55 protein-coding genes and 1 pseudogene are annotated in these 57,671 nt (G+C 45.3%); 43 read left to right on the top strand and 13 right to left on the bottom strand.

From position 1 onward, the window contains the following. Window positions 1–76 precede the first annotated feature (76 nt). The 31 genes and pseudogenes from B5D50_RS15185 (at window position 77) to ettA (ending at window position 31,741) form a co-directional block, all read left to right on the top strand. Window positions 77–1,207: an ISAs1 family transposase gene (locus tag B5D50_RS15185; protein WP_078923507.1), complete on the top strand. Its 1,131-nt coding sequence runs from the start codon at window positions 77–79 to the stop codon at window positions 1,205–1,207. A gap of 65 nt (window positions 1,208–1,272) precedes the next feature. Next, window positions 1,273–2,277 (top strand): NAD-dependent epimerase, encoded by a 1,005-nt coding sequence (locus B5D50_RS15180; RefSeq protein WP_078923506.1) that lies wholly within the window; start codon window positions 1,273–1,275, stop codon window positions 2,275–2,277. A gap of 17 nt (window positions 2,278–2,294) precedes the next feature. Next, on the top strand, window positions 2,295–3,596 hold the full coding sequence (locus tag B5D50_RS15175; protein ID WP_078923505.1) for a nucleotide sugar dehydrogenase: 1,302 nt from the start codon (window positions 2,295–2,297) through the stop codon (window positions 3,594–3,596). A 2-nt stretch (window positions 3,597–3,598) separates the two neighbouring features. Continuing rightward, window positions 3,599–4,651, top strand: coding sequence for a Gfo/Idh/MocA family protein (locus B5D50_RS15170; RefSeq protein WP_078923504.1), 1,053 nt, complete (start codon window positions 3,599–3,601; stop codon window positions 4,649–4,651). A 7-nt stretch (window positions 4,652–4,658) separates the two neighbouring features. After that, window positions 4,659–5,723 (top strand): annotated as a pseudogene (locus B5D50_RS15165) (glycerol-3-phosphate dehydrogenase/oxidase). Window positions 5,724–5,743: 20 nt separating this feature from the next. Then, entirely contained in the window at window positions 5,744–6,325 is a 582-nt protein-coding gene (locus B5D50_RS15160) for an acyltransferase (RefSeq protein ID WP_078923503.1), read from the top strand. A gap of 4 nt (window positions 6,326–6,329) precedes the next feature. Continuing rightward, window positions 6,330–6,647, top strand: a complete 318-nt coding sequence (locus B5D50_RS15155; protein ID WP_078923502.1) for a hypothetical protein — start codon at window positions 6,330–6,332, stop codon at window positions 6,645–6,647. Then, window positions 6,644–8,203, top strand: a complete 1,560-nt coding sequence (locus tag B5D50_RS15150) for an aminotransferase class I/II-fold pyridoxal phosphate-dependent enzyme (RefSeq protein ID WP_078923501.1) — start codon at window positions 6,644–6,646, stop codon at window positions 8,201–8,203. Before B5D50_RS15155 ends, B5D50_RS15150 begins: the two co-directional genes overlap by 4 nt. Window positions 8,204–8,206: 3 nt before the next feature. Further along, on the top strand, window positions 8,207–9,475 hold the full coding sequence (locus B5D50_RS15145) for a lipopolysaccharide biosynthesis protein (protein ID WP_078923500.1): 1,269 nt from the start codon (window positions 8,207–8,209) through the stop codon (window positions 9,473–9,475). A gap of 34 nt (window positions 9,476–9,509) precedes the next feature. Continuing rightward, complete coding sequence (locus B5D50_RS15140; protein ID WP_078923534.1) at window positions 9,510–10,484, top strand: NAD-dependent epimerase/dehydratase family protein; 975 nt, start codon at window positions 9,510–9,512, stop codon at window positions 10,482–10,484. A gap of 39 nt (window positions 10,485–10,523) precedes the next feature. Continuing rightward, window positions 10,524–11,093, top strand: coding sequence for an acyltransferase (locus B5D50_RS15135; RefSeq protein ID WP_078923499.1), 570 nt, complete (start codon window positions 10,524–10,526; stop codon window positions 11,091–11,093). Next, window positions 11,074–11,664 carry a serine O-acetyltransferase gene (locus B5D50_RS15130; RefSeq protein ID WP_078923498.1) on the top strand — a complete coding sequence of 197 codons (591 nt, stop codon included), beginning with the start codon at window positions 11,074–11,076 and terminating at the stop codon, window positions 11,662–11,664. The genes B5D50_RS15135 and B5D50_RS15130 overlap by 20 nt, the downstream gene beginning before the upstream one ends. A gap of 32 nt (window positions 11,665–11,696) precedes the next feature. After that, window positions 11,697–12,314, top strand: a complete 618-nt coding sequence (gene hisH, locus B5D50_RS15125; protein ID WP_078923497.1) for an imidazole glycerol phosphate synthase subunit HisH — start codon at window positions 11,697–11,699, stop codon at window positions 12,312–12,314. Continuing rightward, on the top strand, window positions 12,311–13,060 hold the full coding sequence (locus B5D50_RS15120) for an AglZ/HisF2 family acetamidino modification protein (RefSeq protein ID WP_078923496.1): 750 nt from the start codon (window positions 12,311–12,313) through the stop codon (window positions 13,058–13,060). The genes hisH and B5D50_RS15120 overlap by 4 nt, the downstream gene beginning before the upstream one ends. Beyond that, window positions 13,057–14,202 carry an N-acetyl sugar amidotransferase gene (locus tag B5D50_RS15115; protein ID WP_078923495.1) on the top strand — a complete coding sequence of 382 codons (1,146 nt, stop codon included), beginning with the start codon at window positions 13,057–13,059 and terminating at the stop codon, window positions 14,200–14,202. Before B5D50_RS15120 ends, B5D50_RS15115 begins: the two co-directional genes overlap by 4 nt. Before the next feature lie 39 nt (window positions 14,203–14,241). Next, the gene (locus B5D50_RS15110) at window positions 14,242–15,504 is read left to right on the top strand and encodes a glycosyltransferase family 4 protein (RefSeq protein ID WP_078923494.1); all 1,263 of its coding nucleotides are present in this window, start codon (window positions 14,242–14,244) and stop codon (window positions 15,502–15,504) included. Window positions 15,505–15,506: 2 nt separating this feature from the next. Next, the gene (locus B5D50_RS15105; RefSeq protein WP_078923493.1) at window positions 15,507–16,643 is read left to right on the top strand and encodes a DegT/DnrJ/EryC1/StrS family aminotransferase; all 1,137 of its coding nucleotides are present in this window, start codon (window positions 15,507–15,509) and stop codon (window positions 16,641–16,643) included. Then, window positions 16,621–17,136, top strand: a complete 516-nt coding sequence (locus B5D50_RS15100) for an acyltransferase (protein WP_078923492.1) — start codon at window positions 16,621–16,623, stop codon at window positions 17,134–17,136. The genes B5D50_RS15105 and B5D50_RS15100 overlap by 23 nt, the downstream gene beginning before the upstream one ends. Beyond that, window positions 17,133–18,092, top strand: a complete 960-nt coding sequence (locus B5D50_RS15095) for a Gfo/Idh/MocA family protein (RefSeq protein WP_078923491.1) — start codon at window positions 17,133–17,135, stop codon at window positions 18,090–18,092. The genes B5D50_RS15100 and B5D50_RS15095 overlap by 4 nt, the downstream gene beginning before the upstream one ends. Window positions 18,093–18,206: 114 nt before the next feature. Next, the gene (locus tag B5D50_RS15090) at window positions 18,207–19,370 is read left to right on the top strand and encodes a glycosyltransferase (RefSeq protein WP_078923490.1); all 1,164 of its coding nucleotides are present in this window, start codon (window positions 18,207–18,209) and stop codon (window positions 19,368–19,370) included. 13 nt (window positions 19,371–19,383) lie between these two features. Then, window positions 19,384–21,324, top strand: a complete 1,941-nt coding sequence (gene asnB / locus B5D50_RS15085; protein ID WP_078923489.1) for an asparagine synthase (glutamine-hydrolyzing) — start codon at window positions 19,384–19,386, stop codon at window positions 21,322–21,324. 4 nt (window positions 21,325–21,328) lie between these two features. Then, window positions 21,329–22,417 carry a hypothetical protein gene (locus B5D50_RS15080; protein ID WP_078923488.1) on the top strand — a complete coding sequence of 363 codons (1,089 nt, stop codon included), beginning with the start codon at window positions 21,329–21,331 and terminating at the stop codon, window positions 22,415–22,417. 1 nt (window position 22,418) lies between these two features. Next, a complete protein-coding gene (locus tag B5D50_RS15075) occupies window positions 22,419–23,537 on the top strand; it encodes a glycosyltransferase family 4 protein (RefSeq protein ID WP_078923487.1) in 1,119 nt (372 codons plus the stop codon). Continuing rightward, a complete protein-coding gene (locus B5D50_RS15070) occupies window positions 23,534–24,121 on the top strand; it encodes a sugar transferase (RefSeq protein WP_078923486.1) in 588 nt (195 codons plus the stop codon). Before B5D50_RS15075 ends, B5D50_RS15070 begins: the two co-directional genes overlap by 4 nt. Before the next feature lie 51 nt (window positions 24,122–24,172). After that, entirely contained in the window at window positions 24,173–24,463 is a 291-nt protein-coding gene (locus B5D50_RS15065) for a nucleotidyltransferase family protein (protein ID WP_078923485.1), read from the top strand. Next, window positions 24,456–24,809 (top strand): HepT-like ribonuclease domain-containing protein, encoded by a 354-nt coding sequence (locus B5D50_RS15060; RefSeq protein ID WP_078923484.1) that lies wholly within the window; start codon window positions 24,456–24,458, stop codon window positions 24,807–24,809. The genes B5D50_RS15065 and B5D50_RS15060 overlap by 8 nt, the downstream gene beginning before the upstream one ends. Next, entirely contained in the window at window positions 24,806–25,402 is a 597-nt protein-coding gene (locus B5D50_RS15055) for an acetyltransferase (protein WP_078923483.1), read from the top strand. Before B5D50_RS15060 ends, B5D50_RS15055 begins: the two co-directional genes overlap by 4 nt. 10 nt (window positions 25,403–25,412) lie before the next feature. After that, window positions 25,413–26,588, top strand: coding sequence for a DegT/DnrJ/EryC1/StrS family aminotransferase (locus B5D50_RS15050; protein ID WP_078923482.1), 1,176 nt, complete (start codon window positions 25,413–25,415; stop codon window positions 26,586–26,588). Window positions 26,589–26,727: 139 nt separating this feature from the next. After that, window positions 26,728–28,683: a nucleoside-diphosphate sugar epimerase/dehydratase gene (locus B5D50_RS15045; protein WP_078923481.1), complete on the top strand. Its 1,956-nt coding sequence runs from the start codon at window positions 26,728–26,730 to the stop codon at window positions 28,681–28,683. 65 nt (window positions 28,684–28,748) lie between these two features. Further along, window positions 28,749–30,077 (top strand): Wzz/FepE/Etk N-terminal domain-containing protein, encoded by a 1,329-nt coding sequence (locus B5D50_RS15040; RefSeq protein ID WP_078923480.1) that lies wholly within the window; start codon window positions 28,749–28,751, stop codon window positions 30,075–30,077. Then, the gene (gene ettA / locus B5D50_RS15035) at window positions 30,074–31,741 is read left to right on the top strand and encodes an energy-dependent translational throttle protein EttA (protein WP_078923479.1); all 1,668 of its coding nucleotides are present in this window, start codon (window positions 30,074–30,076) and stop codon (window positions 31,739–31,741) included. The genes B5D50_RS15040 and ettA overlap by 4 nt, the downstream gene beginning before the upstream one ends. A 101-nt stretch (window positions 31,742–31,842) precedes the next feature. Here ettA and B5D50_RS15030 read toward each other — a convergent pair whose 3' ends face one another. Further along, window positions 31,843–32,787: a transglycosylase SLT domain-containing protein gene (locus B5D50_RS15030; protein ID WP_159448651.1), complete on the bottom strand. Its 945-nt coding sequence runs from the start codon at window positions 32,785–32,787 to the stop codon at window positions 31,843–31,845. Between the two features lie 292 nt (window positions 32,788–33,079). Between B5D50_RS15030 and mnmC the strand changes: the two genes are divergently transcribed. Together mnmC and B5D50_RS15020 are read left to right on the top strand one after the other, a co-directional pair. After that, window positions 33,080–35,095: a bifunctional tRNA (5-methylaminomethyl-2-thiouridine)(34)-methyltransferase MnmC2/FAD-dependent 5-carboxymethylaminomethyl-2-thiouridine(34) oxidoreductase MnmC1 gene (mnmC, locus tag B5D50_RS15025; protein ID WP_078923477.1), complete on the top strand. Its 2,016-nt coding sequence runs from the start codon at window positions 33,080–33,082 to the stop codon at window positions 35,093–35,095. A 114-nt stretch (window positions 35,096–35,209) separates the two neighbouring features. Next, window positions 35,210–35,596 (top strand): hypothetical protein, encoded by a 387-nt coding sequence (locus tag B5D50_RS15020; protein WP_078923476.1) that lies wholly within the window; start codon window positions 35,210–35,212, stop codon window positions 35,594–35,596. A 93-nt stretch (window positions 35,597–35,689) separates the two neighbouring features. Here the strand turns inward: B5D50_RS15020 and B5D50_RS15015 are convergent, their stop codons facing one another. Beyond that, window positions 35,690–36,304, bottom strand: coding sequence for a hypothetical protein (locus tag B5D50_RS15015; RefSeq protein ID WP_078923475.1), 615 nt, complete (start codon window positions 36,302–36,304; stop codon window positions 35,690–35,692). Window positions 36,305–36,316: 12 nt separating this feature from the next. Further along, window positions 36,317–36,763 carry a hypothetical protein gene (locus B5D50_RS15010; RefSeq protein ID WP_078923474.1) on the bottom strand — a complete coding sequence of 149 codons (447 nt, stop codon included), beginning with the start codon at window positions 36,761–36,763 and terminating at the stop codon, window positions 36,317–36,319. Window positions 36,764–37,060: 297 nt separating this feature from the next. Between B5D50_RS15010 and B5D50_RS15005 the strand changes: the two genes are divergently transcribed. The 4 genes from B5D50_RS15005 to dapD all read left to right on the top strand — a co-directional run bounded on the left by B5D50_RS15005 (window position 37,061) and on the right by dapD (window position 41,342). Continuing rightward, window positions 37,061–37,708 (top strand): hypothetical protein, encoded by a 648-nt coding sequence (locus B5D50_RS15005; protein WP_078923473.1) that lies wholly within the window; start codon window positions 37,061–37,063, stop codon window positions 37,706–37,708. A 29-nt stretch (window positions 37,709–37,737) separates the two neighbouring features. Further along, window positions 37,738–39,195, top strand: coding sequence for a c-type cytochrome (locus B5D50_RS20650; protein WP_078923472.1), 1,458 nt, complete (start codon window positions 37,738–37,740; stop codon window positions 39,193–39,195). A 108-nt stretch (window positions 39,196–39,303) separates the two neighbouring features. After that, entirely contained in the window at window positions 39,304–40,497 is a 1,194-nt protein-coding gene (gene dapC / locus B5D50_RS14995; protein ID WP_078923471.1) for a succinyldiaminopimelate transaminase, read from the top strand. A 20-nt stretch (window positions 40,498–40,517) separates the two neighbouring features. After that, window positions 40,518–41,342 (top strand): 2,3,4,5-tetrahydropyridine-2,6-dicarboxylate N-succinyltransferase, encoded by an 825-nt coding sequence (dapD, locus tag B5D50_RS14990; RefSeq protein ID WP_078923470.1) that lies wholly within the window; start codon window positions 40,518–40,520, stop codon window positions 41,340–41,342. Here dapD and B5D50_RS14985 read toward each other — a convergent pair. From B5D50_RS14985 to B5D50_RS14965, 5 genes are read right to left on the bottom strand one after another with little or no spacing between them, the layout of a single operon-like run. Beyond that, window positions 41,339–41,800 carry a rhodanese-like domain-containing protein gene (locus B5D50_RS14985; RefSeq protein WP_078923469.1) on the bottom strand — a complete coding sequence of 154 codons (462 nt, stop codon included), beginning with the start codon at window positions 41,798–41,800 and terminating at the stop codon, window positions 41,339–41,341. The two genes, dapD and B5D50_RS14985, sit on opposite strands and share 4 nt — an antisense overlap. 12 nt (window positions 41,801–41,812) lie before the next feature. Then, window positions 41,813–42,484 carry a response regulator gene (locus tag B5D50_RS14980; RefSeq protein WP_078923468.1) on the bottom strand — a complete coding sequence of 224 codons (672 nt, stop codon included), beginning with the start codon at window positions 42,482–42,484 and terminating at the stop codon, window positions 41,813–41,815. Between the two features lie 25 nt (window positions 42,485–42,509). Then, the gene (locus tag B5D50_RS14975; protein WP_078923467.1) at window positions 42,510–44,210 is read right to left on the bottom strand and encodes a histidine kinase; all 1,701 of its coding nucleotides are present in this window, start codon (window positions 44,208–44,210) and stop codon (window positions 42,510–42,512) included. 5 nt (window positions 44,211–44,215) lie between these two features. Continuing rightward, a complete protein-coding gene (locus tag B5D50_RS14970) occupies window positions 44,216–44,527 on the bottom strand; it encodes a HesB/IscA family protein (RefSeq protein ID WP_078923466.1) in 312 nt (103 codons plus the stop codon). Then, a complete protein-coding gene (locus B5D50_RS14965) occupies window positions 44,524–45,930 on the bottom strand; it encodes a cobyrinic acid a,c-diamide synthase CobB (protein WP_078923465.1) in 1,407 nt (468 codons plus the stop codon). Before B5D50_RS14965 ends, B5D50_RS14970 begins: the two co-directional genes overlap by 4 nt. A 139-nt stretch (window positions 45,931–46,069) precedes the next feature. On the opposite strand from B5D50_RS14965, the gene B5D50_RS14960 reads away from it, so the two are divergent. Further along, window positions 46,070–46,399 (top strand): hypothetical protein, encoded by a 330-nt coding sequence (locus B5D50_RS14960; protein WP_078923464.1) that lies wholly within the window; start codon window positions 46,070–46,072, stop codon window positions 46,397–46,399. A gap of 71 nt (window positions 46,400–46,470) precedes the next feature. Here the strand turns inward: B5D50_RS14960 and B5D50_RS14955 are convergent, their stop codons facing one another. After that, the gene (locus B5D50_RS14955; protein WP_078923463.1) at window positions 46,471–47,397 is read right to left on the bottom strand and encodes a hypothetical protein; all 927 of its coding nucleotides are present in this window, start codon (window positions 47,395–47,397) and stop codon (window positions 46,471–46,473) included. A 183-nt stretch (window positions 47,398–47,580) separates the two neighbouring features. On the opposite strand from B5D50_RS14955, the gene B5D50_RS14950 reads away from it, so the two are divergent. Next, window positions 47,581–48,561, top strand: coding sequence for a hypothetical protein (locus B5D50_RS14950; protein WP_078923462.1), 981 nt, complete (start codon window positions 47,581–47,583; stop codon window positions 48,559–48,561). Between the two features lie 9 nt (window positions 48,562–48,570). Here the strand turns inward: B5D50_RS14950 and B5D50_RS14945 are convergent, their stop codons facing one another. The 3 genes from B5D50_RS14945 to B5D50_RS14935 all read right to left on the bottom strand — a co-directional run bounded on the left by B5D50_RS14945 (window position 48,571) and on the right by B5D50_RS14935 (window position 51,069). Further along, complete coding sequence (locus B5D50_RS14945) at window positions 48,571–49,182, bottom strand: exosortase H-associated membrane protein (protein ID WP_078923461.1); 612 nt, start codon at window positions 49,180–49,182, stop codon at window positions 48,571–48,573. Further along, window positions 49,179–49,709 (bottom strand): exosortase H, encoded by a 531-nt coding sequence (gene xrtH / locus B5D50_RS14940; RefSeq protein WP_078923460.1) that lies wholly within the window; start codon window positions 49,707–49,709, stop codon window positions 49,179–49,181. The genes B5D50_RS14945 and xrtH overlap by 4 nt, the downstream gene beginning before the upstream one ends. Window positions 49,710–49,839: 130 nt before the next feature. After that, complete coding sequence (locus tag B5D50_RS14935) at window positions 49,840–51,069, bottom strand: serine/threonine-protein kinase (RefSeq protein ID WP_078923459.1); 1,230 nt, start codon at window positions 51,067–51,069, stop codon at window positions 49,840–49,842. A 644-nt stretch (window positions 51,070–51,713) separates the two neighbouring features. Here B5D50_RS14935 and B5D50_RS14930 point away from each other — a divergent pair. From B5D50_RS14930 to B5D50_RS14920, 4 genes are all read left to right on the top strand, one after another. Then, window positions 51,714–53,138 carry a hypothetical protein gene (locus B5D50_RS14930; protein ID WP_078923458.1) on the top strand — a complete coding sequence of 475 codons (1,425 nt, stop codon included), beginning with the start codon at window positions 51,714–51,716 and terminating at the stop codon, window positions 53,136–53,138. A gap of 19 nt (window positions 53,139–53,157) precedes the next feature. Then, window positions 53,158–53,355, top strand: a complete 198-nt coding sequence (locus B5D50_RS14925; protein ID WP_078923457.1) for a hypothetical protein — start codon at window positions 53,158–53,160, stop codon at window positions 53,353–53,355. Between the two features lie 635 nt (window positions 53,356–53,990). Further along, entirely contained in the window at window positions 53,991–54,242 is a 252-nt protein-coding gene (locus tag B5D50_RS20865; protein WP_407701254.1) for a DUF6923 family protein, read from the top strand. Further along, on the top strand, window positions 54,154–57,375 hold the full coding sequence (locus B5D50_RS14920; RefSeq protein ID WP_078923456.1) for a CshA/CshB family fibrillar adhesin-related protein: 3,222 nt from the start codon (window positions 54,154–54,156) through the stop codon (window positions 57,373–57,375). Before B5D50_RS20865 ends, B5D50_RS14920 begins: the two co-directional genes overlap by 89 nt. Before the next feature lie 35 nt (window positions 57,376–57,410). On the opposite strand, the gene B5D50_RS14915 is transcribed toward B5D50_RS14920, so the two are convergent. Then, on the bottom strand, window positions 57,411–57,671 hold a 261-nt coding region (locus tag B5D50_RS14915; RefSeq protein WP_143594377.1), incomplete at its 5' end, for a zinc ribbon domain-containing protein.

Raw genomic sequence — 57,671 nt, 5'->3', positions numbered from 1 at the left:
AAATCAATGGCGAACGATTAACGCTCAAACACTGCCGCCTGATAAGCTATCCCCTTTTCATCGAAGGGATGCACCCATGCAAGATCATGACCTGCTTAGCCACTTCTCCATCATTCAAGACTACCGCCAAACGGGAAAAATTGAACACAAACTCAGCGATATTTTGCTCTTGGTTATCTGCGCGGTCATTGCGGGTGCCGAGGGCTGGGAAGAAATTGAAGACTTTGGGCATGATCGACTCACTTGGTTACAAGAATACGCTGATTTTGATAACGGCATCCCCAGCCACGACACCCTTGCTCGCGTGATGAGCTTGATTAACCCACAACAATTCCAACGCTGTTTCGCTAACTGGATGCAAAGTTGCCATAAACTGACAGAAGGTGAGGTTATTGCCATTGATGGCAAAACCTTACGCGGCTCTTATGACAAGCGCCGTAGAACGGGGGCTATCCACATGGTCAGTGCCTTTTCAACGGCGAATGGCGTGGTGTTAGGACAAGTCAAAACCGATGAAAAATCCAATGAAATCACCGCCATTCCTGAATTATTGAAGCTGTTGTCGGTGTGTGGCTGTCTCGTCACGTTGGACGCGATGGGTTGCCAGAAAGCGATTGCCCAAGCCATTCTGGATAAGGAAGCCAATTACCTGTTAGCAGTCAAGGGCAATCAAAAACGGCTTGAAGAAGCCTTTGCGAAACATTTTCCGCTGAGTCACGCTGTGCAGTACCCAGGTGATTACTTCAGCACCATTGAAAAGGCACCCGGCAGAGAGGAAACCCGTTTTCATATCGTTAGTGATGTCATCGGGGATTTCGTGGAATTAAGTGCCGATTGGCCTGAGTTAAAAACGCTGGGGGTCGCTTTATCGTTCCGTACCACCCAAGGGGAAATACCCGAAAATGCGACGGTTCGCTACTACATCAGCTCCGCAACGCTCACTGCCAAACAATTCGCGGATGCTATCCGCAACCATTGGATGATCGAAAACCAACTCCACTGGCGATTGGATGTCGCGATGGGTGAAGACGATTGCCGAATTCGCCGCGACAAAGCCGCCGAGAACCTCGCTGGAATACGGCATATTGCCTTTAACGTATTGAACAGCCACAAAACCTTCAAAGCAGGCATGAAACGCAAACAGAAGAAGGCCGCCATGAATACTGACTATCTTTCTGAGTTATTGATGGCTAAGGGATTTTCGTAATCTTGCCGTGAATTGGATGATGTCGCCGCGAAAGTCTATACACGTGATTTGTTTGGGAGCGATTAATGAAAGTACTCATCACCGGTTCTGCCGGATTCATCGGCTTTTTCCTTGCTAAAGCGTTATTGGCTCGCGGCGATAGCGTCGTGGGAATTGATAACCTCAACGATTATTATGACCCGGCGTTAAAGCGTGCGCGGTTGCAGGATCTGGAGCAGTTTGTACAGGCGCAGCAGGCAAGTCAGCGTTATACGTTTATCCCGCTGGATATGGCGGATCGGGCGGGTATGGCACAGTTGTTCGAGCGTCATGCGTTTGATGCAGTGGTGAATCTGGGGGCGCAGGCGGGGGTGCGGTATTCGATTGATAACCCGAATGCTTATGTCGATTCCAATGTAGTGGGCTTTGTGAATGTGTTGGAAGGTTGCCGCCACAGTGGGGTGAAGCATTTGGTGTATGCGTCATCGAGTTCGGTGTATGGGATGAATGTGAAGCAGCCGTTCAGTACTGCTGACCGGGTGGATTATCCGATCAGTTTGTATGCTGCCACCAAGAAATCGAATGAGTTGATGGCGCATACTTATAGCCATTTGTTTAATATTCCGACGACGGGTTTGCGCTTTTTTACGGTGTATGGGCCGTGGGGCAGACCGGATATGGCGTATTTCAAGTTCACTCAGGCGATTTTGGCAGGCAAGCCGATTGATGTGTATAACCACGGGGATATGCTGCGGGATTTCACGTATATCGACGATATTATCGAGGGTGTGGTGCGGATCATTGACAGGATTCCGCAGCCGCAGGTGAATGCGACGACGACGGTGCAAGCGCCTTATAAGATTTATAATATTGGGAATAATCAACCGGTGACGTTGCGACGGTTTATTACGGCGTTGGAAACGGCACTGGAGCAGAAGGCGGTGGAAAATCATCTGCCGATGCAGCCGGGGGATGTGCCAGTGACGTATGCGGATGTGGATGAGTTGATTGCGGATGTGGGGTTCAAGCCTGCTACTGAGGTAGAGGATGGGCTGGAGCGGTTTGTGCATTGGTATCGGGATTACATTTAAGTTTGGATAAAAACACGATGAAAACGATTGAAGAATCTACGTTAGCCATTATCGGCTTGGGCTATGTAGGCCTGCCGTTGGCTGTCGAATTTGGCAGAATCCTCCCCACTATCGGCTTTGACATTAACAAGTCCAGGATTGAGGAACTCAGAGGCGGCAGCGACCATACGCTAGAAACCACGCCAGAAGAATTACAAGCGGCGAAGCACTTAAGTTACACCACACAATTGGATGATTTGCGTGATGCTAATGTCTTCATCGTGACAGTACCAACACCAATTGATGAACACAAACGCCCTGACCTGACCCCGTTGATCAAAGCCAGTGAAAGCATTGGCAAGGTGATCAAACGTGGCGATGTGGTGATTTACGAATCCACCGTCTACCCCGGAGCCACTGAAGAAGATTGTATTCCGGTGATTGAGCGGGTTTCTGGTCTAACGTTTAACGTGGATTTCTTTGCAGGTTACTCACCCGAACGTATTAACCCCGGCGACAAAGTAAACACACTAACCACTATCAAGAAAGTAACCTCCGGCTCTACACCTAAAGCGGCGGATTATGTGGATGCACTTTACCGCCGTGTTATCAAAGCTGGCACACACAAAGCATCCAGCATCAAAGTCGCAGAAGCATCTAAAGTCATTGAAAACACCCAGCGCGACCTAAACATCTCACTAATGAATGAGTTGAGTGTCATTTTCTCACGGATGGGCATTGATACGGTTAGTGTCTTAGAAGCAGCCGGAACGAAATGGAATTTCCTACCCTTCCGCCCCGGCTTGGTGGGTGGGCATTGTATTGGTGTTGACCCCTATTACCTCACCGATAAAGCCGAAAAGTTGGGCTATATCCCGCAAGTTATCCTTGCCGGGCGACGTATCAACGACAATATGGGGCGTTACGTAGCGCGTACTACTGTCAAGAAAATGATCCAGAACGGTGTAAACCCGAATGGTGCGCGGGTTGGCGTAATGGGTGTCACCTTCAAGGAAAACTGCCCTGACATCCGCAATTCCAAGGTGATCGACATTATTCGTGAGCTGGAAGATTTCGGTGTGGTGACAGTGGTTACTGACCCTTGGGCGAATGCTGAAGAGGTGGCAGCAGAATATCACGGCGTTAAGCTGACTCAATTAACACCACAAGCTCCGGTAGATGCGTTGGTGGTTGCTGTCTCACACAATGAATTTGCCAGCTTAAAACCACAAGAACTACACGCCCTACTCCGTGGCTGCAAACCGGTGTTGGCAGACATCAAATCTTTATACGATCCTGCGGAGTTACAGGCTCTCCACATTACTGTATGGCGGCTGTAATCATGAATTTTCCTACTATCACCGACCGTAAACTGCGTATTGCAATTGTTGGCTGTGGGCGCATTGCCAAAAACCATTTCGGCTCACTCGATAAGCACGCTGATAATTTTGAATTGGTCGCGGTGTGTGACACTAACCCTGCTCACTCCACACCTTATGCCACCCAATATGATGTACCTGCTTACACTTCGATGGAAGCCATGCTGGTGCAACACAAGCCTGATCTTGTCAGCCTCTGCACCCCTAGCGGCATCCATGCTGACCAAGCAGCTCTCGCAGCCAAACACGGTGTCCACGTCATCACTGAAAAGCCGATGGCAACCCGTTGGTCTGACGGTGTGCGCATGGTGAAAGCCTGCGATGAAGCAGGGGTACGCCTGTTTGTGGTCAAGCAAAATCGCCGTAACACCACTTTGCAATTGCTCAAACGAGCAGTTGAAGAGAAACGTTTCGGAAAAATCCATATGGTTCACCTGAACGTATTCTGGACACGTCCACAAGCCTATTATGACCAAGCCAAATGGCGCGGTACATGGGAGTTTGATGGTGGTGCTTTCATGAACCAAGCCAGCCATTACGTCGATCTACTGGATTGGCTGATTGGGCCTGTCGATAAAGTACAGGCGATGATGAGCACTACCCGTGACATTGAAGTGGAAGATACGGGTGTATTGAATGTGCGCTGGCGCAACGGTGCATTAGGCTCGATGAGTGTCACCATGCTCACCTACCCGCAAAATCTGGAAGGCTCAATCACCATTTTGGGTGAAAAAGGCACGGTGCGTATCGGTGGGGTTGCTGTCAATGACATTCAACTGTGGCAGTTTGACGAACCCCGTGATTATGATGCGCAAATCCAGAGTGCCAATTATGAAACCACCTCGGTGTATGGCTTTGGGCATCCGCGGTACTACAAGAATGTGGTGGATGTAATGCGCGGCGTGGCTGAACCAGAAACTGACGGGCGTGAAGGCTTGAAGTCGCTGGAAATGCTGATCGCGGCTTATTTGTCTGCCCGTGACGGCAAGACGGTTTCCCTGCCACTGGAATACTGATTAACAGGTGCGTATCGGCATTGTCGGCGGCGGCATTAATGGCTTGTGTTGTGCGTGGGTATTGGCTCAAGCCGGACATGAAGTTGACTTGTATGAGCGCAACAGGCTCGCCAGCCAAACCAGTCGTGCCTCATCCAAACTGTTGCACGGTGGTTTGCGCTACCTTGAGCAATACGAGTTCCGCTTAGTACGCGAAGCCCTCAAAGAACGCGATGCATGACTGCAACGTGTCCCTGAATTGACTAGCCCATTGCGCTTAGTGCTACCGATTTATCAGGGGTCACAACGTCAGCGGTGGTTAGTCGGTACAGGTTTGTTTTTGTATGACCATCTTGCTGGTAAAAGCATTCTGCCACCTGCTCAGTGGTTAACAGCAGAAACTTTGTTACAGCGTGACCCGCAATTAAAAGCAGAAGGTTTGCTGGGTGGTTATGCGTTTTCGGACGGGCAAATGGATGATCGCCGCCTTGCGCTATGGGTAGCGGATCAGGCGCGGCTGGCAGGGGCAAAGTTGCACGAACACTCGGACGTGATTGCTATTGATACGCACGGTCATGTTCATATTGCGGATAGCAGTTATCTTCATGACAGGGTAATTAATGTTGGTGGGCCTTGGGCAGTGACGTTACTGAAGCAAAGTGGCATCCCCTCCCCTTATCGGCTTGATACCGTGCGTGGTAGCCATTTGGTATTAGAGCGGGAATGCCCACAAGCTTATTTGCTGGAAGTCCCTGAGGAACGGCGTATTTTTTTCGTCTTGCCTTGGCAGGGTAAAACGTTAGTCGGTACAACGGAAGTACGCCAACAAGCACATGAGCCAATAGAATGCTCCGTTGCTGAACGGGATTATTTGCTGGCGGCTTATAACCATTACACCACTGCTCCACTCAGTGCCGCGAACATAAACAGTACGTTTGCGGGGATGCGCCCCTTATTGTATTCAGCCGCAGACCCGCGCAAGGCCACCCGTGAATATGCACTGGATCGTCAAGGGCAATTGATCAATGTCTTCGGGGGCAAATGGACAACTGCTCTAGCCCTCGCTCATAAAGTGCAGCAACAACTGCTGTGACAATAACATCAAAGGATAGTATGACTGACATCTTCATTCACCCCACGGCCATTGTTGATGATGGCGCACAGATTGGCGCAGGTAGCCGTGTGTGGCACTGGGCGCACGTTTGCGGTGGCGCACGTATTGGTCAGGGCGTTTCGCTTGGGCAGAATGTCTTTGTCGGCAACAAGGTAGTGATCGGCAATCAATGCAAAGTGCAGAACAATGTCTCGGTGTATGACAATGTAACGCTGGAAGATGGCGTGTTTTGCGGCCCTAGCATGGTGTTTACCAATGTGTATAACCCACGGGCATTAGTGGAACGTAAGGATGAATACCGCAATACTCTAGTGAAGCGCGGTGCTACCCTCGGTGCGAACTGCACCATCGTTTGTGGTGTCAGCATCGGTGAATATGCCTTTATTGGGGCGGGCACTGTGGTCAACAAGGATGTACCTGCTTACGCGCTTATGGTCGGTGTACCTGCCAAACAGATTGGCTGGATGAGTGAATACGGTGAAAAGCTGGATTTACCACTGACCGGTGACGGGATGGCAACTTGCCCACACACCGGCAAAGCCTATATGCTGAAAGCTGGTCAGGTCACAACGGAAGGATAATACCATGCAAGTTGAAGTCATTTATCATCACGGCACATTGACGTTTAATCGTCCCTTACGTTTCCGTCAGGCGCATTTTACCATGCAGGTCGATATTCCTGAGCAGGTGGTTGAGACCGAAGAAGTCAGCTTTCCGGCATTTGATTTGTCGCTGTTCTCTGCTGAAGTTCGGGCTGAAATTGCACGCTTGGAAGCGATTCAGCGGTTGGCAATCAGTCAACCAGTACCTAAAGTTGAAGAAGAAACCGAAGAGCAGCGTTTACGCTGGGCTGCTTTTGAATTACGCAATGAAACACGCCGCGAACAGGGGCGCGACCTATGAATCACCTATTGTTGGATGTCAATATTGTTGTTGATTTGTGTGTGGCACGGGCTGGCTCTCCGAATAGCTTAGCAGCGGTGGCACTGGCAAGGGAACAGGGTTTCCAGTTATGGGTGTATGCAGGTTCAGTGCAAACGCTGGAGTATGTGGTTGCGTCTGAGTTGCGTTATGCGCGGCAAAAAGTGGGGGATGCCTTATCTGGGAATGCTGTCCGGCAACTGGCACGGCAAGTATTGGGTGAGATAACTATAAACTGCCAATGGCTGGCTGCGTTAGCGAAAGAGGGCGCGGTATTCGCCGATGAAGACCCTGAGGATGCACAGTTGATCCGCTCGCTGGAGCGTTTTACTGCGGGTACGGCAAGGCTCTTGACTCGTGATGGCAGAATGCTCGAACGTTGTGGTGATGCTGCCATTACACCGGAAGCCTTTATTGAGCAAAGCCTGCAAAACCCTAGCAAACCCAAGTTTGAATTTATCGACCTGAAAACCCAGCAGAACGCGATCCGCCCACAGTTGGAGCAGAATATCCATCGGGTGTTGCATCATGGCACTTACATTATGGGTAAGGAAGTGGAACTGCTGGAGGCGAAGCTCGCCGCGTATACGGGTGCGAAGCATTGCATTACGGTAGCCAGTGGCACCGAAGCCTTATTGATTAGCCTAATGGCATTGGGGATTGGTGCGGGGGATGAGGTGATTACCACGCCGTTTACCTTTGTGGCGACGGCTGAGGTGATTGTGTTATTGGGCGCGAAGCCGGTGTTTGTGGATATAGAGCCAGACACTTGTAATATTGATGCGCGTTTGATTGAAGTCAAAATTACCGAACGGACTAAAGCGATTATGCCAGTTAGCTTATATGGTCAACCGGCGGATATGGATGAGATTAATGCGATTGCCGCGAAATACAACTTGCCGGTGATTGAAGATGCGGCGCAGAGTTTTGGGGCGACGTATAAGGGTAAGAAGAGTTGTAATCTTTCCACCATTGGCTGCACCAGCTTTTTCCCTAGCAAGCCGTTGGGGTGTTATGGGGATGGCGGGGCGATTTTTACTGATGATGATGACATTTATCAGGCTTGTCGGGAGATTCGGATTCATGGGCAGAGTCGGCGTTATTACCATACCCGTGTGGGTGTCGGTGGGCGGATGGATACGCTGCAATGTGCGATTGTGCTGGCGAAGCTGGAACGATTTGATTGGGAAGTGGAGCAGCGACTTGCGCTGGGGCAGCGGTATAATGAGTTGATGGATGAGGCTGGGGTTCAGCGGGTGCAGCAGCGGGATGATAGGACGAGTGTGTTTGCGCAGTATACGGTGCTGGTGGAGAAGCGTAGTGAGTTGGAAGCGCGGTTTAGGGAAGCTGGGATTCCGACAGCGGTGCATTATCCCGTGCCATTAAATGAGCAGCCTGCTTATCAGCATTTGTGTTGTGCGGATTGTACACCGATTGCGCAGGATAAAGCACAGCGGGTGATGAGTTTGCCGATGGGGGCGGATTTATCTCTGACCCAACAATCTATTGTTTGTCAAGCTCTTAGTAAGTTATTCTGAAATATGGAAAAAATCATCAAGAAGTTACAAAGTGGTGATTCGTTTTTAAAAAGTATTGCTCCTCTCATATCATCGAACATAGCTACACAAATCATTGCTTTAGCAGCTCTACCAATTTTGACACGCCTTTACCAACCTAGCGACTTTGGTGTTTTAGCATTTTTTTCAGCCGTTATTTTGACAGCAACATCTATCTCAACACTACGCTTCGAAATACCTATACCTAACGCTGCCTCAAGTGTCGAAGCAAAACACTTAATTATCGCAGCAATCTTAAATACTACTTTAGTAACAACATTAGTTGCTGTACTTATAATTGTGGGGATATTTAATGAGAGACTTGACCAGATAGTAGAGAACAAACACAAATTATTAGTATGGCTAATCCCGATTGGAGTTTGGTTGAGTTGTATATTTAATACAATGCACTTTTATGCATTACGTGAACGTCAGTATGTTCTTATTTCCAAAGTCCGAGTCGGGCAATCACTAATCGGCAATGCAGTACAAATCATACTTGGTCTTCTCGTGACAGGGCCCACTGGTCTTCTGTTCGGATTTTTAATCCAAACAGGACTTAGTGGCGTTGCTTTTGCAAAGCATCTGGCTGAAAATAAAAAATACTGGGTTGAAAGTTTTAATGTCAACATACTAAAAAAAACTTATAAAAAGTATAGCAATTATTTAAGATACTCAACACCAGAGGCGTTTTTTCATATGTCTTCATTACAAATTCCATTTCTTCTGATCGGCTATTTTGTCAGCCCTCAAGAATCAGGATTAATTTTTATGGCTAACAGGATAATGCAATTACCTGTTAGTGTAATTGGTGGTTCCATCGCGCAATTTTTTACAGGCGAACTCCAAGAGAGAATTAGACTAAAGGAATTAAACATTTTCTTCCAAAGAACGATTAAACGCCTCCTGCTGCTAGCCATTCTTCCAACTATTTTTTTGGGAACAATATCGTATTTTCTGTTATCTCCAATCCTAGGCGAGGAATGGCAACGAGCAGGTTTGATGGCACTTATCATGATTCCATCTGTTAGTATTCAGATAATTGCCTCAGCTACTGGTAGCGCACTGTACGCTACCAGTAATGAGCGTAGCGCTTTTAAAATTCATTTTTATGGGTTTTGGATAAGAATCATTATTCTTGTGCCAGTCTGTATTTATTACCCTGACTTTGCATTCATTTCATATGTATTGGGTGGTTTTATGCATTATGCTCTTTACCTAAAAGGTATAAATAATGCTTGTAGGAATGGATAGCATATCAGTTTTTTATTTTTTTAAGAGGTTAAATATGAATTTAAACGAACACTATGCAGATAAAAAAACCCTCGTAACGGGTGGTGCTGGCTTTATCGGTGCTCATTTATGCGAGGGGCTACTTGATTGTGGAGCAGAGGTGTATTGCCTTGACAACTTCTCAGCAGGACATCTGTCTAACATTAAGGAGTTTTTTAATAACCCCAAATTTCACATAATTGCTAAAGATGTGTGCGACCGTGATGGCGAAATGGAATTACTGTTTGAAGGATTGCACGCAGTATTCAATAATGCCGCATCAAAGAAGAATATCTGTCTAGCAAACCCACAAAAGGATCTACAGGTAAACGCTGGTGGTACACTGAATCTTCTTGAACTCGCTATGAAGCACGGCGTAAGCAAATTTGTCCATGCCTCAACCGGTTCTGTGTACGGTGAGCCATCGCTATTCCCAACCACAGAGGCTCATCCTCTAGCACCTGTATCTTACTATGGTGTTTCGAAGTTGGCTGGAGAGCGCTATGTGGATGTCTTTCATCGATTATACGGACTTGACACGACAATTTTGCGCTATTTTCATGTGTACGGACCAAAGCAAGAATCCAATGAGTTTGGTGGTGTAGTATCAATCTTTCTAAGGAAAATTATTGAAGGAAATAATCCTGTAGTGTTTGGTCATGGAGAGCAGGTGCGCTCCTTCACTTGGGTCAAGGACTTAGTGACTGCGAATCTACGTGCAGGTGCATATCCGTCTGCACGTGGTAAAGCTTACAATGCAGCATCTGGCATACGGGTAACAATTAATGAACTTGCCAACAATATGATTAAGTATATGAGCATGGAAAAAAGACTCTGTGTTGAGCATGCAGCACCTCTTGTTGGCGATATTATGGAGTTTGATGTTTCAAACGAGGCTATTCGAAAAGACCTCAACATAGAATTTAATCAGGATTTTTGGGGGACGTTAGAATTCTCAATTAGGGATAGCAAGCATTTTTTGAACCGCTAGTCTTTTCTATACCCATTAGAACTCTACTGCAAACTGCCCATGAAGAATAAATTTCTATATAGATTATTTCTTCTAATAATCGATTCTCGCCTGATGCTATTTGCTGGCATTCGTCAAAGACTCTTAAAATCTTTGACGAACACTCCTCCAAATTATCGCTTGATTGTTTGTTCAGGAGTTTTTGTAGAAGGATGCGAATTTTTAAGGATGGGTGATGGCGTCTCCTTTAACCAAGATTGTTTTATTTCTGCTTATGGAGGAATTGAAATAGGCAATGAAGTATCTGTCGGGCACCGAGTGTCAATATTGAGCACAGAACATCGCTACGATAATCCTGAAGTGGCTATACGCTGGCAGCCCATAGTATCAGCAAAAGTGGTCATAGGAAATAATGTGTGGATTGGAGCAAATGTGACAATTCTCGCGGGCACAGTCATACCAGATGGTTGCATTATTGCTGCTGGTGCTGTGGTTACAAAGAAGCTAATAGAGCAAGATGCTGTCTATGCAGGCTGTCCTGCAAAACTAATTAAACGCAGATTCAACTCTGAAGAGAAGAGCACCAATAATTCTACAATACAAGTTAATTATGATCAAAAACTTCAATGACCTAACTCGTTATATAAAATCAGACATTTCCAGCATGGGACATCATTACGAAGCAAAAGCTTGGTTGAAAGACCCCGTTGTTCGCTTTATAGCAATATTGCGCATTTATGAGTTCTTAATCAATACCAACAAACCTAGAATGGTGCAACTCCTAACAGCGTTCTTCTTTAAAAGAACTTCTATTAAGTTAGGCTTTTCTGTTGGCCCAAATGTTTTCGGCCCGGGTGTTGCTATTGTGCATTACGGCCTACTAATTATAGATCCAACAACTAGAATTGGTAAAAACTGTCGAATCCATATGGGAGTGCATATTGGAGGTGCTGCTCAGTTTGTTGAAGCTGGTACTGAAGCCGATTTTTCTCCCAGAATAGGCGATAACGTTTACATTGGACCTGGAGCTAAGATATATGGCCCAGTCACAATCGGAAATAACTGCACGATTGGTGCAAACGCTGTGGTTACCAAGTCATTTGATGGCGAAGGTTTAACATTGGCTGGAGTTCCAGCAAAAATCATTAATCAATCTCCTTTAGGCTCAATAAACTCACGCATCCTAAGAGGTGCCAAATAACTTCTAGCTCGATTCAATTTTAGAGAAAATTTATGGAAGTTGCAATTATTGATTGTGGTATTGGCAACATTAAATCAGTACAGCGAATGTTTGAGGCTATCAATGTAAAAGCGGATATATGTTCAAGTCCGGAGATGACCATCGGTTGTAAAAAACTAGTAATCCCTGGGGTGGGTGCATACGATGCGGGCATGTCGGCAATAGCTCAAAATGGATGGTTAGATATTCTCAACGAACATGCACTTGAACGTAGAATTCCTGTGCTGGGTATCTGTTTGGGAATGCAGTTACTTTGCAGAAAAAGCGAGGAAGGCTCTATGCTAGGTTTAGGCTGGATTCCAGCTGATATTGTTTCATTTAACAACATCGATTTTCAAATCAAAGTACCCCACATGGGATGGACTAATGTCACCCCAACTCAAGAGAACCCCTTAATACCGTTAAACACTCAATACCAACGATTCTACCATGTTCACAAATATCACGCTGTTTGTGATGACGAAGCAAACATCATTGGAAAAGCGATACATGGTTACTCATTTGCCAGTATGATTCGGAAAGAGAATATCTTTGGTGTTCAATTTCACCCCGAAAAGAGTCACACATTTGGAAAGCTCTTATTGCAGCGTTTTTATGGAATAAATAGATGAGCTTCCGACTGATACCCTGTTTGCTTCTTAGCAATAATGGACTGGTAAAAACACAAAGATTTAAGTCACCGAAATATATCGGTGATCCGATTAATGCTATTAGAATTTTTAACGAAAAAGAAGTTGATGAGCTGATTTTGCTAGATATAGATGCCACCAAAAACAGACGACCACCTAACTTTGCTTTGATTGAGCAATTAGCTAGCGAGTGTTTTATGCCATTTTGTTATGGAGGGGGAGTATCGTCAATTGAACATGTCAAAACACTTTTCAAGCTAGGCGTAGAAAAGGTCTCATTACAATCATCGCTTGCAGCAACACCAGAACTTATACGAGAAATTTCTGCTAATTATGGTGAGCAAGCCGTTGTTATATCGGTTGATGTGAAAAAAAATTGGCTCGGTAAACAAAAAATTCATAGCCATGCTGGGGTTAAATTTTCTAGCACAGACTGGCGTGAGCACATCACCACCAGTGTTAGACTAGGGGCTGGTGAGGTACTCTTGAGTTCTGTCGACCACGATGGTATGCGAAACGGTATGGACATAGCCTTGATTCAAGAAGCGACAAAGCTTGTCGATGTTCCTATCACAGTGATGGGAGGCGTTGGTACCATGAGCGATATAAAAGAAGCCAAACAAGCTGGAGCAAGTGCAGTGGCTGCTGGAGCCTATTTTGTTTTTCAAGGGCCTCATAAAGCTGTATTAATTACCTATCCAAGATATGAGGAAATCGCGAATCTATGAAGCATGTTGATAATAATAAAATATGTAATCGTTGTATTATGGACGATAGTGCTCCTGACATTAGCTTTGATGAACAAGGAAACTGTAACTATTGTGCTATTTTTCTCAATAAACAAAATCGCCATCTCCCTCCAAATGAAGAGGAGCGAGAGCGGCGGCTTAACTCTTTATTGACCAAGATCAAGTCCAATAGTAAAGGTCGAAAATACGACTGTATTGTTGGAATATCCGGCGGGGTTGATAGCAGTTGGGCATTAGTTCAGGCTGTTCAGCTTGGTCTTAAACCACTGGCCGTTCACATGGATAGTGGTTGGAACTCAGAACTAGCTCAAAACAATATTGCTAATCTTGTGCGTAAGCTTGATGTAGATTTATATACCCATGTTATTGAGTGGCCAGAGATCCGTGGTTTGATGGAAGCATTTTTTGCCGCTGATGTCATAGATGTAGAGGTTTTATACGACAACGCTATGCTTGCCGTCAATTACCGAATGGCTGCTCAACACGGGTTACACTATATCCTTGCTGGTACAAATATCGCTACAGAAGGGATTGACATTCCCTCATCATGGAATTGGTACAAATCTGATAAGAAAAACATTGTGGGAATATCACGGGCTTTCAATGGCCCAAAACTGAAAACATTTCCGTCGATAAGTACATTGGATACCGCTCGTTATGTATTACTGAACCGTATTCACTGGGTTTCTTTTTTAGACTACCTTAACTATCGAAAGTTTGATGCTCTTGAGGTGCTTCAGCGAGATTTTAATTATAAGCCTTATCCACACAAACATTATGAGTCTGTATTCACGCGCTTCTACCAAGGCTATATACTACCCTATAAATTTGGTGTGGACAAACGAAAGCCTCATCTATCAAGTCTTATCATGACAGGGGAACTAAGTCGTGAAAAGGCTTTGCAGTTAGCTGCTGGCATAGCTTATCCTAGTGAACAAGAAATGGAAGCTGATCGCCTTTATTTCATGAAAAAAATGGGCTGGTCAGAGGAGAAATTTAGTGACTATATGTCACGTCCCGAAAAACCTCATGACCTTTATCCTTCAGAGGTTCACCTCTACAGAAAATTACTTGGCCTTTACAGGAAATACAAATTAAATTTTGGAAAAGTTACTTGGTAACTTAATAAGCAACACCTATTACATTAAGAAGTTTTTGATATGGAAGTTAATAGAAAATTATTGGTCATTGATACCTCATACACTCTTGAGATGATAAATGAAAGAGGCTTATTAAACTCAGTGACATGTAGAGATTTAGATGGCTATTTTTCGCATGTATGGAGTGTGCATCCCTTTTCCTCTATGTTAACTTCAGAGAAATGGCTATCAAAATTTGGAAAACCTGTACATCACAAACTTAACCCAAGCAATACATTTATTGAAGGAAGAGTTGGTAGATTTCCCTTTTTAAAAAATGTGCGCTCATTAAATTTTTTAATTAGTCAAATTGAATTATTTATTAACCTATACTATATTATAAAAAAAAATAAAATTAATATAATTCGTATAGGTGATCCCTTATATTTGGGAATTTTAGGTTGTATATTATCAAAAATCAGTGGCGTACCTTTGGTTATAAGAGTAAATGGACATAATCGAAATATAAGAAAAAGTACTGGACAACCTATGTATCCGAAACTCTTCAAATCAATTAAATTTGAAGAAAAGATAGAGTCCTTTGTGTTCAAACGAGTTGACTATGTTATTGCTCCGAATAATGATTATTTAGATTTTGCCATACAATGTGGCGCAGACTCAACAAGAGTTTCAGCACTAAGTTATGGAAATTTGCTGGCTAAGGAATACTTTGATGATCCTAACAGCAGAGTATTTGATAATAACTTTTTTGATCGCTATCATTTGGAGAAAAATAAATATTTTCTTACGGTTGGGCGCTTGGAACCAATCAAGTTTCCAGATGATACCTTAGAAGCATTCTCAAAATTACCTAATCAGTATCAGGAATTCAAACTGGTTTTTGTTGGTGATGGTTCTATGAAAGATGAATTACTCGAAAAAGCTATAAAACTCAATATTCAAGAGAGAGTTATATTTACAGGAAACCTAAATCAAAATAATTTATTACAATTATACACAAATACTTTAGCATACCTCTCTCCTTTAACTGGACGAGCGTTGTCAGAGGCTGCATTGTGTGGAGCACCTACAATTGCTTATGATCTAGATTGGCAACCCGATATTGTAGAAAATGAAGTTACAGGTATACTGATTCCATCTCGAAGTGTGAAAGGGTTTATGATAGGCATGATAAAATATATTGAAAATCATGAACTTGCTTCTAAAATGGGAAAAAGCATTAGGTCACGAGCTTTAGAAATGCTGGATCCACAAACTCAAAATCAACGTGAAATTGGGTGTTATCAAATAGTCCTTGTTTCTTCAAACATCAAAAGGAATTAAAAGTGAGCGTACCATTTATAGATTTAAAAAGATTTGAGCCTAATTTTTTAGAGGAGTTAAACGAAAATTTAATTCAATTATTTAAAAACTCCCAATTTATTGGAGGGGAAGAAGTCGAAAAATTAGAAAGCTCTCTCGAAGGGCATCTTGGGGTTACTCATGCAATAACATGTGCCAACGGTACTGATGCTCTACAACTAGCTTTGCGAGCCTTGGGCGTAAAACCTAATGATATAGTCTTAGTACCAAACTTTACTTTTTGGGCTACATTCGAAGCAATTGTTAATGTTGGCGCTCATCCTGTGACAATTGATGCCGATATTTCAGATGCTGGAGTTGATATTAACGCCTTCTCAGAAGCTATTTCTCAATTAAAACCGAAAGCGGCCATTGTTGCTCATTTGTTTGGCTGGGCTTCTAGCAAACTTGTCTCTCTAAGAAAGCTGTGTGCAGATAATAACGTTTCGTTACTTGAAGATGGTGCTCAGTGTTTTGGAACCATGTACAAGAAGGAGTCTATTTATAAAAACGCACTCATATCTACAACGTCCTTTTATCCTGCAAAAGTTCTAGGGGGAGCGGGAGATGGGGGAGCGGTTTTCACAAATGATGCTGAGCTTGCAGATAAAGTTAAACAATTAGCTAATCATGGCAGAACAAGTCACTATGGTTATGGTTCAGTCGGTTGGAATTCACGCCTAGATAGTATCCAGGCGGCTTTTTTAAACTTATCTCTTAAACATATACAATCTCGTATAAACTCAAGAAGAGCTTCAACTAAGCTTTATCAAGACAAGTTACCAAAGCTAGGGATTCAGGTCATGCTCCCGCCACCAGATTTTGAAGAAAATGGTTATTGTAATGTTTGCATTGTTAATGATGCAGAAAAAAAGACTTACCTTGAAAGTATATTGAAGAGTAAAAACATAGGATATGCCAATATATATCCTGGTGTCATGTCTGAGCAAACAGGAGCATTGCCATATCTCAAAAATCATATTGGCGGCAATGCTGGAAAAAATCTTAGCTGCACAGTATTGAATCTACCACTTTTCGCCTATATGAAAGAAAATGAATTAGATGAAATAATTAATGTTATAGAAAGGAGTTTACATAATGACCAGCAATGGACTTACTGATGTTTACATACACGAAAGTGCTAATGTTTCCAATAAATCTAGAATCGGATCTGGTACAAAAATCTGGGTAAATGTTCAGGTACGTGAAAACTCAAATATCGGCACTAACTGTATTCTATCTAAAGACGTTTATATAGACATAGATGTCAACATAGGTAATGGTTGTAAGATACAAAATGGTGTATCTGTTTATAAGGGAGTGGAGATAGGAAACAATGTGTTCATTGGTCCTAATGTAGCCTTTACTAATGACAAAGTGCCACGCGCTTTTAATCAAGATTGGAAAATAACTCCAACAAAAATATGCGATGGTGCAAGTATAGGTGCAAACTCCACCATTGTTTGTGGAGTTACTATTGGAGAGTACTCAATGATTGCTGCTGGTAGTGTCGTAACAAAAGATGTTGAGCCATATACATTGGTACTAGGTTGTCCTGCTAGATATATCTCAAAAATCGACGAAGCTGGTAATCGTGTTAATGGAGATAAATGATGAATAAACCTTTAATTAATCTTGGACTTATAGGCCTCGGTAAGATGGGTCAAAACCACTTGAGAGTATTGGCAATGCTCAGGGGTGTCAATATTTCTTACATTGCAGATGAAAATCATGATCTAACTAATCGACTTGGAAAGCAATACTCTGTAGAAGCACTTTCACCGAAAAATGCTCTCGATGTTGCCGTAGATGCTATTGTAATTGCTACACCTACCGTTACTCATTATGAGTATGTTCATTTAGTTTCTCGGCGAACAAAAAATATCTTTGTTGAGAAACCAATGGCTCACACCCTTGAATCTAGTCGCAATATGGCAAACCTTGCAAAATCTGAAGAACTCAATATTCAAATAGGCTTTATTGAACGTTTCAATCCTGCCATTATTGCTCTAAAATCCATATTAGATTGTAACGATAACGTTATTAATTTAGACTTCACAAGAACTAATAAAATTAGCTCACGAATTACTGATGTCGATGTCATTACTGATTTAATGGTTCATGATATTGACTTGTCGTTATATTTAAATGGCCCAGCTACTAATGTGTCAGCGCATGGTTATGCTAAAGGTGAAATGATTGACTACGCATCAGCGTTAATTAAACACCAAAATGGGCGATTCTCAAGAATTCAGGCAAGTCGAATTTCTGAAAAGAAAAAAAGAAGCGTGGAGGTAACAGCAACCGATATGTTTATAGATTGTGACTTACTTAGAAAGGAAATAATAGTTTATAGAAACACCGAAACACAAGACTCCAGCACCGCTCCTTACTCGATTACAGGCATTCAAGAAGCAATTCAAGTCAAACCTCAGGAAGCACTTGTATCTGAATTACAAGCTTTTGTAAACTCTGTTTTGTCTATAAAGAGCCAAGAAACACCAAATGTTGATGAAAGCTTATCTGTAATGGAAGTATGTGAGTTGATTCGCAATGAAATTATCAGTTAAGTACATGAACCTAAGTTTTCGTGCATTCGCATCTTTAAGAAATCAATGAGTTATGCTCATAAAATACGCGAATACCTCGGCCTAGCTACTTAACACCATCTGGATAAGATATAAATGAAAATAGGCTTCGTGATTCCTTTTCTTTCCAAGGGAGGAGCAGAATGTGTTGTTGTGGATTTAGCCAACTCAATGGTGCAACTAGGGCAGGATGTAACAATATTTTTATTGTATTCGGGGGAAGTTAACTCTAGGATTAACTCACTTTCTACCAAGGTTAAAATCCATTATATCTATCCAAAAAAACACTCTACAGTTGGGACATATGCCAGAGTTATTACTTGGTTTATTAGAAATAAAAATCTATTATCAACTTTCGATATTATACATACTAATCTCACTTTCGGTTCAATCTTTTCTTCAACTGCATGGCTATACAAGACCATGCTATCCCCTCCTAGTTTCCCTTTAGTCATTGAAACGAATCACTCAGTTGGTACTTATATAAAAAAATGGCAACACGCCTTGTTTTTACTGAATTCACACATGCGTGATGGGTATATTCTAATGGCTCAAGATGATCAATGGGACAGACATTTTTCCAAGAAAAAAAAATACCCGCTTATTGAACTGATCCCTAATGGAATTGACCTATCTAAATTACATGTTTCGCCTCAGGAGCTTGATCTGTGTGCTGCCAGTATAGGACGTGCCAAAGAAGCTTATATCATTGGCTCAATCGGACGAATGGTTAGAGAGCGTAACCCCGATGCTATTGTTGATGTATTTTTTGAGCTACTTTCTAGGAAAATTGATTCCGATCAATTCGATATCCACTTTTATATGGGGGGCACAGGTCCTGAGTTTAACCGCATTGCTCAAAAATTTTCTGATATGGGAATTAGTAATTTTGTCACATTGCCTGGCTTAGTTGAAAATTCGCGTGTTACTATGTCTTCTTTTTCTCTTTATGTGACGATGAACGTTAAGGGTACTACAGGAATTTCTGGTCTTGAAGCTACTAGTCAAGGTATACCAACCGTTGCTGTCCAGATGACACCTGGTTATACCGCCAAAGAAACAGACTGGATTTGGTCATCTGAATCCCCAAAACTTGTTGCAGAAAAAATTTTAGAACTTCTCAGAGATCAAACTAGCTTGTCTCAATTAGCTAAAGTTCAAAAAGATTTTTGTATTGAAAATTTCAGTGCTACTACTATGGCAAAAAGATATTTAGATTTTTACAAAAAATGTCAACTGTCACTTTCTAACACTGTATAAGTGGTATCAGTTAATGTGTGGAATAGTTGGTTTTCAGTCATTTGCATCATTGCCTGATACTCGTATCGTTGTTCAGGCAATGGCTGATTCTCTACTCAATCGGGGTCCTGATAGTTCAGGCATTTGGATTGATGAACATGTTGGGATTGCCTTGGCTCATCGGCGATTAGCCATACTTGAATTGTCGGTTGCTGGCCATCAACCCATGCACTCCACCAGCGAACGTTATGTCATCGCTTTCAACGGGGAAGTCTATAATCACAACAAACTACGGGCAGAACTCAAAAAAGCTAACCTTTCACACTGTTGGCGAGGCCATTCCGACACCGAAACCCTATTAGCTGCCATTGAAACATGGGGGATTGAAGCCACTCTACAACGTTGCATCGGCATGTTTGCCATCGCCTTATGGGACAAAGAGTCCCAAACTTTGACCTTAGCACGTGATCGTGTAGGTGAAAAACCATTGTATTACGGCTGGCAAGGGGATACCTTTCTATTTGGTTCAGAACTCAAAGCCCTCAAAACCCATCCTGCTTTTCAAGCAGATATTAACCGCGATGCTCTATGCCTCTACATGCGACATAACTACATCCCAGCCCCCTATTCGATCTACCAAGGTATCCAAAAACTACTTCCTGGTACATGGCTACAAGTGTCGCGTACCCAACGTGAATCCGAGACCAAAACCTACTGGTCTGGTGTTGAAGTGAGTCGCCAGGGCAAAGCCACCCCCTTTACTGGATCACCAGAAGATGCTGTAAATACACTGGAAAATCTGCTCAAAAACGCGATTGGTCAACAAATGATGGCAGACGTTCCACTCGGTGCGTTTTTATCTGGTGGCATAGACTCATCTACTGTGGTTGCCCTCATGCAAGCACAATCCAGTCAACCGATTAAAACCTTTTCGATTGGTTTCCATGAGGAGCTCTACAACGAAGCCGCCCATGCAAAAGAGGTAGCCCAACACTTAGGCACGGATCACACTGAACTCTATGTCACTCCTGATGACTGTATGCAGGTTATCCCACGCTTGCCTACCTTATATGACGAGCCGTTTGCTGACTCCTCGCAAATACCAACATTCCTCGTCTCTCAACTAGCACGTCAACACGTCACCGTGTCACTATCCGGCGATGCGGGGGATGAGTTATTCGCAGGCTACAACCGTTATCAACTGACAGCTAACACGTGGGCAAGACTGTCACGGATTCCCCGCCCTATTAGGCAATGGGCAGCGAAGACAATCACCAGTATTTCACCTGCTAGTTGGAATCGTATCGCCAACACCTTAAAATCCGTTATTCCATCTTTCGGCCAATGGGCAAATATGGGAGATAAGCTGCACAAAGGCGCAAGAGTTATGGCAAGCCATTCTGCGGCAGATCTATACATTGGAATGGTCTCAGGCTGGCAATATCCCACCAACGTGGTAATCGGTGGCACAGAACCCCCCACCTTTCTCACAGGATATTTGCCGAATTTAAGCCACCTCAACACCGTTGAACGTATGATGGTGCTTGACCTACTCACTTATCTTCCTGATGATATTCTCTGCAAAATTGACCGTGCCGCAATGGGTGTATCGCTGGAAAGCCGTGTTCCTTTCCTTGATCACCGTCTCATCGAGTTTGCTTGGCAACTCCCTTTGGAATATAAGCTAAGAGAAAACCAAACTAAATGGGTACTACGACAAGTGCTGTATCGCCATGTACCGAAAGAACTCATTGATCGCCCTAAAATGGGTTTTGGTATTCCCGTTGATAGCTGGCTACGGGGTTCTTTACGCGATTGGGCAGAAAATTTGCTGAGTGAGTCGCGCCTACGGCAAGATGGCTATTTCAACCCTGCTCTCATACGTCAGAAATGGAAAGAACACCTTTCAGGTCAGCGCAACTGGCAAAATGATCTTTGGTCTGTTTTAATGTTTAACGCTTGGATAGAGCATTAAATTTATGCTTTTTTTCTCATCCAAAACAGCTTTCGATCTTTTAATTTTAATTACATTAGCAAAATTCATCGCTTTTTTTTATATTAAAGCTGATTCAGATATATTTGAGTCAATATTTCTATCTGGTAATGACTCTGGCTATTATCATGCTTATGCAATGGGAGAAGTTTCGGAAGTAACTAGTGTATGGCCTATTTTCCTAAAATTTCTTCATGAATATGGATTATATGATAGATATGTTATATCAGTAATTTTATTTTTAATATCAATATTCATTCCTTTTATTTTTGCTTCGCTGCTATTAAAAACCGAAGTCTTTAACAATGCTGCTGATAGAAAGGTCTATTGGAATTTTATACTACTAATTAGCTGCTACCCATCTATATTTTTATTGTCATTGGATATTTATCGTGACATGGCAATGTTATTTCTATTCTCCATAACATTATGGCTAATAAAAAAATATATAGAGAAAAATCAGAGAGGGAAAACCCTCTTAATCCTTCCTATCATCTTACTAATATATCTTTTATTTTTATTCAGGGAGTACCTTGGAGTTTCAATTCTCGCAGGTTTATTTTCGTACAAACTAAAGATATCGAAGAACAAAAAATATTATTTTTTTGTTCTTTATTTTTTAGCCCTTGCTATACTTAACAACTTCGGATATCTCAATCCTTTATTAGAGTATAGAGGTCAAGGATTCACAACTGGCAATACCACGTTAGGAGTTAGCTTATTAAATACTGATACCCTAAGTTTTTTTGTTTTATATCTTTACTCAGCGATTATGCAGTTAAGTGGCTTTTTTATAACATCAATACCCAGTATTTTTATCTTTTTCACCGAATCAGTTTTTTTTATTATTGCCACAATATACATTATTAGAAATAGTAATTTACTAACTCCATTTGCACGCTTCTTAATTATTTTTTCCTTGTTCTATGCATCAATATGGATAATTGGCAATGACAATATTGGAACAGCGGCTAGATTGAGAACCTTTAACTATATTAGTATATATTTGATAGCATCAATCGTTTACATAGAGAAATTGAAAATTCACCGCTCAAAACTCAAGAAGAACATATGACATGAAAAAACATTTTGCTCTTGTAGGTGCTCTCCCTGAATCCCTCATCAACTTTCGAGGTTCTCTCATCCAGTCCCTATGTAAAGCCAATTACCAAGTCACTGGAATGGCTTCAGAAACACAACCCAAAGTTACCCAACAGCTAAACACCTGGGGTGCAAATTTCCGCGCTTACCCCGTACAACGCAACAGCCTAAACCCACTGGCAGACTTCAAAACATGGCAATCCCTACGCCAAACATTCCAAGAACTGCAACCCGATGTCATTCTCGCCTACACCATTAAACCGGTGATTTGGGGTGGGCTGGCAAGCCGTATTCTCCCTAATACACACTTTTACGCCCTGATCACCGGGCTTGGCTTTGCCTTTCAAGGTGAAACGCTCAAGCGCAAACTGCTAGTGAAGCTAGTCACATTTCTTTACCGTATCGCCTTAAAACGTGCCGAACGAGTTATCTTTCAAAACCCCGATAACCTCAACGAATTTATCCAACGTGGCATTGTACCAGTCACCAAATGCGCTTTGGTCAACGGTTCCGGCGTAGACATTAGCCGCTACACACACACACCCTTGTCCAATAACCCGCCTGTTTTTCTCACCATCGGGCGCTTATTAGGTGAAAAAGGCTTCCGTGAATACACCCAAGCCGCCCAAATCGTCAAAGCTTGCTACCCAGAAGTCACCTTCCAACTACTAGGCCCAGAAGACCCCTCATCCGATGGCATCCCCCTCAGCGAAGTACAACAATGGCATCAAAGCGGCTGGCTAGAATACCTAGGCTCAACTGATGACGTGCGTCCCTATCTGCAAAATTGCCATATCTACGTTCTGCCATCCTATTATGGCGAAGGTTTACCACGAACTATTATAGAGGCTATGTCCATAGGTCGTCCGATTTTAACTACGGATAATGTAGGCTGTCGCGAAACCGTCATCCCCGGTGAGAACGGCTACCTCGTTCCCAAAACCAATGCCCAAGCCCTCGCAGAACGCATGATCTGGTTCATCGAAAACCGCGACCAATGGGAACGCATGGGCAAACGCAGCCGCGAACTCGCCGAAGAAAAATACGACGTACACAAAGTCAACGCTCAACTAATGGAAATCATGGGACTATGAAACGAATTCTGGACTTGTCAGCCACACTTTTCGGCTTAATACTGCTTGCGCCAATCATTCTGATATTGGCAATACTCATCCGACTAAAACTCGGCTCTCCCGTGTTCTTCACCCAAACCCGCCCCGGCTTACACGCCAAACCCTTCAAAATGGTCAAATTCCGTACCATGACCGATGCCCGCGATGCCGCTGGCAACCTGTTGCCTGATAACATCCGCCTCACCGCTTTTGGTCGTTTCCTGCGCTCCACCAGCCTCGACGAACTCCCCGAACTCTGGAACGTCCTCAAAGGTGAGATGAGCTTGGTTGGACCTCGCCCCTTACTCATGGAGTATCTGCCGCTTTACAGCACTGAGCAAGCCCGCCGTCACGAGGTTCGACCTGGCATCACTGGCTGGGCACAAATCAACGGGCGCAATGCGATTAGCTGGGAAGAAAAATTCAAACTCGATGTCTGGTATGTCGACAACCAATCCTTCTGGCTCGACCTGAAGATTCTAGTGCTGACCATCAAAAAGGTTTTCGTGCGCGAAGGGATTAGTGCTGAGGGTGAAGCCACCATGCCGAAATTTACCGGCAGTTAAGCGACTGCTATACTGACTACCAAGTGCCGTATTGCACGAGAGTAGGTAACCATGAACAAACAAGACATCCTAACATTCCTCCGTACCCACAAACCGGAATTACAAAATCGCTTTGGTGTGTTACGCATCGGCTTGTTTGGCAGCTACGCCCGTGATGAACAACGTCCTGACAGTGACATAGACATCGCCGTAGACATCCAGAGTGACAACACCTTCCGTAGCTTTTTTGGTCTCAAGGCATACCTCGAAGACAACCTACACGCTACTGTTGATCTTGGCATGGAAAATGCCATCAAACCCGGCGCAAGGGCATCCATCCAGCAGGACATCATTTATGCCTAAACGTAACTTGGCACTGTATATCGATGACATCCTCGACTCTATCAGTGCCATCCAATCGTTTACTGCTGGATTGTCATTTGAAAATTTTGCCCAAGACCGTAAAACCTACAGCGCAACCATCAGAGAATACATTGTCATCGGTGAAGCTATTGTTGCCCTGAAAGAACCACTGGAAAACCGCTTCCCTAGCTACAGTTGGCGCATGATCAAAGACTTCCGTAACTTCATTGTGCATGAATACTTTGGGATAGATGCCCGCATTATCTGGGATTTAACCACACAAGAACTTCCCGAACTAGAAAGCATGGTTCGGCAACTGCAAAAGCAACTCGCTGAGACACCATGATCTATATCTACGGCGCAGGCGGTCACGGCAAAGTCGCTTTTCACACCCTGACCCAAAGCGGTACACAAATCCAAAACTTCATCGACGACAAAGCGCGTGGGGAACTGTGTGGTATTTCTATACTCTCTCCCACACAAATTCAGGATTTATATCCCTATGCCATCCACTTCGCGATTGGTAACAACGCCATCCGTAGCCGCCTGCAAAGCGAATGGAACAGATTAGGCATTCCCGCTGAAACAGCGATTCACCCACGCTCAACCATTTATCCCGGTGCAAAAATCGGTGCGGGTAGCCTCATCACCGCTGGCACAATCATCGGCTCAGATACCCGTATTGGTGATGGCTGTATCATCAACCATAACGCCGTCGTCGATCATGATTGCGTTATCGGCGACTTTTGCCACATTGCCCCCGCTGCTACCCTCGGCGGCGGCGTCACCCTCGGCAGAGAATGCCTGATTGGGGCAGGTGCAACCATCCTGCCCTACCTCACTATCGGTCACAATGTCACCGTCGGGGCTGGTGCAGTCGTCACAAAAAACTTACCGGATAACGTCACCGTCGTCGGTTGTCCGGCACGGCCTAAATAAAGACCAAACCATGCTAAACACCCAACTCCCCCCCTGGCCCTCCTTCACACCCGAAGAAGCCGAAGCCGTTTCCCGCACTCTCCTTTCCAACAAAGTCAACTACTGGACAGGCAACGAATGCCGCGAATTTGAAAAAGAATTCGCCGCATGGTGCGGCACAGCACACGCCATTGCCCTAGCCAACGGCACCGTCGCCCTCGATGTTGCCCTAAAAGCGTTGGGTGTCGGGCAAGGTGATGAAGTCATCGTCACCTCCCGCACCTTCCTCGCATCGGTCTCCTGCATCGTCACCGCAGGCGCAATCCCCGTATTTGCCGACATTGACCGCGACAGCCAAAACATCACCGCCGCCACCATCGCTCCCATGATCACCCCCCGCACCCGCGCCATCATCTGCGTCCACCTCGCAGGCTGGCCGTGCGAAATGGATGCGATCATGCAACTCGCCGCCCAACATAAGCTTTACGTCATCGAAGACTGCGCCCAAGCCCACGGCGCAACCTACAACGGGCGTATGGTCGGCAGCATCGGACACATCGGCGCATGGTCATTCTGTCAGGACAAAATCATGACCACCGGTGGCGAAGGCGGCATGGTCACGACTAACGACCGCGAACTCTGGTCAAGCATGTGGAGCTACAAAGACCACGGCAAAAGCTGGGAAGCCGTCTACGAACGCCAACACCCACCCGGTTTCCGCTGGCTACACGACAGCTTCGGCACCAACTGGCGAATGCTGGAAATGCAAGCCGTCATCGGGCGCATCCAACTCACCCGCATGAAGGACTGGACAGCCCAACGCCAACACCACACCACTGCCATTTGGGAAACCGCCAAACAGCTACTGGGCTTGCGCGTCCCAACCCTCCCCGCCCACATCGGTCACGCTGCCTACAAATGCTACGTCTTTGTCGAACCCGACCAACTCAAACCCGATTGGAATCGTGACCGCATCATGGCGGAAATCAACCAACGCGGCATCCCCTGTTTCTCCGGCTCCTGCTCTGAAGTCTACTTAGAAAAAGCTTTCGAGAATACCGATTGGAGACCGACCCAACGTTTGCCCAAGGCTCAAGAACTAGGCAAGACGAGTTTGATGTTTCTTGTTCACCCAACCTTAACCGACGAACATATAAAGCAAACTTGTCAGGTACTTACTGAAGTTATGCGATTGGCTACAAAATAATTAACTACCTATTCCTATTAAACAAACCAGTAAACGCATCGTGTACAAAATGACAAATTCACAACTCATAACAAAATCATAACGCTCATCCATCAAAATCCTTTAGAATCACGCTTATTTGCTTGAAATCCGCACTATTATGACTAGCTTTTTCTTTAATTTAGATCGCTGGAAAAAACGCATCATCATCATGTTGCTGGATTTGTTATTGATCCCTTTAGCAATTTGGGTGAGTTTTGCTTTACGCCTTGGTACTTGGAATCCACCACTCAATGATGGGATTTGGATGTTGGGGCTGGCGCCCTTAATTGTGTTGCCTATTTTTGTCCGCTTAGGTTTATACCGTGCGGTGATTCGCTTTATTGGCGGCCAACAAGCAGTGATGGCAGTATTAAAGGGGGTCACGCTATCCACCATGATTTTAGCACTGATTGCCGTGTTGGCAAATTGGCAGGGAATACCACGCTCTATTTTCCTTATTTACTGGGGAACTGCTTTTTTGTTTGTAGGCGGCAGTCGATATTTAATTCGATTAGTTTATGCACGCCATTACCTAAAAAGTGAAAAGGCACATATTATTATTTATGGAGCAGGTGAGGCAGGAATTCAATTAGCTAATGCCTTAGTACGTAATGAAGATTACAGAGCCGTCGCTTATATTGATGATAACCCCACTTTAAATAAAGCAATTATCCAAGGTTTGCAGGTTTATAAGCCCTCTCAATTAAATAATTTGATTGCAAAAATGCAAGTCAGCCAAGTTTTTTTAGCTATGCCGAATATTAGTAAAGCCCGTAAACGTGAAATTTTACAATTCCTCGAGCCATTTCCTCTACATGTACTGACTATTCCTAATGTCTCTGAGCTTATTTCTGGGGAGCGGCGTATTGATGAGGTACGTGAAATTGAAGTGGATGAATTATTGGGTCGAGAACCGGTAGAACCTGATCAAGAGCTATTAAGTAGCTGTATAGAAAATAAAGTTGTGATGGTAACCGGAGCGGGAGGCTCAATTGGCTCTGAGCTTTGCCGTCAAATCATTCATCTAAATCCTCGCCAACTTATTTTATTTGAAGCTTCAGAGTTTGCTCTTTACAGTATAGAAAATGAACTATTGAACTTATTGCAAGCAGCAGCTATTGAACTCCCTAAAACCTATTTAATTCCAGCTCTAGGCTCTGTACAAAACCAAAAACGCTTAGAAGAGATTATGCAGCGCTATAAAGTGAATACCATTTATCACGCTGCAGCTTATAAACATGTACCTTTAGTTGAACATAATCCTTTAGAGGGTATTTTGAATAATACTTTTGGGACTTTATATGCAGCGCTGGCAGCTAAAAATACTAAAGTACGCCATTTTGTATTGATTTCTACTGATAAAGCGGTGCGCCCCACCAATGTTATGGGTGCAAGCAAACGTATGGCTGAGTTAGTCCTGCAAGCCTTAGCTCAACACACTAGTCAAACTATTTTTAGTATAGTGCGTTTTGGCAATGTGCTAGGATCTTCAGGTTCAGTTGTGCCTTTGTTTCGTAAGCAAATTCAAGCCGGTGGACCAATCACCATCACTCATCCTGATATTATTCGTTATTTTATGACTATTCCCGAAGCTGCGCTCTTGGTTATTCAAGCAGGGGCTTTAGCGCGTGGAGGGGAAGTATTTTTACTTGATATGGGCGAGCCGGTTAAAATTGTTGACCTTGCTAAACGCATGGTGCATTTATCCGGCTTTAATATTAAAGATGAACAAAATCCTGATGGAAATATTGAACTCAAATTTACTGGCTTACGCCCCGGTGAAAAGCTCTATGAAGAGTTACTAATTGATAGCCAAGCGGATAAAACCACTCATCCTAAAATTTTTAAAGCCCATGAAAACTATTTATTCTGGCAAGATTTAGAGCCAATACTCGATGACTTGCTCCAAGCCTGTCAACAGAGAAACTTAGCAAGGATTCAAGCTATCTTAGAAACTCAAGTTTCTGGCTTTAAAGGCTCGCTTGATGTACAGGCCAATCTGCTAAAAAAGTCAGTTAGTACCTCTGGTACATCAACCACTCACTCAAATGTCACTTTACTGGTCAGTCGATAAGTCGTTGATCTAACCAACCAGTACAAGCAATTTATTAATTTTTAAATAAAGTTTAGATAAAACCAATGGCTCAAGTTACTTACCATGACAATACTGTTGTCAACGCCTCAACCGAGGATGATGAAATAAATTTTAGTGATTTAGTAAAAACAATTATTAGATACTGGAAAATCGCAGTTATTATTACTGCAGCTATTTTACTCGGTAGCTTAGTTTATGTTTTATTGGTTACCCCAGTATATAAAGCCAAAGTATCTTACTTGCCACCCACTTTTGGCGATGTTGCACCACTTAGAATTCCAACGAGTAGTGACCAAAATATTACAGAGAAAGATCTTGACTTAGCTAAAAAAATTTACATGGATTTTGAAAAGAACCTCAATTCTTTAAAATTACGGAGAGAAATTTTCGATAAAATGAATTTACTTCCGCTACTCAATAAAAACGCTAATGAGCAAACAAATATAGAAGCAGTCTTCAATAAGTTTAATGAAAAAATAACGATTGAAAAACCAATAGCCAAGAAAGATGGGCCTGTAGTACCCGCGATTCACTTAACCTTGAAAGGTAGCGATCCGCAATTTCTTGCCGATGTGCTTAATCAAATCAGTGATCATGTTCAAGCGACCACCAAGCAAGAAGTGATTCGCGATATTTCAGAGCAAGTTAGCTTTAAAAAAGCACAATTAACTCGAGAAATCAATGAATTACGCTCCAAAGCCGAACGCCAAAAGAATGATATGATTACCAAACTTCAAGAAACCGATCAAGTTGAACGCGAAAAGCTAGAAGATCAAATTAAAACCTTAAGAGATAGCGCTAAAACCAAGCGTATGGATCAAATTACCGTCTTAACTGAAGCCGCAAAGATTGCTGAAAGTATTGGTTTAGTTGAAAAATCAGCCTTATTAGAAAATACGGCGATCACTACCGAGCGTAATGCTTTTTATACTGAGGTGAATACTCAGCCGCAACCGCTGTATTTACGTGGCTCTAAAGCCCTACAGTCTGAAATTAAAGAGCTGACTGAGCGTCGCTCAGATGATCCATTTATTCCGGGCTTACGTGATTTAGAGGATAAAGTCGCTTTGTTAAAAACCAATCCCCAGGTAGAGGCTTTAAAACTGCGTAAAGACAATGATGCTTTTATTGAAACCCTACGTGATAAAGAATCTGAACTTGCTATCCTAGAAGCCTTTAAAATTGACCCTAACCAAGTCAAGGTTGCTAGTCTAGACCAAGCCGCCTATCCTCCAGAAACACGTGAAAGCCCCAAGCGCACTAAGATCATCGCTTTCGGCGCAATCATTGGTTTGTTCCTTGGCATAATGGCAGCCTTTATGGTTAACTTCTGGCATTCTTTACGCCTTGAAGACGCAGGAAAAGCAGAATGACCCAATACATCTACACCATGAACGGAGTCGGCAAGGTCGTACCGCCGAACCGTTTTATTTTAAAAGATATTTATTTAAACTTTTTCCCCGGTGCAAAGATTGGGGTGCTCGGTTATAACGGAGCAGGTAAGTCGACTTTATTACGCATTATGGCGGGGATTGATCAAGAGATTGTGGGTGAAGCTCGACCACAACCGGGGATTAATATCGGTTATCTCGCTCAAGAGCCGCAGCTTGATCCGACTAAAAATGTGCGCGGAAATATCGAAGAAGGTTTAAAAGTCATAAAACAGGCACAGGAAAAGCTTGAAGCCGTGTATGCAGCGTATGCCGAGCCTGATGCTGATTTTGATGCTCTAGCAGCGGAGCAAGCTCGCTTAGAGAATATTCTACAAGCCGCCGATGTGCATAATCTTGAGCATACCCTAGAAGTTGCTGCTGATGCTTTGCGTCTACCGCCTTGGGATGCGGAGGTTGCTACGCTCTCGGGTGGGGAAAAGCGGCGGGTAGCTCTCTGTCGCTTGCTATTATCCTCACCGGATATGTTGATTCTAGACGAACCCACTAACCATTTAGATGCTGAATCCGTGGCATGGCTGGAGCGATTTCTTCAGGAATTCCCAGGGACGGTGGTCGCTGTCACGCATGACCGTTATTTTTTGGATAATGTGGCAGGTTGGATTTTAGAACTTGATCGTGGGCAGGGAATTCCTTGGGAAGGTAATTACTCATCTTGGCTGGATCAAAAAGAGCGGCGCTTAACTCAAGAAAAGAAAGCTGAACAAGGGCGCTTGAAAGCCATGAAAGAGGAGTTAGAGTGGGTACGCTCGAATCCCAAAGGGCGACAAGCCAAAAGCAAAGCCCGGATGCAACGCTTTGAAGAGTTATCTTCCAGTGACTACCAAAAACGCGCTGAAACCAATGAAATCTATATTGCACCAGGGCCACGTTTAGGCGATTTAGTGATTGAAGCTAATCAGATTAATAAAGCCTTTGGCGATCGGGTGCTCTATGAAAACTTGAGTTTCAATCTGCCTAAGGGCAGTATTGTGGGCATTATCGGTCCTAATGGCGCAGGCAAAACCACCCTATTCCGCATGATTACCGGTCAAGAACAACCCGATGCCGGTGAATTTCGGGTCGGTGACACGGTGAAGATTGCTTATGTCGATCAATCTCGAGATGACCTTGATCCGAATAAAACGGTCTTCCAAGAAATTGCTGATGGTCAGGATCTGATGAATGTTAATGGCTATCAGATTCAAGCCAGAGCTTATTGTGGGCGCTTTAACTTCAAAGGGGATGCCCAACAAAAACGGATTGGCGATTTATCTGGGGGGGAGCGTAATCGAGTCCATTTAGCTAAATTGCTCAAATCAGGGGGCAATTTATTATTGCTAGACGAACCCACCAATGACCTGGATGTAGAAACCCTCCGTGCCTTAGAAGAAGCGCTGCTGAACTTCCCTGGTTGTGCGGTAGTGATTTCGCATGACCGCTGGTTTCTCGACCGGATCGCCACCCATATCCTAGCTTTCGAAGGGGATTCGCAAGTCACTTGGTTTGAAGGTAATTACAGTGGTTATGCCGAAGACTATAAGCGTCGGCATGGTCATGAGCTGCACCCGCAACGCATCAAATATAAGCGCTTAAAAACAGCCTAGCACTTATATCTTTAGTCATGCCCCAAAAGCAAAAGCCCTCTTCCGAGGGCTTTTTTATTTGTTTCCTACTTATTTTTATTTGGCTGATCTGCACTGACTGATTAATCAACTAAACGGCATTCTGAAACTTTCAACACCTGACCGGGCTTGATAACGGCACGTTTAGTTTCCATGTCATTGTAACGCTTGATCATGATTTTCGAAGAACCCGTTACTCGGCTGATTCGATCAATCGAATCATTATCCTTCACGGTATAAAAGAAACTACGTTCGCCTTTTTTGTCTTTGTGGGAGGTGGCTCGGTGGAGCTTTTTGGAGGCTGTCATACAGCTTGGGAGGAGGCGTTTTTCGATGGCTTTGGGGGTGAGAACACGTTCCGTGGCTTGCGATCGCAATCGCTTACCCGTAATCACAGGTTCAGGCTCATCGACTTCAACCCTCGCAGCGACTAACTGATCCTCCACAAAACTGGCCTTTTGAAACTGTGCCGCTGCTGCAATATTCGGTGTAAACAAAACCTGCCCTCGATTATTCGATAACTTACGATAGGCGTTTAAGACTTGAACCAAATAGCGGCGCGTTTCTTGATAAGGTACATTCCAACCGTGACGATCCACTGTACCCTCGCCTGAATTATAAGCCGCAACCGCATGATAAATACTGCCATCATAGCGCTCTAGCAACCAACGTAAATAGCGTGTACCCGCATGTACATTATGCGTCACGCTTTTATCCGTTGCCCCAAAGCGGCGAGCGGTCGCGGGCATCAATTGCATCAGCCCATAAGCACCTTTGTGGGAAACGGCGGTTGGTCGGAAACAGGTTTCGGCAGTGATCACTGCCTTAATTAAATCAGCGCTGACTCCATACTCCATCGAAACCGCATTAATCAGGTTCTGATAAGCGCTGGCTTTTTGGCGAATCGTGGTGGGGCTATGTTGATCGCAAGTTCTTAACCCCCCCGCTTGAACATTGACCGTGAATAACAATCCTGTCACACACATTAAGAACTGCACACAAATCCATTGGGACAGTCTTTTTCTCATCTTAGGCATCTCGCTACTTTATGCTAAAAGCACACTAATTAACGGCTGTCAAGATCACACAAATCGAGCCGCATGCAATGCTTTCTGAAAAATCATGGATTTATATAACAAGCACCTAGGAACTCGCTAATCTTTATTTTCGATTGAAAATTAATTTTTCTAATAGTTTTTATCGAAAGCAAGCTGCTGAGCGCGTTAGCAAGGGTCTCCATTGAACGTGGCTTAGGAATTTTTTTATAGGTCGAAATAAATTTAAGCACTACACTGTCTGCGTTAGAGACTAAAAAAATTTATGTTGCCTGAAATTCATCCTGCACAAATTGAACTGGATGCGAATGGACTACCCTTCGCAATTGAGTACGGTGATCGCTACTTTTCACGTGAAAATGGGTTAGCCGAGGCTCGCCATGTGTTTTTACAAGGCAATCAGCTACCCAAGGCTTGGCAAAATAAAGAGCAATTTGTGATCGCAGAAACCGGCTTTGGTACGGGCTTAAATTTCCTAGCCACTTGGCAAGCATGGGCGAATGACCCCCAACGTTGCCAAACCCTTCATTATATCTCGATTGAAAAGCATCCCCTTCCCAAATCGGTATTGGCTAAGCTGTTAGCCAATTGGGTTGAGCTTAGCGAATTCAGTACTGCCTTAGTTGAACAATACCCTCCGGTACTTGCAGGCCTGCATCAACTTAATTTTGCTAAGCACCATCTTAAGCTAAGTTTATGGTTTGCAGATGCACGTACCGCCTTAAATGAGTTGGTTGCTCAAGTTGATGCTTGGTATTTGGATGGGTTTGCACCTGCTAAAAACCCTGATTTGTGGTCACCCTCTATTTTTCAAGCGCTTGCAGACCACAGCCATCCTCAAACTAGCTTGGCCAGCTTTACGGTCGCGGGTCAAGTCCGACGTGATTTGCAAGCAGCCGGGTTTATCTGTGCAAAGCAGATGGGTTTTGGGCAAAAGCGTGAAATGCTGACTGCCTATTTTCAACCAGCAACGGGTACTCGTAAGCCGTTAGAGTTGGCTTGGTTTAGTTTGCCACCCGTGCCATCGTTAGCATCAACACACACGAAGCATCAAACCGGCCATCAAACAGATAGTAAAACAGCCACCGTCATTGGCGCAGGTATTGCGGGCTGTCAAATCGCCTATGCTTTGGCTCGACGCGGTTGGCAAGTCCACTTGCTTGAACGCCACCCCAAGCTAGCTCAAGAGGCCTCAGGCAATCGTGCGGGTGTGTTAAGCCCGAAAATGACGGCTGAGCCGGATTGGGGGGAGCGCTTTTATCGACAGTCATTTTTATATGCTTTAGGCCAATTAAATCATTTCGCCCGTGATCCTGCGAATACTGAATTGGAATGGCAAGCTTCTGGGGTCTTGCAGCTGAATCACAATCCGAGCGAACTTAAGCGTTGGCAGGCCTTGCAAAAACGCGCCTTAGCAGCGGAATTTATCCAGTTAGTGGAAGCCGATACGGCTGCTGTTTTAGCTGGCCTCCCCCTGACGATGGGCGGTAGTTACTTCCCCCAAGGGGGTTATTTATATCCTCGCAGTTGGTGTCAGACCCTCATCAAACAACCTTTGATTCAGCTACACACCCGAACTGAAGCCTTAACGCTGGTACAAACGCAGGCTCACACTTGGCAAATACTTAATCAAACGGGTGAGTTGATCATCGAATCCAGCCTAGTGATTGTCGCCAATGGCAAAGATGCGGGGCAATTCTCACAAACTCGTTTTTTACCCTTATTGCCGGTACGGGGGCAAACTACTCAAGCCGAGGCTAGCGCTTATACCCGTCAGCTGAGCATGAGTTTAGGCCATGAAGGTTATTTAACTCCGGCTATTCACGGCCAACATATTTTTGGAGCGAGCTTCGAACGGGGTGAAGTGAATCATGCATTAAAAGACAGCGATAATGAAGTTAATTACCAGCAATTAAAGCGCACCCTCCCTGAATTTGCTGCCGAATTAGGTCCTAAACACAGTAGCCATGCCGCGATTCGCATAACAACGCCGGATCGTTATCCGATAGTAGGTCCTTTAGTAGACCCCGAGTTATTTCGGCAAGCTTATGCGGGTATTCAACACGGGGCTGGCTATAAAACTTGGCCAAGGGCAGCGTATCAAACGGGGTTATTTATCAGTGCAGGCTATGGGTCAAGAGGCCTGACCACCGCCGCTTTATGCAGTGAATTACTCGCCGCACTGATTAATAGTGAACCATTACCTATTGATCGGAGTCTGTACTACAAATTGCATCCAGCACGATTTTTATTAAAGAAGCTACAACAAAATCGCGATTGACCCTAATTCATTGAATAGGTTACAAATCTATTCTGACCCATTAGATAGTCATGTTGAGCTTCTGAGCTTCAGTTGCTTTTGCTAAACCCCAACCCAATCAAGAAGGAGAACCCCATGAAACAACCTTGGCTGCTAACCTTGGCATTATGTCTCGCTTCCGGTACGGCTGCTGCCCAACAATGGGAGGCTAAATGTACAGATGGTAAAAATCTACACTATTTGCAGACTTTAAATGGTGAAGGTTATTTATATATGACAGTGAATTTGCCAACCAATGAAAAGCGGGTATTTCCTTTCGCACGCATGCGCCAAACGATGTTTAATGGTGAAGCGATTTGTGGCGAAATTGTCAATGGCTTAAAAACTCGCACGAACAAACCCGTCACCCAATATTGTGTCAATCGGGTTTCTAAGTTGATCTATATGAAATACCAAGACCCCTTAGAACAACAACCCTTGGTGAGTGGTAAATTCTGCGACGCTACCGTACTGCAACGTTAAGCTTCCCGAGTATCCGCCATTGCCTTAAGCTGGGATGGCGGATAAATCTAAACAGCTTCCAGCATCCTACTGATGCTGGTGTCATCCAAGCCATCAAGGTTTGACTTTATTTTCAGCGGTCATTTCCGAGGTCTGTCGAACCTGCTCTAATTGCCGCGTCAACTCTAGATTACGCTGCTCCAATGCCTGCATTTGTTGCTCTAGCCGCTGGCGCTCAGTCGAGAGCTGGCTGGATTGATCACGGACAGAGCTTAGATTTTTCAACATTTTTTCATAGCGCTTACGATCTTTAGCTGAGAGCGCTTTTAATTCTTTTTCTGAGAGCATTAAGTGTTCAGGCACTGCAGCGACCTCTACTGGCTTTACGGTCGATGTCGATACCGTCGGTGTCGATTTTGCACTCGCCGCTAGCTCAGACGGCTCTATGGCTTGTGTAGCAGCAAGAGTTGAAGTGGCTTCGGTCTGAATCGCTCGAGCAGCTGCAGGCTCTTGAACCGGATCAAGTTCGGGAATGGCCGTTACTGCTGGATCAGGGGTATTCGCCTCAGCGTCATTGGCCGCTAATTGCAGAGGTTCTTCGGTCGTGTCGGCCTTTAAAGCCGTTGCGCCTGTTAAATTCACTTGATTACTGAGCAACCATAACAAACCGAGAGTCAGTGCCGCCAAGGCAAACAACAGACCGATTAAGCGAGTATTACTGAGGTACACGAAATATTTTCCTTATTTATGACTAGCGAATAGCTGTTGCCACCAGCGTCGACGATTCTGTGGAACAGGAACTGTAGGCGGCAAGTCGATTGGTTTTAGTTTAGAAATAATCCATGCCGGTAAAAGTTGCCCACCCTTACTGCCACACATCGTACCTAAATTATGCGGATCAAAGATTTTAATCAAGCTAGGCTGCTGAAAATTATCAACATATACAATCCCACAATAATCCTCAGCATGTTCGCGCCTTAATAAATGGTCAACCTCCTGAATGAAGCGCTCTACTTGATCTGCATTCGCAGTCTGCACCGGTGGTGGCTCCCCGACTGCATATAAATACCACTCACTCGACGGACTACTGCGCACAGTTTGCCACAAGGCATCCAATTGCGGCCACCTTAGAACGCCTTGAAAGCTCCCACGAAACACATGAAGAAAATCAAGGTTTTTCTCAATCACAACGACTCTCCACCCCTATAAAACTCTGCCAATCTGCACCTTAGTGTGACTAAGAATGGTTAGTTAATTGCTATGAACACAAGGACTTAGCCTAGTTAATACTTAGATCTGCACAAACTCTGCAAATTCATGCACCTAGCCTACTTATGTATTAAAGAACGGTAATTGACAGCTATAACAAAGCTCCCTAGGATGCGCACATCCCACCCCAAAGCTGAAATCAGCTCGGTAAGGTGATTGCTAGCGGCAATTTAGGACTAATTTAACCTATTTTTTTGAATTTTGGAGAATAATCTAATGAAAAATGTTACCGTCGGTTTATCCACTTTAGTCTTAAGTTTAGGCCTGTTAGCAGGTTGTGGTGAGAAGGCTGAGAACGCAGCAACACCTAGCCAAACCACTGAAAAAGCAGCTGAAACTACGACCGAAGCCGCTAAAGCCACTGCCACTAATGCAGGTCAAGCAGTTGAAAATGCATCAGCTGCTACTGAGAAAGCAGCTGATGCAACTGCCGAAGCGGCTAAAGCCACTGCAGATGCGGCTGCTCAAGCCACGGAAAATGCAGCTAAAGCCACTGCTGAGGCAGCAACCAATGCAGCTGAAACAGTAAAGGATGCAGCAGCAACGGCGGTTGAAGTCACTAGCGAAGCGGCTAAAACTACCTTAGATGCGGCTCAAAGTGCAGGTCAAGCTGCCGGCGAAGCGGTTAAAGAAACCGCACAAGATGCAGCCGCAGCAACGGCAGCCGCAGCAGAAGCAGTGGCAGATGGTACTAAAGAAGCAGTCAAAGCGACTGCTGATGCGGCCAGCAATGCTGCTCAAGGTGCTGCCGATGCAGTGACTCAGGCGGCAGAAGCGACTAAAGAAGCTGTTGAAGAAGATGGGGAAGAGGCGGCCAAAAGTGTACAACCCGCAGGCACCACTGAAGCCCCAAAAACTAACTAGTTTTTAATATGTAACCGGGAGCTTAGGCTATGAAACAAGTTGTTGTCAGTATCTCTACTCTTTTTCTCACCGTAGGTCTTTTAAGTGGCTGTGGTGAAAAAAACGAGGCCGCCAAAACAACGACTCAAACCACGGAGTCAGCGGCTAAAACTACGACTGAAACAGCCCCGCCAGCAACCCAAGCCACCCCGGAAGCAGCAAAGCCTACGACTGAAACGACTAGCGAAGCCGCAACAGCTACTGCTGATGCGGCTAAAGCAACGGCAGAGACTGCAACAACGACTGCAACACAAACAGCTACTGCTACGGATACTGCTCAAACAACCACAAGCACCACCGAAGCAACGGCTAAACCCGCTGAAACTAGCGACACTCCAGCGGCCAGTACCGCCGAAGCAGCAACATCCACTGCTACCAGTAGTGCTGAAACAGCACCAACCACTGAAGCCGCAAAGCCTGTAGAAGCTATAGCAGCGACAGCAACTGCCAGCCCTAGCTCTGAAGCTACAACCGAAGCCGCTAAGCCTGCCGATACCGCAGCAGCTACTCCGACAGAACCCGCTAAGCCTGCTGATACTGCAACAGCTACTCCGACAGAAGCCGCTAAACCGGCTGACACTACAGCAGCTACTCCGACAGAAGCCGCTAAGCCTGCTGATACTGCAACAGCTACTCCGACAGAAGCCGCTAAGCCTGCCGATACTGCGAGCATGAGCACTAGCTCAACTGCTACAGAAGCAGCTCCAGCTGCGGCAACTGCTGCACCCGCCTTAAGTAGCATGACGCTAGCCACAGACACTGCACCCGCCGAAGCCGCTAAACCGGCCGATACGGTAGCCGCCACGCCAACAGAAACCAAGCCTGCAGACACTGCGAGCACTAGTTCAACCACGACTGCAGCAGCTTCAGCCGCAACCGCTGCACCCGCTTTAAGTGGCATGACGCTCACCACGGAAGCTGCAGCAGCTAGCACGACTGCAACCGTTGCACCCACAGAAGCTGCTAAACCAACAGATACTGCAAGTTCAACCACGGCTGAAACAGCTTCAGCCGCAACCGCTGCACCTGCTTTAAGTGGCATGACGCTCACCACGGAAGCTGCAGCAGCTAGCACGACTGCAACCGTTGCACCCACAGAAGCCGCTAAACCTACTGACACGACTGCAACTCCAGCACCTACAGCAACTGATCCTGCAACTGCTACTCAAGCAGCTCCGACAGCTGCTCCGGCTGCACCGACTTCTGCTATCAATGGCGAGCAAATTTATCGCTCTTTATGCTTCAGTTGCCATGATATGGCCGTCGCTAATGCGCCTAAACTCGGTGATAAAACAGCATGGGCACCACGAATTGCCGCTGGTATGGATACACTTTATACCAACTCCATTAAAGGCAAGAATGCCATGCCCGCCAAAGGTGGCAATGCGTCCCTAACGGATGATGAAGTCAAAGCCGCTGTCGATTTCATGCTCTCCAGCGTGAAATAAAGGTATTACTCCGACTGCCAATGGAAAGCCTCTATGGAGGCTTTTCTTTTTTATAGCCCTGTCCTGTATAATCTCTTGTTTTAGCCAACCCCTGCCCGTGTCAGTCGCATGAACAGTGATTTAAATCAGCTCCACCCTTATCCTTTCGAGAAAATCCGTCACCTTCTCAAAGAGGTGATCCCAGCGAACCAACCTGCCGTTTCATTAGCGATTGGTGAGCCGAAACACCCTACGCCAGACTTCATTCACCAAGCCGTGATTGAGCATTTACAAGGCTTGGCTACTTATCCTGCGACCAAGGGTGAAACACATTTACGCCAAGTGATTAGTACTTGGCTCACGCAGCGCTTTCAATTGCCGCTAGGTTCGTTAGACCCTGAACAACAAGTGCTACCTGTCAATGGCACACGGGAAGCCTTATTTGCCTTTGCACAAGCCGTGGTTGATCGCCAGCATCAGCCAGCGATACTGATGCCGAATCCCTTCTATCAGATTTATGAAGGGGCTGCCTTACTCGCTGGAGCTGAACCCGTTTATTTAAATTGCACAGAAGAGCATGGCTTTATCCCCGATTTCGATGCGGTACCGGCTGAGCTTTGGCAACGTTGCCAAATCTTATATATCTGCACCCCCGGGAATCCGACCGGTGCAGTCATGTCGATTGCTCAGCTACAAAAACTGATTAATTTGGCCCAACAGTATAATTTTGTGATTGCCTCCGATGAGTGCTATTCCGAGTTATATTTTGATGAAACTAAGCCTCCCGTAGGTTTATTACAAGCAGCTGCTCAAATGGGGAATAGCAGCTATAAGCATTGCGTGGTATTTCATAGTTTGTCGAAGCGCTCGAATGTGCCGGGGATGCGTTCTGGGTTTATTGCGGGAGATGCCGAGATTTTAGCGAAGTTTTTGCTCTATCGGACTTATCATGGCTGTGCCATGCCGCCACCGTTCCAAGCGGCGAGCGCTATTGCTTGGCAAGATGAGGCTCATGTGCGTACTAACCGTGATCAATACCGTGTGAAATTTGAGGCAGTATTGGAAATTTTATCGCCCGTTATGGCGGTAAAAAAACCGGATGCAGGTTTTTATTTGTGGCCGACTACCCCGATAGATGATCAGGTCTTTACCAAGACCCTAGTCGCACGGGCGAATGTGCATATTGTTCCCGGTAGCTATTTATCGCGAGCAACCACTGCCGGTAATCCGGGGCAAAATCGAGTGCGAATGGCTTTAGTGGCTACGCAAGCAGAGTGTATTGAGGCGGCACAACGTATCCGTCATGTGATTGAAAATTTGTAAGAATTGCTTTGGAGAGATCAATGTCTGATTTACAAGCTAGCATCGAAGCGGCGTTTGAGCGTCGTGCCGAAATTACCCCGAAAAATGTGGATGCAGCCACTCGGGATGCAGTGAACACCACCTTAGACTTATTAAATAGCGGTAAAGCACGGGTCGCTGAGCGCCAAGGCGTAGGCCAATGGGTGGTCAATGAGTGGTTAAAGAAAGCCGTCCTGCTCTCTTTCCGCATCAATGACAATGTAGTGATGGCCGGTGGCTGTACTCAATATTATGACAAAGTACCGTCTAAATTTGCTGATATGAGCAGCGAAGAATTTGCAGCGAGTGGAATTCGAGTCGTCCCACAGGCGATTGCCCGCCGTGGCTCGTTTATTGCTTCAGGTACTGTCTTAATGCCCTCTTATGTCAATATCGGTGCTTATGTCGATACGGGCACGATGGTGGATACTTGGGCTACCGTCGGTTCTTGTGCACAAATCGGCAAAAATGTGCATTTATCAGGCGGCGTTGGCATTGGTGGTGTATTAGAGCCACTCCAAGCAGCTCCGACTATTATTGAAGATAATTGCTTTATCGGTGCACGCTCAGAAGTCGTTGAAGGCGTTATCGTTGAAGAAGGCTCTGTGATTTCAATGGGAGTCTATATTGGTCAGAGCACTCGTATTTATGATCGTGAAAACGACGAAATCATTTATGGCCGGATTCCAGCCGGTTCGGTGGTCGTTTCAGGTAATTTACCTTCAGCCGATGGCAAATGCAGTTTGTATTGTGCCGTTATTGTCAAGCGCGTGGATGCCAAAACCCGTAGTAAGGTTGGTATCAACGAATTGCTGCGTGGAATTTAAACTGACTCTTGCGTAAGCACTGGCGGATTGAGTAATTGATCCGCCCACTCGCCGTCAACTGGTTCACCGATGGGTGTCACCAGTGGCAGATCATAATCATTCCAACCACGAATCCCCGTCTTGAGAGAATAGACCTGCTCATAGCCAAGCTGTTGTAAGGTCAATGCAGCTAAAGCGCTGCGATTACCGGAGCGACAGACCAAAACGACTGGTTGCTGGCGGGCGTTAACTAAAATAGGCACTGTATCGGAATAACCCCATTCACAAGCGCTTTCCAGAATACCTCGTGGTATCAATAAAGCTTTGGCAATCGTCCCTGTCGCCACTTCGTTGGGTTCACGAATATCGACGACCAGAGTGTCCGGTTGCTGAGCTAATTGATCTTGCAAATCCCAAGGAAAGATTTCACGGATTTGGCTTAGCGCTTCCGCAACTAGATTTTTATAGGTTTTTGCCATCGAAGCCCTTAGTTAGCTGCCATCTGAGGCACTTGCGCGCACCCCATGTTCAACCGCCATCACAGCAGCGGTAATCCGCGAACTGACATTCAGCTTACGCAAGATCGCTTTTACATGCAGTTTTACCGTGCCATCAGAAATCCCTAGATTGCGCGCAATCACTTTATTGCTTTGACCTTCTGCCAGCAAGGTTAAAATTTCATATTCACGCGGAGTCAGTTCAGAAAAAGGATTATCTGACTTGCCTTCGTTTAAATCTCCATTTTCACCACGGACAAAGCGAGCCAACACCGGAGTGAGTTCGGGTGCAACGGCGGTATGGCCGGCTAACACATCACGCAAAGCAATAACCAACTGATCCGGTTCAATATCTTTTAATAAATAACCACGCGCACCACTACGCAAGGCTTCAACCAAATCGTTTTCATTCGTACTCGTCGTGAGCATAATCACTTTGAGGGTCGGATGATTTTTGCGTAACTGGCGTAATACCGCCAAACCATCCATATTCGGCATCCGCATATCCAGCAATACAATATCTGGATTCAGTTCGGCGACTTTACGGATACCTTCTTCACCACTACCCACAGCGGCGATCACATTAATTTCACGGCGTACTAATAAATCCTGCAGACCCGCACGAAATAAAGTGTGATCATCAATCAGCAGTATTTTTTCATTCATATTCAGTCCCTCTTTGCAGATTGATTCAATTCGCATGTGCTTGCTTCCCCACTAATTCAGAAAGCTGGCGCACAGGCGGAGCAGTAAAGCTGAGTTGCATTAAAGTTCCACCCTCATCTGGGTCGCTTTCAAACTGGATTTCACCACCAATTTTCTCTGCACGCTCTTGCATAATTTGCATGCCAATATGCTCACCGGTGGTGGGATTCGGTGCAGGTAAAGGCTCAGGTAAGCCAATACCATCATCTTCTACCAAAATACTACAACGCCCTTCTTCAGAGCTATACATCAGTATCCGCACTGTGCTGGCTTTACTGTGCTTACGCACATTAGCCAAGGCCTCCTGTACAATGCGGATCACTTCCACCTCAACATCACGATCTAAATCCTGTAAATTCCAATTATGATAGAAAAATACATCAAAATTAGTCTCTAGCTTGAAGCGGTCAGTGAGCTTTTCAACAGCACGCACCACGCCTTTCCCGTCAATGGGTGCTCGAAAATGCGTGATTAGGCTACGTAATTCAGCATAGGCTTCATCAATATTTTTCTCTAGACCTTCTAGCTCTTGCCAGATAATCTTTTGGTCGCCACGCTGCAAGGAATCATCAAATAAACGGATTTTAAAACGTAAGCTCGCTAAGGTTTGAGCCAAAGAATCATGTAGCTCATGCGCCATACGTGTCCGCTCTTCCATGATAGAAAGCATGCGCGCATCTTCTTCAACGCTGGCCTTTTCAATCGCCATGCCTAAATGCTGACCAATACTCGTTAGCAGCTCATGCTCTTCTTCAAGGCGGACAAATTGATCACGGGAAACAAATAGATTATACACACCGAGTACTTTCTCCCGATAACTAAGGGGAATCGCAAGCATCTCGATCTGCCGTTCCTGTTTAAACATAGGACGACCGATAATCAAGCCGCATTGCCGTAAATCTTCCCGCGCGATAATGACTTGCTCACTAGCGGCCCACCCACATAAACAATCAGGGTGAGGCAAACTAGATTCTAAACGAGCAATATGATTATCTAAGCCAACATACCCGACCAGCTTCATTTGCCCTTCGGCATCTAATAAACGTACCGCAACGGCTTCGGCTTTAAACACCTCTTGCAGAGTGGTTAAAAACCCCTTGAGCAAATCATCTAAGGTATTCGAGCGATTAACATTAGCGGCTACTTCATATAGGACACTGAGGTGATGATTTTTTTGGGCAAGAAACTGCTCTTGACGGTTAAGACGCTGCTGCTGCATCCGCGAAACCGCTTGATAATCATCGGTAATGGCATTGATTTGCTCTCGAATACGAATCGAGGGGCAACCTCTACGTGAGGTTGGCATACGGACGGTTAAATTGCCTTTGCGTAATTCTCTTGCCCAATTGGAGAGATCCGTACCAAACAATACGAATTCCGACCACATCCAATATAAGAGCGTGAGCACGCCAACACCCGCAATAAACCATAAAACGGTCATCACGGGTGGAATCCACGGCTCTTGGGCATCGGTGTGCACTACCCAAAAATACAAAGCACCAATCCCGATAAACCACATGAGTAATAAGCTTAAGGCTACCCGAGCACGTAAGGGAAAGGCAATAACCGGTTTATTACTAGCCGCTTGCTTATTTAAAGACTGTGCACGCAAACCAACAGGGCGAACCCCAGTAGTCGGCTCAAAGACGGATTCAGACTTAGGGCTTTCGACGACGGTGCTGCCCATACTAACTAGGCCTGTGGGGGGCGATAATGTGGGTCATTTGGATTCATAAAGACAAACTCCATCTGCCCCTCGATATCCACAAAATCTAACCAAGCACCTTGTAATAACGGTGCTGAGTCGGCATCAATAATCACACTCACCTCGTCAAGCTCAAGCAAGACATCGCCCACTTGCTGAGCATCATCAAAGCCCATTTGATAGTGAAAATGTCCATCGGCTTTGCGCTCAGCTGCAATCCGCAACGGCAAACCTTGTGCTTGCGACTGCTGCGCTGAAATTTGAATTTGGGTGATTGCCTCTGGGGTAATCGTCATCATGCGGCTTGTTTCCTCTGGTTAGCCTGCTTACGCACAAACTCCATAAAACGCTGTGCCCAAGGATAGCGATGGGTATGACGCAAATGAGTATACGAAGCTAGCAGATTTTTATACACCCAACCATCATGTTCACCATCAATCCCCTGACCACGCTTTACTTTATACGCATACTGCCCTTGGCCTGTCACTGTTAAATTTTCGAGACGCGAATAATGAAACTCATGGGCTTGCACTAATTCAGATCCTACCCCGTTGTTAGGCCAAAGCATGGCGGCGGTTTCTTCTAATTGCACATAACCGCGACCTTGTGGTTTTGGATACATGACTGCATCACCCGGAATAATGCCTACCATCTCAGCGTGCTGATTATTCCACTGTAGGCTGCGTGCTAAATACATTAGACCACCGCATTCCGCATAAGTTGGCAAACCCGCCTCAATCGCTGCACGGATAGATAGACGCATACTACGATTCGCGGCTAGTTGCTGCATCTGTGTTTCAGGAAACCCACCACCGATGAAGAGGCCATCTAAGTCGGGTAACTGGGTATCCTGTAAAGTATTAATGGTAATCAGCTCAGCACCCGCTTGCTGTAAAGCCTCTAAATCACCCGGATAGTAGAAACCAAAGGCCGCATCTTGGCAGATACCAATCCGTAGCTTAGTGCTGCTGTGCAAGCTATTCTTAAATAAAGGTGGCTGAATCCTTGTTGGTAACTGGGGTGCTTGTTGTGCAATCGAGATAAGTTGAGCGAGATCAACTTGATCGGTGACTAGAGCACGCATTCTGGCAATCTGTTGCTCAGCATCTAAGCGCTCGTTACTGGGCATTAACCCTAAATGGCGCTCTTCGATCTGTAGTTCGGCAGATTCCTGTACCACACCTAAAACCGCAAGATCGGTAAAATGTTCGACGGCTTGGCGTAGTTTTGTCGCATGCCGACTGCCACCGACCCGATTGAAAATCACCCCGGCAATCTTCACTTCCCGATCAAAAGCCACATGCCCCAAGAGTAGAGGTACAATCCCCCGTGTCATACCACGGGTATCAATGACTAAAATAACAGGGGCTTGCAGGAGCTTAGCTAAGGCTGCATTACTATCTGAGCCATCCAAGGATAGACCATCATAAAGCCCTTTATTGGCTTCAATTAAGCTTAAGTCTGCCGTATGTCCATACTGTTGAACACAATGAAGCAACTCGTGCTCGCTAGAGGTATTGAAATCTAGGTTATGGCAATGACGCTGACTCGCCGCTGTTAGCCATAAAGGATCAATATAATCGGGGCCTTTTTTGAAGGGCTGAACTTGCCAACCTTGTTGCTGCCAAGCTGCGCATAGGCCAATCGACAACGTAGTTTTGCCAGAAGATTTATGCGCTGCAGAAATAAATAGTCTTGCCATTTATGCAGTGTAGCTTAAGTGATTACGAGCCTACTGCTACCCAAAAGAGAGAGTAATTTTACCCATAGAGATAGAACAGTTTTCAATAGAATGAGGTCACCATCCTAAAAAGGCCAGTACGTACTTTGCGAGACAACTAGTGGGCAACCAAGTCGGTGCTTATCTTGCTCACGGTGTAGCCCAAGGGGTGGTCTCGGTCTTGCAAGGGGGCAAGTTTGGGAGTGGCTTCTTTGGGCATTTAGCGGGTGGTATACAAGCCTTTGGAGCACCCAGCACTGGTGGCTTTGGTGCGATGGTGGGGCGGACGATGGTGGCGGCCGTCGTGGGGGGTACAGTGTCGCAGATCACTGGGGGGAAGTTTGCTAATGGCGCGTTGACGGCAACGGAACGTGGGGTGATTCATATACATCTCCTGCAAGGTGATGCGGATTTCTTCAGGGATAGGTTGAGCAAATTTCAGCGACGATAACAGCATTTTTTAACAAAATGCCGACAGATCAAGGCTAATTACTGCAAGACGTTAGGCTTTTAGAAGTTTCCTTAATAACCCTGCTTAACCAAAGTATAGAATGCTGAAATGAATCGCACATGCCCTTCATAATTCTTATCTTTCAATAGAATATTCGGTCGCAAGAGCATCGCGGCTAAGTGATTATCCCAATAGGCTTTTAGAGGAGAGGGTTTCGTATTTGGAAAGTTGACTGGAATACTAATAGAACTTAAATCATTTAACCCTGCTTTAAATAAAGCTTTCTTAAAATGCCGCAATAAAACTATATCGTTAAAGCGACCAAAAATAGCTAAATTATTCCCTCCACCCGGCATTAATAAACTAAAGTAGCGCCATTGCTTAGAAATATAAGCCGCCTCAGGCAAACGCAGGCCGGGCATAAACACTAATACCGGATCATCCGCAGTCGCTTTCGCCTGTAGCAATTGTTCGGCATGGGCAAGGCTGACTTGGTTTAAGCTCGTTTCTAAACCATCAACTGGATGTAAGAAAATGGTTAAATTGAGCTGTAGAGCCGTGGCATCCTCTTCTTTACTAACCGCCTTAGCTAATTCGATCAGACTTAGAGTTGTTTCAGCCACTTCTAAAATGGGCTTTTCAGTCACCACATAATGCAACACTACATAAAGCTTTTTCGCTGCTGGATTGCCGACTCTTAAACGTAAGACTTTTTGGCCATCGCTACGATCATTTTGCTCAAGTGAGCCAATGGCTGACAAACGGTTAGCCAACTCTTGAGCCGTGCCTTCAAACCGTGAGCTTGTATCATAAGTGACAGGGATCGCTAATAAAGCCCGTAACTCTTGCTCCAAAGCACTCCGCTCAAGCGGTAATTGTTGTTCATTAGCTTGTGACCAATTCAACACTGGCTGGGTCAAAACCCCCACCAAAATCACAGTCATGACTAACAGTGCAATTAAGAGATCAGTGACACGACTGATAATCCACTTAACCATCAAAAATCCTTATTAATTAACCACTCAGCTATCAGTTAGCGATAAGCGCAGGGATTTGCTTGCCTCATCAGGTCTCAAGCATAGACTATTTTGCTCATCAGCGACTACGAAAGAAACTTCGCAGCCGATAAGCTGCTTACAAAATCCAGCCAGTCTCTGCAGCAAACCTGATATACTCAGCTGATGGATCAAAGCCTTTCTATTACTTTGGTGCTGGAAGGTGGATTAGCCAGTAGCTACTTAAGCGTTCAAGATAATTACAGTAGTCCAGCACAAATTTTCAATGTACCGATGGAGTTTATTGATATCGGTCTGCTGATCGCTAGCGCCCAAACGACAGGCGATTACTGGATGGTGACTGCTTCACCGGATAATCCCCGCTTTCAAATTGAATCCGCTATTTTTGTGCGCCACCGAGAGGGGAGCGTCTTGTGGGATCTAGTGTATGAACATTATGAACCCTTCCTCAATATAGAACTTGAAGAAGAAGCGGAAGAGTATGAAGAAAATATCATCACCTTTTCTTTTGATGCTTTTCAATACGCGAGTGCTTTATATCAAGCCAGTCAGCTCGGCCAACACCTTGCCCCAACTATCTTCTCCTTACCAGAAGATAAGCCAGATTTAAAAAACCCATTGCGCGAATTAGCCACTTATGCGCCTCGCTTAAACATGCTTTGGCAAAAATATGGCCAAGCTAATGAAATGATCAAAAATGGTCGGCCTACACATCAACATGACCATTTTGCTTTAGAAGCTGAAAAGCAATGGCTGCAAGATTTGTTAGATACCCTTGATGAAGCCCAACATGAGGAAGCGTTTGAAAATCTGGATGCTTATCTCGAGTCCTTACCTGAGGACATCCAGACCCAGCTCGAAGGCAATAGCCAGCCACTAAAAGAGATTCTGGATCAACGCTGGAAAGCCTTAGTCAATTCGCTGACTGAAGAAGAATCCGAGGCTTTAGAAAATCGAGAAACCGCCAGCCGTTTTCCGAACAGCCTAAAACTACGCTTGATGCGTGAATTTTTAGAAGGAAATCCGTCTGTACTGTTGGGTAATGCGCATCGAAGTGCGATCGGTGAACGTGAAACACGGGATGACAGCGATAAAGTTGTTGATTTACAAAACTGGAAACGCAATCGCAGCCCTGAACCTCTCTAGCACAACCTGTTAATACGCCAAAATGCGCTGCAATTGTGGCGCTAGCGTTAGCAAAAACTTTCGATTTAAGGCCATCCAAATCACGAGCGGAGCGATCATCGGTAAAATTAAGGTGCCCATTTGATAAGCCAAAGCAATCATCTCTAGCATCCACGGACTTAAAGCTTGTTGCTGCTGAAAAGCTAAGCCCACATCAAAACTTAATACTTTCAGTACACTAAAAAACATACTAAAACCTGCAATCGGCAACCATAGCAAACCACCCCAGCCTAATTGCTGCCATTTATTGGTGGCCGGAGTGGCCAGAATTAAAGCCATGAGCAGAGGTAGGCTATAGGTATAAATTAAGGGATTTAGATGAAAACCCATTAAATCATCAGAAACAGGCGGTGAGACAATCACACCTGAGGGATTTGTGCTGAAATTAGACGCTAGCACTAAAGTACTACCATCCAGCTTTAGCCATAACACTGCTTGTGGAAACGTCCATTGCAATAATTGCTCAGTGACCCAAGTCAGTGGTGCTAAATGTACAAGTGCGGCTAAATACCAAAGCGCAAAGCTGATGGGTAGAAACACCAAGACACCCAGCATAAACCTTTGAATAGGGCGATGCTTCATGCAGCTTGCTCCTTTAGGTCTGAATCCTTGGTTGAATCAAGCCTTGAATCCTCGGTGGGTAAATAGCGAATCCAAATGAGAAAGACCACCAAAGCATCCAGCATGATTAAGGCTTGCCAAATATATAAATGAGCCCAATCAAATAGCTCACGACTCCATTGACCTAAATAGAACAGACTCATAATCCGTAATAAATTCAGACCTTGAATCGCTACAAACCCCCAGAGTAAACCTTTGAGCTTATACAACCAAGGAGCAGGAAAAGCACCAATCGCGGCCAATAAGACAATCATCGCCTCGACCCCATTACAGCCCGGCTCAATCGAAACGGCGAAGCCCGTTGAACTATGACGAATCACCTTACCCGATGCGAGCACTTGGCTATCAAAAAGTGACATAAACCAACCGCTAAGATCCGCTAGTAAGGCAGTCCAAGGCAAAATCAGTTGTTGTTGCACAGGCTGCAACATTTCTAAACCAAACAGTCCCGCCTGAGCGAGCATAAAGACAACAAGAAAACGTATCATATTGATTTTTTATAAATTAACTAATCAGCAGGTTTAGCTAGCCCTTCTCTACACTATAACAAAAAATAGCTTTCGATAAAATAAATATTTGAATTAATTGATAAGACTTATCAACCAAGCAAGTAACCTATTAAACTGGATGCTCGGCTAACCAAGCCAAGACCGTCTCAGCTGAGGTTGGACGTTGCTCAGGCAATTTAGCCAATAAAGTATTCAGCAAAGGTTGATAGCCTGCTAAAGCGGTAGGTAATTGAGGCAGCGGATCAAAAAGCTGTTTTTGTAGTATTTCGCCTAAATTAGAGCCAGTATAGGGTTTTTCACCCACTAGCATTTCATACAACAAGATACCTAGGGCATACAAATCGGATTGAATCGTCGCGGGTTCACCGATCACACGTTCGGGGCTGACATAAAAGGGCGTGCAATAGATTTGATCCTCTTGCAAAAAGCCACTACTGAGCATCACGCTACTTTCAATACCATAGTCTAAGAGGACAGGGGTCGTATCAGCGCGCATCACAATATTCGAAGCTTTCAGATCACGATGCAATAAACCTAACGCATGGATCACCCCAAGCGCTTCAGTAATTTGCTTAAACCAAGCCAAGATAGTGGCTAAAGTTAGCTCACTGTGTTGAGTCAGCAATGCACGTAAAGTTTGCCCTTGCACATACTCCATGATAATGACGACTGCATTACAGGATACGCCCACATCCAACAAATGCACTAAACCGGGGTGTTGCAATGCGGTGAGTAATTTAGCATCTTGCAAAAAACTCGCAAAAGCCTGATTGCCCACACCACTGACATCAAACTTAAAACGCTTAATTACCGCGAGCTGGTGATGGCGGTTTTCAGCTAAAAAAATAATCGAATTATCACTATTATGCAGTAGCTCTTGAAAATGCCATTGAGGTAAATGGAGTGGATAACGTTTTAAGGCGCGACTCACTTCTAACAAATTATCTAAGCAGATGGCTAGTTGCTGAGGTGAAGCCTGTAAAGGTAAAGCAAGATCAGCCCCTGCCCACACCACTTCAAACCCTAAGCTCTCATCCTCAGTCAGGACAATCACCAGCGGCAAACCCGCCCGTGTGCGTTGAATACTCTGCAACCAAGCCAAATCCGGCTCAATGACTTCGGTGGCGATAATCACTAAATCATATTTCTGCCAATTGAGAGTTGCCGCTAGTGCAGCCAGCCCCTCAGGGAATAAGCGTTCAATCAGCGCATTCGGAAAGCGTTTACGGAGAGTGAGTTCAAGATCTAAGCGTACTGGTGATTTACTCTCAATCAGTAAAAATTTTAAGCTAGGCTTAAAGCTAATTTGTTCCGTTTCAGCAGAAAGCTGATAGTCCACACATAAACTCCACGCAAATTTAGGCCAACTGTTTTAGGCTAACCGTTCGATTTATTGGTTTTATGTGAGTTTAGGTCAGGAAATTTGATTTTTCCCAATAAATCCTACCAAAGGAAAGGTTAAGCGGCTGTAGAGTATGCATTCCCCAATGACATGAAACTACGCATCGAGCAGGGGGAGCGATTTTATTATCCTGATGTAATGCTGGTGGAGTGCAGACAAGGAGCAAACAGCTATCGGGTGGGACTGTGTCTAGATGATATTTATGAGGATGTGCGCTGGTAGGCGTATACCCTAGACCACCCACACTAAGATCTCCAAAAGTGTGTGACGCTTGCTCCATTCTATCCGAGAATCCTTCAAACCTGAGTAATTTACTAAGATTACTTGACAGGCTTATTTTTGTAGGTAAAATCAATGTTTAATTTATTAGCAAATTAATTAAATTTATTACTAGCTTAGTTTTGATAAGATCTATAAACTGATAAAAAATTTCTCACTCAGGCCAAGTTTTTTCAGATTGAGCAGTCTGAAGCGACGGTCATGAAATGAATAAAAATAAAACAAGGCGGGTTTGAAGTCCTTCGACGACCCATAGCATCCTGATGGCTAGTTGTAGACTGTTGCCTTAACGAGATCCAGTTATGCAATTTTTTTTCAGAAAGTCGGAAACCTCCGTTTGCCATTCGCTGCGCCCGCTGATCTTAGCGCTTAGCTTATACTTCGCAATTGGCATTGGCGGGGTGGCCTTTGCAGCGGATATTGACAACGATGGCGTGATTGACAGCAGCGATCTGGATGACGATAACGACGGTATCCTAGATGTGTATGAATGTACCGGTGGAGCTGCGACCGTCTCCGGTTCCAGTTGTCGCACCCAGAACGGTAGCTCCAGCGGTGGTACTAGCTCTGCATCCAGTTCCTTCGGTATTTCCTGTTCAGGTGCTCCCGCCACAACCGATGATATTATCCGTTTCACGGATGTGAGCAGCACCTCAAGTTTTATTGGCACTATCAATATTGAATTCCAGGAGCGAGTGGCGGGTACCTACACTCCTGTTTCGACTATTACCTATCCCCAGTTCAATGGTTCAGGTAATGGTTTGTATCATTGGTCGATCCGTAATCCGAGCGTCAATTCCCTGAGATTACGGTTTATCGCTACGGGATCGGGTACGTACAGCATTAATTACTGTATTGCAGGTTGTATCGTGTGCGAAGACACCGATAGCGACGGCATTCCCAACGCCGAAGATCTCGATAGCGATAATGATGGCATCCCCGATAATATCGAGGCACAAAGTACCAGGGGTTATATTGCGCCAGCGGGTACGGTCAATAGTGAGGGAGTAGACCTCAACTATGTCGGTGGTTTGACTCCCATGAATAAAGATGGACTGGATGAGCCTGATTACCTAGATCTCGACTCAGATAATGATGGCCTGAAAGATATTGTGGAATCCGGTGCAGGCTTGACTGATGCGAATAATGATGGTCGGACGGATGGTGCGGTGGGCATCAATGGTTTGGACAATACCCGAGATAACGGGGATAGCTTTGTGGATGTTAATGGTAACTACGACAATACACAGACTGATAACTTTACCGATGCGGACGGCGATGTCAGTACCGGCGGCGATGTGGATTACCGGGATGTGCCGCCGGTACAACGGGACTACAGTGATGCACCCGCCAGCTACGGCGACACCAACCATGTTATCCTCAACGGCCTTCAGTTGGGGAGTCTGCTGGATGCCGATGCCGGGTCACTCGCCTCCTCCGATGCGAAAGGTGACGATACCAATAATACGGATGATGAGGATGGTGTGACATCATTCCCAACACTCACTTCCGGTGCTTCCAGTTACGCCGTGAACGCTACAGTGACCAACACCACGGGCAGTGCAGCCACTTTATATGGCTGGATAGATATGGATGGCAATGGCACATTTGATAATGATGAGTTTACTAGTGTTGCCGTACCCAATGGCACAAGTGGCGGGACGGTCACCTTAAATTGGGCGAGTATGCCTGGCCTAGCCGCAGGTACTACCTTCGTCTGCTTATGAAAATATTGGTGATGGCCAGTTGGATGAATTGATCGTCTATGACCGTGTACCCACCTATACCCAATTGGTTGGGGCGAGTCAGCAATGCGGTACGACCCCACCTGAACTTTCTGCCTGTACCTCTTTCATCTCAGGCGAGGACTTGGAGTGGAGTTTTACGGGGCAGCTGCGACCCGGGTCGCAGGGTGAGGTCTTTTATGATGTGATCGTCGAATAACTAGACTGTCTCAATAACTGCAAACAGAAAGGCGCTACGGCGCCTTTTTTGTTTAGGGATGATTGATGATTAGCCATCTACTGATTAATTCTTGTTACAAAAAAATTAGCCGCCTCAGGCTCTAGCAAGCTTTTTATATCTAGAATCAATATTGAATTTATGGGCTAATTAATTTTTTATATTAAATAATCAATACTGATCGACAAATAGATACGAGCTTGACAAAAGGCGTGAACGCCTACCTCAGTCCTTGTCAGGTTAGCGTCTTGTCATGAATGAATAAATAATAAAAAGCCAGCTTGAAACCCTCACTAGTTTCAAGCCGCTGTTTGAATGGGGCTTATTATGCAATTTTTTTCCAGAACGCTAAAACCTTCTGCGTGTAGCCATTTGCGGTTGATTGCACTCGCTTGGGCATTAGCGGGAGAACTTCAACCGGGCGCTCAAGGGGAGTTATTCTTTGAGGTAAGCATAAAATAGACCGTCGAACCCATTTTTCTAGGAAAGCAGAGCAGTTATCTGCTCATCGCTTTGCACGCCTACTCATATGGATTATTGGGCTAATTCTAGGCCTGAGTCTCAAGGGGGCAGCCTTAGGTAGTACCCCCTTCACCTGTAGCAATGAACTGTTACAAGTGTATGGTACTAACGGGAGAACAGCCATTGTCGACCTAAATAACCATACCCTTCAGAATCTACCCAATAATGTGGGTAAAGAGGTGAATGGCTTTGGCTACCGTGCGAGTGATGATTTTCTTTATGGCTTTGATGTCACTAATCAAAATTTGATCAGGATTGATGCAACCGGTCAAGGCACTGATTTGGGTGCACACTCCAGCTGCAGCGGGTGTATTTGGTCCATCCGGCTATTTATATATCCGCAGTAATACTAATTTGCTCACCATCAATGTGGATACCCGTACTGTGGTGGCAACGGTACCCATTACGGGCAATAGTACAGGCTTTGCCAATTTCTGGGATATGGGTTACAACCCCATCGACCATCAGCTTTATTATTTAGCGAACAATAGCAAATTGTTCAGGCTAGACCCTAGTACGGGGATTGCAACCCTTATCGCTAATACAGGCATTAACAATAGCGTCTATTTTGGTGCGCAAATGTCGGACGCAAAGGGCAATCTGGTGGTTATCCGTAATGACAATGGTCGAGTTTATTATATCGAGACCGCCACCGGTGCTTGGTCTTTAGTGGGGTATGCGAACCCGGCTGATACCAATGACGGTGTATTCTGCCCAACAGAATACTTCCCCTTTACTGATCGCTCGGATGCTAAGCTCAGCTATGGTGAGGCAACCCATACCTTGGCACTTTCGCTGTATCTAGGCACAAACATCGACAATGACCCAGCGGCGCTACCAAGTACCAACGCAGATGCGGATGGTAGTGATGATGATGGTGTCACGACTTTCCCAACCCTCAGCGTGGGCGCTAGCAGTTATACGATCCCCGCTGCCAACCTAACGGGCAGCGGCGCCGGTACCTTGTATGCCTGGGTAGATTTCAATGGCAATAACAGCTTCGATACTAACGAATTTGCAAGCGTACCCTTCAACAATGGTGCAACCGGTCCTTTGAACTTTGCTAATTTTGGCACAGTGATGGCAACAGGAGTCACCACTGCGCGTTTCCGCCTGACAACCGATACGTTAACCGCAGCCAATTTTGCCAACACTGCTAGCGATGGTGAGGTGGAGGATTATATCATCACCGTTAATTCACCAGCCTTGATTAATTGTGGAACAGAATTCAGTGGATCAGGCTCAGGTTATGCCACGGGAGGCTCTGGCATTTATCCTAACGATATTTTCTGGCTCGACTGGTCATGTGGAGCGGTCAGTCAATTCAATCCCGGTAGTATCGTTAGAAAAAGCTGGACACTAGGCAATGGTCTGCAAATCAATGCTCAAATCTCCAACATCACTGCAACACTCACGTCTTATAACACCGGGTCTGAGTCCGGCGATCAGCTGGATAATCTGTATAGCGGACTCAATCCTTTAGGTCTAGCGAATCTTAATGCAGGGGCAGACCCTAGCTACACCATAACCTTTACTACCACCCTAAATGGCCTAGGCCTACCAACTGATATCGTCACTGCCAATGCAGAAGATACTGGGGCAGCCAATGAATCGCATACCGTGACAACGGATGGGATGGCGTGGCAACCCATTGAAGCCACTGGCGCACTCAATGCCCAGTTTTCGAATGGTGGCAAGACCGTTTTCATGAGCGAGATCCCCGCTGCTAGCGGCGGCACACTGCTAAGCTTTTCCAAAGAGGTATCCAGTGTAATGGTCAGTATGCTAACCGGTGGCAAGCAAGCACTTGCTTTTGGAGTCTGGTCTAACTTTGACTACGGTGACCTTCCCACCGGCTATCCCGCTAGCCAAGGCCATTATCTGCGTAAGACAGCCAGTGGTGGCTCAACTCCCACGACCTTGACACCTGTGTCTAATCTCACGATGGCAACCCTCTCCGATACCACCGATTACTATTTGGGTAGCATCAAACCTGATGCAGATACTGGCGACCAACCTTCGGCCCATTCAACAGGGGACAACACCACGGGTGTGAATGATGAAGATGGAGTCACTATGCCTACGTTAACACCTGGCCTAACAACTAACCTTGGCGCGACCGTTAAGGGTTCAGCAGGCTATTTGCAAGGCTGGATCGACTGGAATGGCAACCAAAGCTTTGAGAGTATCGAACAGGTAGCGCTGAATCTGCAAGACAATGCCGCTGGTGATTTGAATAGTGCCACGGGTACACTGACATTTAGTATCACTCCACCTGTCACCGCCGTGACTCCGACCGTCTATGCCCGCTTCCGTTGGTCAAACAGCGCAGACTTGGATGCCACTAGCGCCGTGACCACTGGTGAAACCGAAGACTATGCGCTAACTTTCAATCCTAGTGGCTTTACGATAGCAGGTAAGGTCTATCATGATGCCAATGTCAACGGTGTCAATAACAATGAAACCGGACTCAAAAATATCACGATGGTTCTCTACGACAAGGCAGCCAATACTTGCCGCAGTACCCAAACAGCCGCCGATGGCAGTTATCGCTTCAGCTCAGTACAATCAGCCGCTGCCGATAATTACCTCGTGTATGAAGCCGCGACAGCAAGCCTGCCACAACCCAGTATTTGCCCACCTGTGGCTGCTGATCCGAACGGCTATGTGTCCACAACCTCGAACAGTGTGACAGTCACCGTCAACACAGCATCGGTCAATGGCATAGATTTTGGGGATGTGAAACTACCCCAGTTCACGCTTGAGCATAGCCAAACGATTCTACCCGGTTCAACAACTAGCTACCCACATCGTTTCAGTACACCTGCTGATGGCTCGGTGAGTTTTAGCCTAGCAGAAGACGCCGATCCCAATCAGCTGCACTGGGGAGCCGTCTTATTTGTGGATACCAATTGCAATGCAGTACTGGAGGGTGGCGAAGCTCAGCTCTCAGGTAGCCTCGCCGTTAGAGCGGGTGAAACAGTCTGCCTGCTCGCTAAAGTCCTAGCCCCAGCCAATGCCAGTGATGGGGCAGCGCATACCTTGAACCTCACCAGCCAGTTTAGCTACGGTGATGGCAGCCTAGTAGCTGCTGTGGTGGAGCAAACCCTCAGCGATGTCACCCTTACCCATGCAGGCTCGACCAGCCCCATTGCAGGTGCAGGCAAGCTAAAACTCAGCAAATCAGTGTGGAATATGACACGTAATATCCAAGGTAATCTCGCCTTACCCGGAGAGACCCTACGCTATACTATTAGTTATGAGAACCTAGGGAATGGCCAGCTAAACGAACTGATCATCTATGACCGTGTGCCCGATTTCACTCAATTAGTAGGGGCTAGTCAACAGTGTGGCACAACACCACCTGAACTAAGCACTTGCACACCGACCGTCACCGGAGTAGCTCTAAAATGGAGCTTTGTAGGGCAACTTCAACCGGGTTCACAGGGAGAAGTGTTCTTTGAAGTGACCGTAAATTGACCTTCTCCCCCGACTAAAGTCAGGTGATTCCTCATTCATCGAGCGTTGGAGGCTGAGCATTTCCCAGCCCCACTGACACACTCTCCAAAGGCTAACACCGAGAGTCCCTCGGCTTTAATATTCTTTGCAGCATTCTGGTCACGGTGATGATGGGTATGGCATTGTGGGCAATCCCAAGCACGTACCGACAGCGGCAAAATATCGAGTTTGAAACCACAGCAGGAACAGGTTTTAGAACTGGGCTTCCATTGGTCAATCTGAACCACGGTGCGCCCATACCAAGCGGCTTTGTAGTT

The organism is Thiothrix eikelboomii, assembly GCF_900167255.1.
Classification (GTDB): Bacteria; Pseudomonadota; Gammaproteobacteria; order Thiotrichales; family Thiotrichaceae; genus Thiolinea; species Thiolinea eikelboomii.
Note: the sequence above shows the minus strand (reverse complement) of the source record. Positions and strands in the feature narration are given on the sequence as shown.

Coding starts and splice junctions, on each gene's coding strand:
- B5D50_RS15185 (WP_078923507.1), top strand. CDS start 77: ATGCAAGATCATGACCTGCTTAGCCACTTCTCCATCATTCAAGACTAC.
- B5D50_RS15180 (WP_078923506.1), top strand. CDS start 1,273: ATGAAAGTACTCATCACCGGTTCTGCCGGATTCATCGGCTTTTTCCTT.
- B5D50_RS15175 (WP_078923505.1), top strand. CDS start 2,295: ATGAAAACGATTGAAGAATCTACGTTAGCCATTATCGGCTTGGGCTAT.
- B5D50_RS15170 (WP_078923504.1), top strand. CDS start 3,599: ATGAATTTTCCTACTATCACCGACCGTAAACTGCGTATTGCAATTGTT.
- B5D50_RS15160 (WP_078923503.1), top strand. CDS start 5,744: ATGACTGACATCTTCATTCACCCCACGGCCATTGTTGATGATGGCGCA.
- B5D50_RS15155 (WP_078923502.1), top strand. CDS start 6,330: ATGCAAGTTGAAGTCATTTATCATCACGGCACATTGACGTTTAATCGT.
- B5D50_RS15150 (WP_078923501.1), top strand. CDS start 6,644: ATGAATCACCTATTGTTGGATGTCAATATTGTTGTTGATTTGTGTGTG.
- B5D50_RS15145 (WP_078923500.1), top strand. CDS start 8,207: ATGGAAAAAATCATCAAGAAGTTACAAAGTGGTGATTCGTTTTTAAAA.
- B5D50_RS15140 (WP_078923534.1), top strand. CDS start 9,510: ATGAATTTAAACGAACACTATGCAGATAAAAAAACCCTCGTAACGGGT.
- B5D50_RS15135 (WP_078923499.1), top strand. CDS start 10,524: ATGAAGAATAAATTTCTATATAGATTATTTCTTCTAATAATCGATTCT.
- B5D50_RS15130 (WP_078923498.1), top strand. CDS start 11,074: ATGATCAAAAACTTCAATGACCTAACTCGTTATATAAAATCAGACATT.
- hisH (WP_078923497.1), top strand. CDS start 11,697: ATGGAAGTTGCAATTATTGATTGTGGTATTGGCAACATTAAATCAGTA.
- B5D50_RS15120 (WP_078923496.1), top strand. CDS start 12,311: ATGAGCTTCCGACTGATACCCTGTTTGCTTCTTAGCAATAATGGACTG.
- B5D50_RS15115 (WP_078923495.1), top strand. CDS start 13,057: ATGAAGCATGTTGATAATAATAAAATATGTAATCGTTGTATTATGGAC.
- B5D50_RS15110 (WP_078923494.1), top strand. CDS start 14,242: ATGGAAGTTAATAGAAAATTATTGGTCATTGATACCTCATACACTCTT.
- B5D50_RS15100 (WP_078923492.1), top strand. CDS start 16,621: ATGACCAGCAATGGACTTACTGATGTTTACATACACGAAAGTGCTAAT.
- B5D50_RS15095 (WP_078923491.1), top strand. CDS start 17,133: ATGATGAATAAACCTTTAATTAATCTTGGACTTATAGGCCTCGGTAAG.
- B5D50_RS15090 (WP_078923490.1), top strand. CDS start 18,207: ATGAAAATAGGCTTCGTGATTCCTTTTCTTTCCAAGGGAGGAGCAGAA.
- asnB (WP_078923489.1), top strand. CDS start 19,384: ATGTGTGGAATAGTTGGTTTTCAGTCATTTGCATCATTGCCTGATACT.
- B5D50_RS15080 (WP_078923488.1), top strand. CDS start 21,329: ATGCTTTTTTTCTCATCCAAAACAGCTTTCGATCTTTTAATTTTAATT.
- B5D50_RS15075 (WP_078923487.1), top strand. CDS start 22,419: ATGAAAAAACATTTTGCTCTTGTAGGTGCTCTCCCTGAATCCCTCATC.
- B5D50_RS15070 (WP_078923486.1), top strand. CDS start 23,534: ATGAAACGAATTCTGGACTTGTCAGCCACACTTTTCGGCTTAATACTG.
- B5D50_RS15065 (WP_078923485.1), top strand. CDS start 24,173: ATGAACAAACAAGACATCCTAACATTCCTCCGTACCCACAAACCGGAA.
- B5D50_RS15060 (WP_078923484.1), top strand. CDS start 24,456: ATGCCTAAACGTAACTTGGCACTGTATATCGATGACATCCTCGACTCT.
- B5D50_RS15055 (WP_078923483.1), top strand. CDS start 24,806: ATGATCTATATCTACGGCGCAGGCGGTCACGGCAAAGTCGCTTTTCAC.
- B5D50_RS15050 (WP_078923482.1), top strand. CDS start 25,413: ATGCTAAACACCCAACTCCCCCCCTGGCCCTCCTTCACACCCGAAGAA.
- B5D50_RS15045 (WP_078923481.1), top strand. CDS start 26,728: ATGACTAGCTTTTTCTTTAATTTAGATCGCTGGAAAAAACGCATCATC.
- B5D50_RS15040 (WP_078923480.1), top strand. CDS start 28,749: ATGGCTCAAGTTACTTACCATGACAATACTGTTGTCAACGCCTCAACC.
- ettA (WP_078923479.1), top strand. CDS start 30,074: ATGACCCAATACATCTACACCATGAACGGAGTCGGCAAGGTCGTACCG.
- B5D50_RS15030 (WP_159448651.1), bottom strand. CDS start 32,787: ATGAGAAAAAGACTGTCCCAATGGATTTGTGTGCAGTTCTTAATGTGT.
- mnmC (WP_078923477.1), top strand. CDS start 33,080: ATGTTGCCTGAAATTCATCCTGCACAAATTGAACTGGATGCGAATGGA.
- B5D50_RS15020 (WP_078923476.1), top strand. CDS start 35,210: ATGAAACAACCTTGGCTGCTAACCTTGGCATTATGTCTCGCTTCCGGT.
- B5D50_RS15005 (WP_078923473.1), top strand. CDS start 37,061: ATGAAAAATGTTACCGTCGGTTTATCCACTTTAGTCTTAAGTTTAGGC.
- B5D50_RS20650 (WP_078923472.1), top strand. CDS start 37,738: ATGAAACAAGTTGTTGTCAGTATCTCTACTCTTTTTCTCACCGTAGGT.
- dapC (WP_078923471.1), top strand. CDS start 39,304: ATGAACAGTGATTTAAATCAGCTCCACCCTTATCCTTTCGAGAAAATC.
- dapD (WP_078923470.1), top strand. CDS start 40,518: ATGTCTGATTTACAAGCTAGCATCGAAGCGGCGTTTGAGCGTCGTGCC.
- B5D50_RS14985 (WP_078923469.1), bottom strand. CDS start 41,800: ATGGCAAAAACCTATAAAAATCTAGTTGCGGAAGCGCTAAGCCAAATC.
- B5D50_RS14980 (WP_078923468.1), bottom strand. CDS start 42,484: ATGAATGAAAAAATACTGCTGATTGATGATCACACTTTATTTCGTGCG.
- B5D50_RS14975 (WP_078923467.1), bottom strand. CDS start 44,210: ATGGGCAGCACCGTCGTCGAAAGCCCTAAGTCTGAATCCGTCTTTGAG.
- B5D50_RS14970 (WP_078923466.1), bottom strand. CDS start 44,527: ATGATGACGATTACCCCAGAGGCAATCACCCAAATTCAAATTTCAGCG.
- B5D50_RS14965 (WP_078923465.1), bottom strand. CDS start 45,930: ATGGCAAGACTATTTATTTCTGCAGCGCATAAATCTTCTGGCAAAACT.
- B5D50_RS14955 (WP_078923463.1), bottom strand. CDS start 47,397: ATGGTTAAGTGGATTATCAGTCGTGTCACTGATCTCTTAATTGCACTG.
- B5D50_RS14950 (WP_078923462.1), top strand. CDS start 47,581: ATGGATCAAAGCCTTTCTATTACTTTGGTGCTGGAAGGTGGATTAGCC.
- B5D50_RS14945 (WP_078923461.1), bottom strand. CDS start 49,182: ATGAAGCATCGCCCTATTCAAAGGTTTATGCTGGGTGTCTTGGTGTTT.
- xrtH (WP_078923460.1), bottom strand. CDS start 49,709: ATGATACGTTTTCTTGTTGTCTTTATGCTCGCTCAGGCGGGACTGTTT.
- B5D50_RS14930 (WP_078923458.1), top strand. CDS start 51,714: ATGCAATTTTTTTTCAGAAAGTCGGAAACCTCCGTTTGCCATTCGCTG.
- B5D50_RS14920 (WP_078923456.1), top strand. CDS start 54,154: ATGCAACCGGTCAAGGCACTGATTTGGGTGCACACTCCAGCTGCAGCG.